The sequence below is a fragment of the Pseudomonas sp. TNT3 genome, assembly GCF_010095445.2.
Taxonomy (GTDB): domain Bacteria; phylum Pseudomonadota; class Gammaproteobacteria; order Pseudomonadales; family Pseudomonadaceae; genus Aquipseudomonas.
In genome coordinates this window covers 1-41591 of the sequence record NZ_WFGV02000053.1, presented here as the reverse complement: position 1 = coordinate 41591, position 41591 = coordinate 1, and the positions used below count along the sequence as shown (strand labels likewise).

The following is a 41591-nucleotide window of genomic DNA, read 5'->3' as shown; positions in this document are numbered from 1 at the left end:
CCGGCCATGGCCGCCAGCCCCGCCCAAGTCACTGAAGCCCCCAGCAGCGAGAAGACCGAGGACCGCCACCCGTTCCACGGCAAGCACCAGAGCGGCATCGTTACCCCGCGCCCGGCCAGCGGGATGCTGGTGTCGTTCGACGTCCTGGCCAGCGATCGTGAAGACCTTGAGCGGTTGTTTCGCACACTCAATGAGCGGGTCGCGTTCCTGACAAAGGGTGGCCCGGTCGAGCAGATCGACCCGAAACTTCCGCCCGTGGACTCCGGGATTCTTGGCCCGGTGGTGGCCCCGGACAATCTGACCATCACCGTATCGGTCGGCGAGTCGCTGTTCGACGAACGCTTCGGCCTCACAGGCGCCAAGCCCAAGCGGCTGATCCGCATGGTCGGTTTTCCCAATGATGCGCTGGAGGCAGATTGCTGCCACGGCGACCTGAGTCTGCAGTTCTGTTCCAACACCACCGACACCAACATCCATGCCCTGCGCGACATCGTGAAAAACTTGCCGGACTTGTTGTTGGTGCGCTGGAAACAGGAAGGCAGCGTGCCGCCCCAAGCCCCTGCCAAACCGGGTGTTCCGGCGCAGAGTGCGCGCAATTTCCTGGGCTTTCGCGACGGTTCAGCCAACCCTGATTCCAACGACGCCAGGGCCATGGACACCCTCGTGTGGGTGCAGCCAGGCAGCGACGAGCCCGCCTGGGCGGCGAACGGCAGCTATCAAGCCGTGCGCATCATCCGCAACTTCGTCGAGCGCTGGGATCGCACTCCGCTGCAAGAACAGGAAAGCATCCTCGGCCGAATCAAAAGCACTGGCGCCCCCATGGGCGGCGAGCATGAAACCCAAGTGCCGGACTACAGCAAAGATCCGGAAGGCAAACTGACCAGGCTCGACGCGCACATTCGCCTGGCCAACCCGCGCACCATCGCGACGGGAGGCAACCTGATCCTGCGCCGACCGTTCAACTACTCGAACGGTGTGAACAAGAACAGCCAGCTCGACATGGGGCTGCTGTTCATCTGCTACCAGGCCGATCTCGAAAAAGGCTTCATTACCGTCCAGACCCGACTCAACGGCGAGCCGCTGGAGGAATACCTGAAACCGGTCGGTGGTGGGTACTTCTTCACCTTGCCCGGCGTCACGGGTGACCAGGACTACATCGGTCGCACCTTGCTAAAAGCCACACAACCTACCGCTACGGCCTAACAACCCTCCACACGGAACCGTCCAATGAAAAAGTCGCCCCTCGCTTTACTGCTGACACTTGGCTTGCTCAACACTCCGCTTTCAGCATTCGCGGCGACGGCGCCGATGGACCTGGTGGGGCCGGTGTCGGATTACAAAATCTACGTCACCGAGCAACTGGACGAACTGGCCAGCCACACTCAGCAATTCACTGACGCGGTGAAAAAAGGTGATCTGGACACGGCGAAAAAACTCTATGCGCCGACCCGGGTTTTCTATGAGTCGATCGAACCGATTGCCGAGCTGTTCAGCGACCTGGACGCGTCCATTGACTCCCGTGTCGACGACCACGAAAAAGGCGTGAAAGCCGAAGATTTCACCGGCTTCCACCGTATCGAATACTCCTTGTTTTCGCAGAACAGCACCCAAGGACTGACTGAACTGGCTGACGGCCTGAACAAGGACGTCAAGGACCTGCAAACCCGCGTCGCCGGCCTGACCTTCCCGCCTGAGAAGGTGGTGGGTGGTGCGGCGGCGCTGCTGGAAGAAGTTGCGGCGACCAAGATTTCCGGAGAGGAGGATCGCTACAGCCACACCGACCTGTATGACTTCCAGGGCAACGTCGACGGCGCGAAGAAAATCGTTGACCTGTTCCGTCCGCAAATCGCCAAACAGGACGCCGCATTCATCGCCAAGGTCGACAAAAACTTCGCAACTGTGGACAAGATCCTGGCCAAGTACAAAACCAGGGACGGTGGTTTTGAAACCTACGACAAAGTGAAAGAAAACGACCGCAAGGCGCTGGTCGGGCCGGTGAATAAACTGGCTGAAGACCTGTCGACGCTGCGTGGGAAGCTGGGTTTGAATTAAGCGGTTGCATTGACCGCGTGGGCACTGTCGCGAGATGAATCGCGACAGTGCCCACGCGTATTCCGCAAAGGTCGAACGCGCTAAAGAATCCGATACAACAATCGTTCGATTCGCACACGGCTGACGCGCTTGAGAAACTTGGCCACCGCTGCCGGGTATTCAAGCAACGTTTCCAGATCCTGATAACGCTCGATACGCGTAGTGTGCTGAAAGATCTGCCCCAGCTCTTCGCGGCGCGGCTCTAAGAGCTCACCCTTCGGATCATCAATCAACAAAGCGTTTTCCAGATCCAGTCGGAACGCCCGTGGGTTCAGGTTATTGCCCGTCAGCAGGGTGTAACGCTGATCGATCCACATGCCTTTCAGGTGGTAGGTATTGTCGCCTTCCTTCCACAGATGCAGGTTCAACTGTCCGCTATCTATCGTGCGCTGATGACGCTTGGCGAACCTGCGCAGGCTGATTTCGTACAGGTACGGCAGCGCCGCAATCACTCTGAACGGCTCGCTGGGCGGAATGTAGAAATCGTTGGCAGTCTTGTCCCCGACGACAATGTCGATTTTCACACCCCGCCCCAGTGCCCGGTTGATCTCGCGCGTCACGGCCAGCGGCAGGTTGAAGTAAGGCGTGCAGATCGTCAGTTGATGTTGAGCGCTGGCGATCAGCTCGCAGATCACCCGGCTGAGCGGGTTGTTTTTGCCGACGCCAAGCAACGGGCTGACCGACAATCCGCCCTTCTCAAGCGTTCCCGCCGTGGTGTCGTAGGCCGCGTGCTTGAGGCGGCTGCGCAGGTCACCGATATCGTTGCGCAGACTGCGGGTTGTCGGCAGGTTGGGCAAATCGAGTCGGTTGACGGCTTTGGACGCGATAAGACCATGCTGAATCAGGTGCTGCATGGAATCGGCCAGAGCGCGGTTGTGCAGCAGGTGGTAACGGTCGTAGCGGTACTTGTCGAACTTGTGCAGATAGACGTTGTTCAGGCTCGCGCCGCTGTAGATCACGCAATCATCGATCACAAAGCCTTTCAAGTGCAGCACGCCAAACAGTTCGCGACTCTGCACCGGAACGCCATACACCGGGACTTCACTGGCGTGAGTCCGGGTCATGTCCTGATACCAGGCCGAATTGCCCGGCTGCTTGCCGGCACCGATCAAGCCGCGTTGGGCGCGCAGCCAGTCAACCACCACCACGACGTCCAGTTCAGGACGTGCCAGTTTAGCTGCGTGCAAGGCATCGAGGATTTCCTGACCGGCTTCATCCTGTTGCAGGTACAGCGCAACGATGTAGATGCGCTGGGTTGCACTGGCGATTTTTTCCAGCAGGCAACGACGAAATTCGGCTGCACCAGAAAGGATGGTGACGGCATCGGCGGTCAGCGGAAAACTGCGCAGTTTAGGCAGCAGGGGGCGTTTGAAAAGCGACGGCATAGGGCTCGCAAAAGGTCGAATCCGAAGAACCCGAGAGCTTACACCATGGATCGGTTGGGGTCTTGTCAGCGTCTGTAAAGACCCCTTCGCGAGCAGAGTCGAGATGCGTGCCCCCTGTGAGAGCGAGCCTGCTCGCGATGACTGTGTGCGCTGCACCACACATGCCTGCTTGATTAAGGAGAACGATCGTTCTACTGTAGTCGCATGAACGAAATCACTAACAACACTACGCGCGACATCATTCTGGATGTCACCGAGAAATTGATCTACAAAAGTGGTATCGCTGCCACCGGGATGGATCTTCTGGTGAAAACCGCCGGTGTCTCCAGAAAAAGTATCTACCGCTACTTCGCCAACAAGGAGGAGCTGACCGTCGCGGCTTTACGACGGCGTGACCTGCGCTGGATGCGCTGGTACACCAGCGAGGTCGGTAAGGCTGATACCCCGGCCGATCGCCTGCTCAACCTGTTTACTGTGCTCAACGCGTGGTTTGCCAGCGAAGGCTTTCGCGGTTGTGCCTTCATCAACACCAGTGGCGAAACGGGCGACCCGCAGGATCCGGTGCGCCTGCTGGCCAAGGAGCACAAACAGAAGCTGCTCGATTACGTGTGCGAGCTCTGCGCCGAATTTGGCGCTGACGACCCGCAGACGCTGGCCAGGCAACTGCTGATCCTGATCGACGGTGCAATCACCGTCGCGCTGGTCATGGGCGATCACAGTGCTGCCGATAACGCGCAGTGCGTGGCGCGCAAGTTATTGGACCTGTAACCCTTAATACAAATGCAACAACCGCCTGTACGTTAATTCGAGAGGAGACGTTATATGTCAAACCCTGAAGTTCGTCCGCCATTGCCACCCTTCACCCGGGAATCGGCCATCGAGAAAGTACGCCTGGCTGAGGATGGCTGGAACTCCCGTGATCCGGCGCGCGTCTCGCTCGCCTATACCCTGGACACCCAATGGCGAAACCGCGCGGAGTTTGCTCATAACCGTGAAGAAGCCAAGGCATTCCTCACGCGCAAATGGGCCAAGGAACTGGATTACCGTCTGATCAAGGAACTCTGGGCGTTCACCGGTAACCGGATCGCCGTGCGCTATGCCTATGAATGGCACGATGATTCGGGTAACTGGTTTCGCTCCTACGGCAATGAAAACTGGGAGTTTGACGAGAACGGCCTGATGGCTAATCGGTTTGCCTGCATCAACGACCTGCCGATCAAGGAAAGCGAGCGCAAGTTCCATTGGCCACTGGGGCGACGGCCGGATGATCATCCAGGGCTTAGCGACCTGGGCCTTTAATTTCTACCCCGATCCTCCGGCAATGCCCTCCCCTGTAGGAGCTGCCGCAGGCTGCGATCTTTTGACTTTAATGACAAGATCAAAAGATCGCAGCCTGCGGCAGCTCCTACGGAATCGCGTTTACCGATGACGTCGAACATCCAACCGAACTCCAGTCAAAAGGCCAAGGTCAACCCTTTGATTCTTTCGCCTTGAGACTGGAGATTCATGATGATCGACTATCCGAAACCACCGTTCGCCAAACAAAGCCAGCCGGTCCCCGGTTCACAAAAAAAGATGGAGCCCTACCCGGACTGTGGCGAGCAAAGCTATAAAGGGTCTGGTCGACTCGACGGCAAAATTGCCCTCATCACCGGCGCTGACAGCGGAATCGGCCGGGCCGTGGCGATTGCGTTTGCCCGTGAAGGCGCTGATGTCGTCGTTGCTTATCTCAACGAGCATGAAGACGCGCGGGAAACGGCTCGCTGGGTTGAACAGGCTGGCCGGCAATGCTTGTTATTGCCCGGTGATCTGGCGCAAAAAGCCCAGTGCCAGGCCCTGGTCGATAAAACCGTCGAACGCTTTGGGCGTATCGACGTGCTGGTCAACAACGCGGCCTTCCAGATGACCCATGAAAACTTCGAAGACATCCCGGATGAAGAATGGGTCATGACCTTCGATGTCAACATCACCGCCATTTTCCGGATTTGCCAGGCGGCCCTGAAACACATGAAACCTGGCAGCTCCATCATCAACACCAGCTCCGTCAACTCGGACATGCCCAAACCCACCCTGCTCGCTTACGCCACCACAAAAGGCGCCATTGCCAACTTCACCGGTGGCCTGGCGCAGATGCTCGGCCCGAAAAACATCCGGGTGAACTGCGTGGCGCCCGGGCCGATCTGGACTCCGCTGATCGTCTCCACGATGCCTGATGAGGAAGTGCAGAATTTCGGCTCGCAAACACCCCTCGGACGGCCGGGGCAGCCGGTGGAAGTCGCGCCGATCTATGTGCTGCTCGCGTCGGACGAAGCCAGTTACATCACCGGACAACGCTATGGCGTGACGGGAGGCAAGCCAATGCTGTAAGGACAGCGAGGGATGATGTCGAAAACCATGCAAAAAAATGAACCCCTCACAAAAAACCGACCTCCAGATAACGATAGGCCCCAGTGGCGGGCCTTCCGTTATCTGGAGGTCGTCATGTCCGCACCTATCATCAAACTCTTCACCCAACCCAACTTCGCGTGGACGGATATTCGCAGGGAAGAGGAAGCACACCCTCGTCATTATCTGGCTCACTTGTTGTTGCTCGCCCTGATTCCCGCCGTGTGCCTGTTTATCGGGACGACCTACGTCGGTTGGAGCCTGGCTGAAAATGAAACGGTCAAGCTCAGTACCAGCAGCGCATTGCAGCTGTGTGTGCTGCTCTACCTGACCATTCTCGCGGGTGTGGCTGTGATGGGGCTGTTCATCCGGTGGATGTCCCGCACCTTCGAGTCACGGCCTACCATCAATCAGTGCATCGGTTTCGCCGCGTACACCGCGACCCCATTCTTCCTCGCCGGGTTCGCCGGGCTGTATCCGAGCCGCTGGCTGGCGGTCCTTGTGCTGGGGGCCGCCGCGGTCTATTCGACATTTTTGCTGTTTGTCGGTTTGCCCACGTTCATGCACGAGCGCAAGGAACAAGGTCTGCTGAACTCGGCCTGCGTCTGGGGCGTAGGACTGCTGGTGCTGGTGACGATTCTGGTGGAAATGATCCTGCTCTGGTTCAACGTCCTGACCCCTGAATACCTGCGCGCGACCGTCGGTTGATTATCAAGCCCTGCCCTGTTGCCACCCATTTGGCGAGTACCAAGACATGAGTTTCATCATATGGGTGGCAGTGCTGGGAGCGGTACTGCTGACACTGGCACTGACATCGTCGTACCTGCGATGGATGCCCGTGACCACTTCAGCCGTGTGCCTGGTGCTGGGCATCGCCATCGGACCCGCGGGGTTCGGTCTATTGAAACTCGACCTGGATGACGCCTCCGTCTGGATGGAGCATCTGACCGAAGTCGCTGTGCTGTTTTCGCTGTTCGTCTGCGGTTTGAAACTGCGCGCCCCCCTTAAAGCGAAGAAATGGCGGATTGCTTTTGGGCTGGCGGGGCCCGTCATGGTGCTGACTATCGCCGGGGTCAGCCTGCTTTTGCATTTCGGGTTCGAGCTGCCTTGGGGCGTATCAGTGTTGATTGGCTCGATCCTGGCGCCGACCGACCCCGTGCTCGCCGCGCTGGTATCGGTCAACGATGCCCGTGATGACGACAGTGTCCGGTTCGGGCTCTCCGGCGAAGCGGGGCTCAATGACGGGATTGCGTTTCCTTTCGTGATCCTGGGGCTGGTCTTGTTGTTGCACGATGACAACCCGGGCTGGTTGGGCGACTGGGCGCTTTACCGACTGCTTTGGGCTGTCCCTGCGGGTTTGTTGATTGGCTATTGGATGGGGCGCGGGATTGGTCTGTTGACCCTTTCACTGCGGATAAAAAATGAAGACAGCACCCTGTCGCCCAACGATTACCTGGCCCTCGCGTTGATCGCCCTGGCGTATGTCGGGGCCGAGTCGGTTCATGCTTACGGCTTCTTGTCCGTGTTTGCAGCCGGGCTCGGTCTGCGCCAGGCAGAGGTCAAATCCACGGGCGACGCCCCGGTACCCGCCGAGCATCTTGTACAGCCGGTTGTCGGCCATCAGAACGTCGACCCGCAGCATGCCGTTCACGGCGACACCGACAAGCTTGAAGATTCCCAGGTGGCAGCCGGCATCATGATGGGCGACATGCTTGCTTTTGGCGGTCTGGTCGAACGGGCGATGGAAGTGTTTCTGGTGACGCTGCTGGGTGTAGTACTCATCGCCCATTGGGACTGGCGAGCGCTGCCTGTCGGTGCAGCATTGTTCTTTCTGATCCGGCCACTGAGTGTGGCTGCCATGCCCTGGGGTGGATTGCTTGAAGGACGACAACGACTGTTGATCGGCTGGTTCGGCATTCGCGGCATCGGCAGTCTGTACTACCTGTTTTATGCGTTGAACCACGGGCTGGATCAATCGGTGGCGACGCTTTGTGCCAACCTCACCCTGTCGGTGGTGGCGTTGAGCATTCTAGTGCATGGCGTCAGTACCCAGCCGATCCTGGCGCGTTATGAACGGCGCAAGCAACGAAAAAACTGATTTTTCGCACGCGCTTTGACGGGGTTGATTATCGAAATTTGGCGATCATAAATTTGAAATCCTTTCGCATTGCCGGTGCCTATTAATCAACCTCCTCCGACTTTAAGGTGCCGGTCATGATTCACTATTCCACTCGCGATGAACTCAAAGCCTGTCGCGAATTCGCCCTGCAACGTAATCGTCAGATGTTTGAAGAAGCTGAAACATTGAATCAGTGTGCCTTCGCATTGCTTGAAGGCAGTGAGCTGGATGGGGAGCAGTTTGACCGCTATCAGGCGATGCGCAGGAAGGCTGATGTCAAATTCGCGGAAGCTATTGAGCATCTGCGGGTGCTCAATGAGGATTTTCCACAGATGCCGCAGCCGGGACCTGTAGGAGCAAAGCTTGCTCGCGATGACGGTATGAGACCAGGCGTGTAAATCGGCAAATACACCTGAAGGAAATGGTCGTCTGGGCGGCATCGTTGGAACGCCGCCCAGACCAAGCTTTGCTTGTACAAGGGGAGTTGCTACATCACGGGTACCGCTTCAGTTTCAAATGTCTCAGCCAATGGCACATCGCTGGAACCCGGCGTCAGAATGACCTTGCGGCACTCCTCCTGTTTTTTATCGAAAATCTTGTACCCCTCAGCCGCCTGTTCCAGGGACATCCTGTGGGTGACGATGGCTTCCGGTTGCAAACGTCCCGTTTCGATGTACCCAAGCAACTCCGGTAAATACCGCTGGACGTGCGTCTGGCCCATTTTGAACGTGAGGCCTTTGTCAAAGGCGTCCCCAAACAGGAAGCCGTGGATGAAACCGGTATAGACGCCGGGCACACTGACCACCCCTCCCCGGCGCACTGCCGCAATGCATTGACGTAACGCCTTGCCGCTCCCGCCTTCCATTTTCAAGGTCGCAAGCACCGTTTCTGTGGTGCTGCCCTTGGCTTCGAATCCAACCGCATCGATGACCGCGTCAACGCCACGGCTGCCCGCGGTCTGACGAATGATCGTGTCGGCCGGGTCATCGTCGTCATCGAAATTGATCGGGATCACCCCGTAAGCACTTTGCGCGTAAGCCAGCCGATAGTTGTGGTGATCAACCATGAAGATCTGCTCGGCGCCGAGCATTCTCGCGCACGCGGCACTCAACAACCCCACCGGCCCGGCGCCAAAAATGGCGACACTGGAACCCTGCACGATATTGGCGTTGATCACCGCCTGCCACGCGGTCGGCAAGATGTCCGAGAGGAACAGCACTTTCTCGTCGGCCAGCAACCCCGGGACCTTGAAAGGCCCGGTGTTGGCTTTGGGGACGCGGACAAGCTCGGCCTGTCCGCCCGGAATGCCGCCATACAGCCGACTGAAACCGAACAAGGCTGCCGGTGGCGGGATGACTTTTTTATTCAGGCTGCCGCCAGGCCCTTCATTGGTGGTTTCGCAGCAGGCGAATAACTCTTGCTGACAAAAGAAACAGTCACCACAGGCGATCACAAAGGGAATCACTACACGATCACCGCGCTGGACGGCAGTCACGGCGGACCCGGTTTCTTCAACGATGCCCATGAACTCATGACCAAAGATATCGCCATGCTCGACCGTGGGAATCTTGCCTCGGTACAAGTGCAGGTCAGACCCGCAAATAGCCGTCGCCGTGACCCGCAAGATGATGTCGTCAGCGGCTTCGATGGTGGGATCGGGGACGGTTTCAACCCTGACATCATGGGCACCGTGATAAGTCATTGCTCGCATGGCTGCATCCTCGCTGGTCATTATTAAAGACACCGGGTGTCTGTATTAAGGGAGCGACGGCAAGCCGTGAGTTCAGTCAGGTGGCGGTTCATTCTGATCGGCGGTCAGCCTGTGAATCTCCGGCGATCTGTGTGGATTCTGCCTGCACTGCGAACTGCATGAAGAATGTTTGCCACTCATGCAGGCTGCATGACTCCAGGTCTTTGGCGGCGTGATTAACCTGTTGTTTTAATTGATATTTATCCACTCATCAAAACCGGCACGACAAATGCTCCAGGACTATGAGCGACCTTCGGCATCGAAACCGCTAGCGCCTAATCCGTGACTATTTGAGAGAACCGATCATGAACGCCATCGACCTGTTGAAAGCCGACCATGAACGCGTGAAAGGCATCCTGACCCAACTGAGTGAGTCCACCGAACGTGGGGTTAAAAAACGCACCGAGCTGATTGCCAAGCTGGAAATGGAAATCACCATCCATACCCGACTGGAAGAGGAAGTGCTGTATCCCGCCTATAAAAAGGCCGGCGGCAAAGAACAGGAAATCATGTACTACGAAGCCAAGGAAGAACACCGCACTGTCGACTCGCTGGTGCTGCCGGATCTCAAGGTCACCGACCCCTCCACACCGGAATTTGCCGGTCGGGTGAAAGTGGTGAAGGAGCTGCTGGAGCATCACATCGAAGAGGAAGAAACCGAGATGTTTCCTCAGGCGAAAAAGTTGCTGGGTAAAGCTGAGCTGGAAGAGTTGGGCGCACAGATGGAGGCGCTGAAGGCACAGTACAAGAAGGAAATGAGTGCGGGGAACCTGGCGGCTTGATTGACCTGAGGTATCAGGCCAGCGCCTGCTTCGCAGTCGGACGCAGCCTTCGGCAGCTGCTACAAGGTCAGTGTGAAATCGCGCCCCCTGTAGCAGCTGGCGCAGCCTGCGTTGGGGGCGAAGCCCCCCGGGATTTAACATCGACACCGCATCGAAAAACCATCCTGATAAAATCCGGGTTATTTACCCACCCGGATTCGTCACCTGAATGAAAACGGCATATGCCCCCAGCAGCACCCAGAATGTCGCGAAGATCCAGGGAGTTCGCACCGAAAACAGCAACGATTTTCGGTACCCCTTGTGTGACGATTCCATTTCGCTGAACAACGGCGATTCATCGTATGCCAACCCCATCAACGGTTCACTGCGCAGCAACTCACTCTGCTTGAAATGCCAGTGATCAATGATGTCGTACGCCGCACGAATGCCTGGCCAGGCGTTCAGTGAACTCAGTAGCCCCAACAGCGCCAGGAAGGGGGGAACGACCAGTGTGAACAGCTTTCCCCATTCCGGATTCAAATTGGCCATGCAAGACGCAAAGGCGATCACCAGGAACGATTGAGCCGCCAGGTAGGCATCAGTGCGGTTGGCCAGGATGCTGGTTTCGTACTGGATCTCCCGGCGGTAGAAATCAAGGCGCTCTTTGGGAGAACCAAACATCTTGGCATTGTGTTCGGTCAGGGCTTCTTCAGGCGTGGCTTCAGTCAGTATTCTTGGCACGGGCGTCACATCAGGAGGGAAAACAGTTAGAAGAAACGCCTCCGGACAAGTTCAGCCCAATATCACTTGAGTGTCGCCGCGATAATGTCCACCAGATTGAGTTGGTTGAAGGGTTTGGACAAACGCGGAAGGCTGGTAGCGAACCCCTCCAGGCGTTCGGCATAGCCCGTGGCAAGGATGATCGGCATGCCGGGTTTTTTCATCTGGATAAAGTGCGCCAACTGGGTACCGCTCATATGGGGCATGGCCATGTCGGTGATGACCAGGTCGAAATCCGGCTCACTGCTGATCAACTCCAGCGCCTTCGCACCCGACGCGGCACCGGTAACCTGATGGCCGAGGTCTTCAAGCAGCAGGCACGTACTGGTCAGGACCAGGCTGTCATCGTCCACCACCAGGACGCGCAGACGTGCCACCGGAGCCGGCGGCTCTGCATCAACTGCAGGTTGAGTGGCAACGCCACTCGACGCGACGGGTAGCCACAGTTGCGCGCTCGTGCCTTTATCCTTCTCGCTCTTGAGAATGAATCGCCCCCCTAGCTGCTCGATAAAGCCATGGATCATCGACAGTCCCAAGCCAGTCCCTTTACCCAAGCCTTTGGTGGTGAAGAATGGGTCCATCGCTGAAGCGAGCGTCGTTTCATCCATGCCTTCACCGGTGTCACTGACACTCAGACAGACGTAGCGTCCAGCCGCCAGTGCCAGGCTGGACTGCGCACGTACGTCTTCCATCTCGGCGCTGATGACGATTCGGCCCCCGGCAGGCATGGCATCCCGAGCATTGGTGATGAGATTAAGCAGTGCCAGTTCAAGCTGATTGACGTCGACCAGCGCCGGTTCCAGCTCATCCGGGAAACGCGTATCCAGCTTCACCGAAGGCCCCAGAGCACTGCGCATCAGCCCCATAATCCCCTGCACCAACGCTGGAATCTGCACCGGCTCGGTCTTCAGTTCCTGGCGCCTGGCAAATGCCAGCATGCGTTGGGTCAGCGTTACACCGCGCAGGGCACCTTGAGTGGCGTTGTCCACCAGGCGAGTGATTTTAGGTTCGTTACCCGAGCGTTTGCGGATGATCTCCAGGTTGCCGAGGATCACTGTCAGCAGGTTATTGAAGTCGTGGGCGATGCCGCCACTGAGTTGACCGATGGCCTGCATTTTCTGCGCCTGGAACAAGGCTTCGCGTGTTTGCTCCAGCGTCTGCTGTGCAAGGGTCGCTTCCGTGATGTCCCGGGTAATTTTGGCAAAGCCCAGCAACGTGCCGGTATCTCCCCAAATGGGGTCGACCACCACGTGCGCCATAAACCGCGTACCGTCTTTGCGCACTCGCCAGGCTTTGTTTTCGAATCGCCCCTCGCGCACTGCTGTTTCCAGCGCCCGTTGTGGCTCGCCGGCGGCACGGTCTTCGGGGGTGTAGAACATGGAAAAATGCCGACCAACGACTTCTTCGGGCAGGTAACCCTTGATGCGTTGTGCGCCTGGGTTCCAATTGGTCAGGCGACCATTGGCGTCGAGCATATAGATCGCGTAGTCGGTGACGCTTTGCACCAGCAGCCGGAACTGTTGCTCGCTTTGCTTGAGGACTTCCTCGGCCATTTTTCGATCAGTGAGATCACGGGTGATCTTGGCGAACCCAAGCAGAACACCCGAAGGATCGATAATCGGATCGATCACCACGTGGCACCAGAAACGTGAGCCGTCCTTGCGAACACGCCACCCCTCTCCCTCGAAACGCCCTTCGCGGATGGCCGTGTCCAACGCCCTCTCAGGCAAACCGGCACGGCGATCATCGTCGGTGTAGAAACGCGAGAAATGTTCACCGAGAATCTCGGCTTCTTCATACCCCTTGAAACGCTTGGCACCGGCGTTCCAGCTGGTAATGATGCCCTCGGGATCAAGCATGTAGATCGCGTAGTCGATCACGGCATCGATCAACAGGCGAAAACGCTTTTCCGCGATGGCGCCAGCCTTTCTCCGATCCTCGCTCATTCAACCCTCACGTCAATTCTGTTTTCAGGAGTATGAGACAAACCGGGAATTTGGGAAGACACAAAAACACAATCGGACGTAATGGCTCATCGATACATGTATTTGATGATGCAGGCGTACAGGTCGTTGTAGACATGGCCAGGTATTAGCGTGTCATGGGTGGTGGTTTTCAAGAGTGACCAATCCCCGGCCTGATCGACCACCATCGCGGAAGCAATTGCTTGACCTTGCTGTCGCCAAATCGATCATCGATCAGCATGACGACCCCTTGGTCTTGTTGGGTACGAATCACGCGCCCTGCGGCCTGGACGACTTTCTGCACGCCGGGATACAGGTAGGTGTAGTCATAACCGGCACCAAAAATGGCGGACATGCGGTGTTTCAGTTGTTCATTCACCGGGTTCAGTTGCGCCAGCCCGAGCGTGGCAATGAACGCGCCGATCAGCCGCGCACCGGGCAGGTCGATCCCTTCGCCAAACGCCCCGCCCAACACCGCAAAGCCGACGCCCTGACTGTGAGTGGTGAACTGATCGAGAAAATCCTGACGCTGCCCTTCTCCCATACCTCGGGATTGCGACCACACAGTGATATGAGGATGTTTTTCAGCGAGCAATTGAGCGACTTGCTGCAGGTAATCGAAGCTGCTGAAAAACGCCAGGTAGTTGCCGGGGCTTTCAATGAATTGCCGGGCTATCAACTCAACGATCGGCTCCAGAGAGGCCTGGCGATGAACGAAACGCGTGGAAATCTGGTTGACGATATGAACCTGCAGCTGATCGGCGTGAAAGGGCGATTCCACATCGATCCACACGGTATTCGTCGGCATCCCCAGCAGGTCAGCGTAATAGTGGCGAGGGCTCAAGGTGGCGGAGAACAACACGGTGCTGCGCGCAGCCGTCAACCGCGGGCGAATGAACCCCGCAGGCACCACATTGCGCAGGCAAAGCCGGGACAGGTTTCGTTTGCGATCAAGATCGCGCTTGGTGATATCGAACAAAAACTGTTCATCGAACAGCTCCGCCACCCGGCAAAATTGCAGCATGTCGAAATAGAAGTTCTGCAACGCGCTGTCCAGGCCCTGCGGATGATCATTCAGGTAATCGCCGATGCTCGCACTGCAGGAGAACAACGCCTGGAGCATTTTTTCCGGAGCCCTGTCATACGCCTGGTACGCACCGAGTTGCTGATCATGCAGGGCGTTCCACTCACGGTTGACGCGCTGCAAGGACTTCTTCAACGGCTCAGGCGCGCTTTTTCGCACGCCGTTCAGGGTCGATTGATCCAGCGTGGCGCTGTACATCTGGCGTCCGCGTTCCACGAGGTTGTGAGCTTCATCCACCAGTACGGCAACCCGCCAGTTGTTGGCTTGGGCCAAACCGAACAACAGCGCACTGAAATCGAAGTAATAGTTGTAGTCGGCAACCACAACGTCGGCCCAGCGCGCCATTTCCTGGCTCAGGTAATAAGGGCAGACATCGTGGTTCAGCGCGACTTCACGCAATGCGCCCTGGTTCAACAACGTCAGTTCGCTGGCCGCCTGGCGAGCGGCTGGCAGACGATCATAAAAACCTTTCGCCAGCGGGCAGGAATCTCCGTGACAGGCTTTGTCCGGGTGTTCACATGCCTTGTCGCGAGCGATCATTTCCAGTACGCGCAGCGGCGGTGCATCGACGCTCCCCAGAATCACCTGTGCAGCGTCCAGGGCCAGTTTGCGACCGGGGGTTTTCGCCGTCAGAAAGAAGATCTTGTCCAGTTGCTGCGGTGCCAGCGCCTTGAGCATGGGGAACAGCGTGCCCACTGTCTTGCCAATACCCGTCGGTGCCTGGGCCATCAGACACTGGCCGGTGCTGACGGCCTTGAACACTGATTCGGCAAGGTGCCGTTGGCCCGGACGGAAATCGATGTGGGGAAACGCGACGTTCTGCGCACCCCGATTGCGCGCTTCGCGATGAACCATTTCCTGCTCGGCCCACAGTAGAAACAGCCGGCATTGGTGTTCGAAAAACTGTTGCAGTGTCGCGGCGTCGAAACGCTCGACCAGGCAGGTTTCCTTCTCGCTGACGATGTCGAAATACACCAGCGCCAGATTGATCTGCGCCAGGTCGAGTTTCTGGCACATCAACCAGCCATAAACCTTCGCCTGGGCCCAATGCAATAGCCGGTGGTTGGCGGGTTGCCGGGTCAGGTCGCCGCGATAGGTTTTGACTTCCTCCAGGCAGTTTTGCGCAGGATCATAACCATCCGCCCTGCCCTTGACGCTCAGCGCTTGATACTGGCCCTCAAGCGCCACTTCGCTCTGATAGCCCTCACTACGGCGCGAGGCCACCGTGCGATGGCCGACAATGCCTTCGAGCGCGGTGGGCGACGGGGTGAATCGCAGGTCAAGGTCGCCCACTTTGGCAGTGAACTCACATAGCGCCCGCACGGCGACACGGTAGCTCAAGCGCTCTGCTCCGCCCATTGCACATAACAGACGGCAATCGGCATCTGATGCTCGTGACAGAACTCCAGCCAGCGCAGTTGATTGTCTTGCAGACGATCCCCCGGACCTTTGACTTCGATCATGCGGTAGGTTTTGTCCTGCGGCCAGAACTGGATCAGGTCAGGCATGCCGGCACGATTGGCCTTGATATCCATTAACAAGCGATTGAACCAGTGTTTGAGGTGCTCCGCCGGCAGGCAATCGAGTGCCTGATCGAGAAGCTCCTCGCTTAACGCGCCCCAAAACACGAAAGGTGATTGCACCCCCCATTTGGCGGTGTAACGGTCGCGGATGGTCTGGATGTAGCGCCCATTGTCGAGTTCCGCCAGGCAGGTCTGAAACAGATCGGCGCGGCGTGCGTGGAAATCTTCCGCATGCAGGTCAACGGGGCCGCGCTGGAATGGGTGGAAAAACGATCCCGGCAAAGGCGCAAAAATCGCAGGCCAGCACAGCAAGCCGAACAGCGAATTGATCAGGCTGTTTTCGACGTAATGAACCGGCGCGCACGTTTGCGCCAAGTGCGCCAGAACATGGCTCTCCACCGACAGTGACGGGTCGATCCTGGGCAATTGAAGATCCAGACGCAGCATTTGCCGGGCGGGGGCACGCTTCATCGCGGGACCGCCCAGTTTGCGGCGCAACCTGGGGAGTACGCGCAGCAAATGCTGGCGTTCGGCGGCACTCTCGGGGGCGTGTTCGGCGTGGGTGGCGAGCTCCAATGCCAGCTGATATTCAGCACAGCGCTCGAGTACACGAATCAACCGAACGCGTGCGCCGGGGTAGGCACAGTCGCGATAGAGCGAAATGGCGGTAGAAAAGTGCGCCACACGCTCGCAGTGTTGACCGATCTGGAACATCAATTTGCCGCGACGTCGTTGCAGCCAGGGATTGGGCAGCGTCAGGCTGTTGATCTGCTCAACGATGTCGGCGATGTCTTCGCCCGATTCAAACCGAACCTGGCAGTCGTGGAGGAAGAAACAGGCGTCCACGTCGTCGCGGCTGCGTAAACCTCGAGAGTCGGCGCCAATGTCGACTTTTTCATACGTGAAGATGCCCAGGTCCGCCAATACGAACTCGGACCAGTCTTGATGAAGATTGCCGAAAAACATCAGGCGCAAACGGTCGCACAGGCCCATGATGGTCAGGCTGAACAATCGCTCATTGAGGGCAGCGCACCAGTGGTTGAAGCTTTTGGCTTCGGGAAATTGTTCGGTCAGCGCCGGTAGCCAATCGCTCTTTTTTCCTTTCGGCTGATCAATGGCGACACCAAAGCACTGGAGCACTTCTGACTTGAGCAGAACGTTGAACAACGCATCGATGGACAGCGGGCACTGCTCATCAATCCAGCCCAATGCCACCAAGGGAACGACGGCGCAACCGATGTCGCCGATTTCGACGTAATGCAATTTGCTCGCCCTGAAGTGCACCCCTTTGCGCATCACCAATCGGACCAGCAGTGCCCTGGACTCCCGGGGCAACTGGTTATATTCGTGGATAAAGCGCTGCTCCTCTACACTCAACACATCGGCGTAACGATGCTCAAGCCAATCAAGCACTTGCTTGAAGTTGTTGAGGTAATAGAACGGGTCGTCGAGCGGATTTGCAGTCACGGGAAATAAGGGCCAAGGCGAGGGAGTACTGGTTATGCGTACAGATACCAGTTCCGTCCCTTCGGACGCAATTAGAAAAAGATAAGCGGCGGCAGCGATTTTTCGGGCGCCCGCCGAACTTTTCCTCGTTCCATCGCACCAACCGCGTTACAGGCACAGTCTTTCGGCTGTTTTTTTTCGATTATGAGAGGTGGTTATGAACATCAAGACCCTGGGTTTGCCATTAGCAGTAGCTGCCTTCCTGGCCCTCGCCGGTTGCTCGACGGCAACGGTCGTCACCCTGCAGAACGGCACCCAGTATTTGACTAAGGACATGCCGAAAACCAAGACCAAGGATGGCTTCTACGAATTCGAAGACATTTCCGGGTCGAAAGTGAAGGTTCGAGCCGATGAAGTGGCCACGGTTCGCGAGGAAGATTAATAAGTCTTCGCGCGGGGTCTATGTAGCAGCTGCCGAAGGCTGCGTTGGCTCCGGGGGCGCGCTCGACCGAAACGGTCGCATTCAAGACGCTTCGAAATCTCCCTGAAAATCGGGGCCGCTTCGCGCCCCAACGCAGGCTGCGCCAGCTGCTACAGGGTCGTGGTGTAAGCGCGCTCTGTGTAGCAGCTGCCGAAGGCTGCGTTCGACGGCGAAGCGGTCGCATTCAGGACGCTTTGATATCTCCCTGAATATCGGGGCCGCTTCGCGCCCCAACACAGGCTGCGCCAGCTGCTACGGGGTCGTGGTGTAAGCGAGCTCTGTGTAGCAGCTGCCGAAGACTGCGTTCGACGGCGAAGCGGTCGCATTCAGGACGCTTTGATATCTCCCTGAAAATCGGGGCCGCTTCGCGCCCCAACGCAGGCTGCGCCAGCTGCTACGGGGTCGTTGTGTAAGCGAGCTCTGTGTAGCAGCTGCCGAAGGCTGCGTTCGACGGCGAAGCGGTCGTGATTGCTATAGCCAGCACGCATCCCACAGCGGGTAATCATGAACGCGTGAAACAAGCTTTGCTCTGATCGGATTCGCAACGACATACCTGGCCAGCGCTTTCACGTCGTCCTCACGTCGAACCACACGCTCATGGTAGCCCTTCTGCCAAAGGCGTCCTTTTCGGCCTAACGCGCGATTGACGGCGGCGGCGCTGCGCGACTTTACCTGGCACATCAACCCGGCCAAGGTTTGGTCCCGGAGTTGCACCAGACAGTGCATATGATCCGGCATCACAACCCACGTTAAAAAGTCCGCCCATCCCGCTTCTTGTGCCTGACGCAATTGCGAGACAACCAGGCGTCCAACCCGCCAATCAGAGAAAACCGGCTGCCGTTTATCGACGACAGCGGTGATGAGATAGATTCGGCCGGGTTCTGAAAAGCGGCCAGTGCGTAACCGACCCGCATTCAAGCAGTAAGGCATTCCTTGCCCCTCAACTGTGAAAGAGGCTCGGAACTTACCGCGTCCCTGCGCACAAGTTAGCCACGATCAACTACAAAATATGACCTCTCAACTCCCCGTCCGAATCTTGTTCCACACCCGCGTACGGATCCGGTCGATGTTCAACGGCATCGCTTCCAACGCAAACAGCTTGCCCATCATTTCCGGACTTGGATAAACCTTGGTGTCGTTTTTGATCGCCGGTTCGATGAGGCTATCGGCTTGCTCGTTGCCGTTTGCGTAATGCACATAGTTGCTGATGCTCGCCATGACGTCCGGGCGCAGCAGGTAGTTCATGAAGGCGTAGCCGGCCTTTTCATCCGGTGCATCGACGGGCATGGCGACCATGTCGAACCAGATCGCGGCGCCTTCCTTGGGAATGTTGTAACCGATCTCGATGCCGTTGTTGGCTTCCTTGGCGCGATTTTCCGCCTGGAGAATGTCGCCGGAGAACCCCACTGCCACGCAGATATCACCGTTGGCCAGGTCGCTGGTGTATTTGGATGAATGGAAATAACTCACATACGGCCGGACTTTCAACAACAGCGCTTCAGCTTTTTTATAGTCCTCAGGGTTCTTGCTGTGGTGCGGCAGGCCCAGGTAGTTAAGGGCAGCAGGCAACAGTTCTGGGCCATTGTCGAGAATCGCCACGCCACACTTCTGCAATTTTTCCATGTTCTCGGGCTTGAAGATCAGGTCCCAGGAGTCCACCGGTGCGTTGTCGCCCAGCACCGCCTTGACCTTGGCGACGTTGTAGCCGATCCCCGTACTTCCCCACAGATACGGGAAGCCGTGTTCATTGCCCGGATCATTGGTTTGCAGGGCCTTGAGCAACACCGGATTGAGATTTTTCCAGTTCGGCAGCTGATTCTTATCGAGCTTTTTCAGCGCCCCACCCTGAATTTGCCGCGCCATGAAATGGTTGGAGGGGAACACCACGTCGTAACCGGATTTGCCGGTCATCAACTTGCCATCCAGCGTCTCGTTGCTGTCATACACGTCGTAGGTGAACGCGATGCCGGTTTCTTTCTGGAAGTTCTTCGTGGTATCGGGGGCAATGTAGTCCGACCAGTTGTAGATCTTCACCGTCTCCGCCGCCTGACTGAGGGTCGCGACGAGTGCAAGGGGCGCCAGGGCCAGTGTCTTTCGCTTCATGAGTCGATTCCTGTAGGGGCTTGTTGTTATTGGCAGGCAATCAAAGGATCAAAAAATCAAAACGTAGGTTTTGCGCACGGTTTCCTGGATATCCCAGATGCCGAGACTGTTGGCGGGCAACATCAGTGCGTCACCTGCTTCTATGTGCAAGGTCTCACCGTCGTCCGGGGTGAAGGTGCAGCGCCCCTGGATGAAATGGCAGAATTCCTGGGCGACGATCTGGCGCCGCCAGCGACCTGGGGTGCACTCCCACACACCGGTTTCGACGCCGTCGTCGCGCTCGACACTGGTGGTCGAGGCTACCGCCACGGGTGTTCCGAGCGGTACGGCAACTGGATTGGATTCTTCGAGTATCAGTGCTGCGGTGTTCTTGAATTGCGTGATGCTCATGGGATTACCTGTCGTTGAAAAACGCCGTTTAGTGCATGAAACCTTCCATGAACCCCGCCACGCCGCTCGCCAGTTTGCGACGCCATGGCGCAGTGGCCGGATTGGCCAGGGTCTGGTCTTCGTGGACGAAGCTGCGAATGATCGCGTTGTAGCCCAGCCAGCGGCACGGTTCGGGCTCCCACGCCCTGAGTGCGTCGAGACCGCCTTGGGGAATGACCCAAGGCTGATGAACCAGCTCGGTGTCGCGCTCAAGGATCAAGTCGGCAAGCGTGCGACCACCGAGGTTGCTGGCACCCACGCCCTCCCCGCCATAGCCACCGGACAAGGCAATGCCGCTGGCCTGATCACAAAGCATGTGCGGTTTGAAACGCCGTGACATGCCCAGGTTGCCGCCCCAGCCATGGGTGATCTGGACGTTCTTGAGTTGTGGGAAGAGTTCGCCGAACAGGTAACGCCGCAGTTCCACTTCGCTGGTGGTCAGGTCGAAGTTGTGGCGCAGTTGGCCGGCGAACTGGTAGCCACCCCGTGCACCGAATACCAGGCGGTTGTCGGCGGTGCGCTGACCATAAGTGACCTGGCGGCTGCTTTCGCTGAAGGCCTGGCCACGGCTCAGGCCGATTTCGTCCCAGGTCGCGGCAGACAGCGGTTCGGTGGCGACAATCAGGCTTTGTACCGGCAATTGATAACGGCCTAACGGCGGCAAGGTAACCGAGTACCCCTCAACCGCCGGCACAATCCAACGACTGCGAACCTGGGCTTTGGCCGTGCGCAGTGAGCCCGACTGCCACTGGGTAACCGGGCTGTTCTCATAGATGCTGACGCCCATGCGCTCAACCGTCCGGGCCAGGCCACGGACCAGTTTGGCCGGGTGAATGGTTGCGACATGCGGTGCGTAGATTCCACCGTAGGGTTTGGCGACACGGATCTGTTGGGCCAGCTGCTCAGGGCTGAGCCAGCGGTAATCCTTTTCAGTCAGTCCCTGGCGATAAAGGCTGTCCAGATAGTGCCTCAGGCTGGCTTCCTGCTCCGGATAACGCGCCGCGCAATACAGCGCACCACCCTTGCGATAATCGCAATCGATGCCTTCACGTTCGATGACGATCTCGACCTCATCGGGAATGCTGTGCAGCAAATCGAAGGATGCCCGGCGCTGCTCGGGGGATGACGCTGCGAGTAAACGGTCTTCGCCCAGGAGATTGCCCATCAGCCAACCGCCATTGCGCCCGGACGCGCCGAAACCGGCGGTTTGCGCTTCGACGATGGCGATGTTCAAACCCGGCGCCAGGCGCTTGAGGTAATAGGCGGTCCACAACCCGGTGTACCCGGCGCCAATGATCGCCACGTCGACGTCCAGGTCCTGTTCCAGCGCGGGGCGCGGCAACAGGGGATCGTCCAGTTGATCCATCCACAAACTGATAGTGCGCCACGCCGGCATACAAGACTCCGCCACTCAAACTTCGATGGCGTTGATCCTAGTGCGTGGTCTCAGTGGCTGTCTTGCGCGCGTGCACGCAAAGAAATTTGTTTGACGTAGGCCTTCGGCGATTGCCCGGTGTGCTGGCGGAAACAGCTGTAAAACGCCGACAACGAGTTAAACCCTGCGGCAAAGGCCAGCTCATCCACACGCAGCGGGGGCGTCGCGGTATCCAGCGCCGCCAGCAAGTGGTGCAATCTCGCCTGGTTGACGTACCGGTAGAAGCTTTGGCCAAGCACTTGATTCAATAGATAGGAGATCTGGTTACGGCTATACCCGCATTCCTGCGCTACCCGTTGCAGGTCGAGCTCAGGGTCCAGGTAAGGTTGCTGACGCTGGAAGTACTGTTGCAGGTCTTCGGCCATGAAGCTCAGCTGGCGTGGTGACAACCCCAACCGGCTGACCGCCGCGCGCTTGCTGGCGACCGCTTGACTGGAAACCTGCTCACGCACCAGCGAGGCATATTCATTGACTCGCCAGATCAATCCGTCCCGAACCGTGATCGCTTCACTTGCCCTGAACGACACCAGTCCCTCACCGCCGCGCAGTGTGATGCGGTACTGAATGAACGCCGTGTTGCCATCCAGGCGGATACGGTCCGAATGCTCCAGGGCTTCGTCCGGGTCACGGGGCATGCTATCGCGCACGTAATCACGCAATTCATCCAGGCCCATCACACGGTTCTGGAAAAAATCACTGTATTGAACGTCCGGGTGATACAGCGCCATGACGCCGTCCAGGTCCCGGTGTTTCCAGCGCAAGTGGTAACGCATCACCGTCTCGCCGGTGGTCAGGGTTTGCAGTGGGCCGTCATTGTCGGCGTGCATAGGGGGTCTCAACGGGAAAAAGCCGAGCTTGCCCAAGTTCGGACTGGGCTTCAACGACAAATGCAGGGATAGGCCAATAGTGGCATATCGCCCAATGATCGATGATGCGTGACCTGTGTCAAAAAAAGCGAAAGCAATCGCCAAACGGTTTGAAAAAACCACGAGATTTTCACATCTGGATGCTACTTTTAATGTCATCACCGGTTGAGCCAATGAAGGCTCTACCCTCCTAACATGAGCTAACGGAAGCGCTCGATTAAGAAGGCGGGCAACACATGAATAGAGGTTTTAGCAAGGTTACTTTTCCAAACGCCTGCCAGCTGATGCGCTGGCATTTTCATCCCATGGGATTCGAGGCGAGCATGGATGCGCCGGGCAGCATGATTGCCCGTTTGTTTGATCGAGCGAGTGGCGAGACCATGATCGCCATTGCCGGCATTCCTTGCGCAACGGTGATGAATGCGGCGGATGTGGAGAGAATCATCGAAGCGGTGGAGGATGAGCTTGAGGCTTTTATTCCGCCGGCGGCGTTCAGGAGTTATGCGTGAAGTGTTGAACGTGTTTGAAAAGCCCACGATTGTGGGCTTTTTTTTGATTCGATCGAGGGTTAACGCTGCACCTGTAGGAGCTGTCGAGTGCAACGAGGCTGCGATCTTTTGATCCTTTAATGAGAGGAGATCAAAAGATCGAAGCCTCGTTGCACTCGACAGCTCCTACGGATTACTACAGGTTATTCCCGGTGATCGGCAAAGAATGCCTTGCCCTTGCCAATCCGGTCGGAGGCTTTTGGCATGTTCACTGCCTGAGTGTCCTGAGCATCGACGTACCAATAGCAATGGCTCACCGCCCGGGTGATGCCGACATAAGCCAGGCGCAGGATTTCGTCTTTTTGTGCGTTGTCATACGCCTCACTGTCGCCGGCCTTGCCCAGGCCCGCCATGCGATAGACCTGGTTCTTGTACGGCGAACTGGTCAGGTGCTGACAATCACCCAGCAGGAAAACCGCATCGGCCTGAAGACCCTTCGCGCTGTGATACGTGAGCTGCTTCAATCGCCTCGACTCATACGGCAAGCTAGAATCCACATTAACTACCGACTGAATATGCTGCTCTATCAATAGCTTATCGCTACTTTTTCGATACAACATCAAGATTGAGTCACCCTTGCTGTAATGCTCATTCAGCCGAATGGCCATGCTCTGATCATCCCGATCGAAGACGCTCACGGGGACGAGTTCTTTGGGTTCGCCACTGGCCTTGGCCTTCTTTCCTGCAATCGCGGGCGCGGCACGGACGATATGTTCGGCGGCATCGATGATGGCTTGATGACTGCGGTAGTTGTCGCTCAGCATCACTTTTGTCGTGCTTGGCGACGGGAACTCTTTGGCGAATTCCATGAAATACGTGGGTGAACTGCCGCGCCATCCATAAATGGATTGCCAGTCATCACCCACGCAGAGCAACGACGAGCGTTGCGCCCCGCGCCCCACGTGCATCGCCGGACCTCGACTGCGGATCTGCGCGAGGCTTGCGCGAATCCAGGAAACGATTTGCGGCGAGACATCCTGAAATTCGTCGATCATCAGGTGGGACATTGGCCGCAGCAGTTCATCGCTCAGTAACTTGAGGTTTTCCGGTGAATGCTCACTGAACAGCGCAAACATCCGGTTATAAGTCATGACCGGTGGTTTCTGATCCAGCAGATGGTCTTCCAGTGCTCGCCAATACAGGCTCAGCGCCTCGAAGAAAAACCGGTCCGGGTCGTCCTTGGAGAAACTCATCTGGCCCACAGCCGTCGGCACATCCAGTCCCAGGTTTTCGATAAACCCTGCGGCAGCGACAAAACAGTCCAGTAACGGAGCTGAACCCAACTCACCCTTGACCTTGTAGTCGAAGCCCGGCCCGGCACTTGCGTCACCGGCAAGGGACGCCAACACGCGTTTCGATGAATCGTAGTTATCCAACCATATCAATGGTTTACGACAGAAAGCTTGAAACAGGGTGCGCTTGACTGCCCACTCCGCCCGTACGCTCAGCTTGGCGCCGGGGCGGCTGACTTGCGGGTTTTCCTTTGGGTCGAATCCCAGCACCACCCAGGCATCAAGGCTCGGAATGTAGCCGTGGCAATGAAATGTTGATCCGTTGATATCGAACGACTGACGATTGGGTTCGATCCCTTTAATCGGCCAGGCACCTGCGCGAAACCATAAATCTTCAATGGCATCGCACAGTTCTTCGTCGCGCTTGGCGGCCAATTCGGTCACGGCCATGCGCTTTTGCACGTCCGGGTGATCGCGTTCCAGCTCTTTGAGCTGCAGGGCATGGCGAGACAGAGGTCTGATCAACTCGCGAAAACGTTCATCGCGCGTGTGCAAGCCGTGATAGCACGCATTCAGTTGCTGGCGTTGAGCATCGTTGATGCGCAGGTCGAAGGGGTTGCTGTCGACATCCTCATCAGCATTTTGCGTACGATGGCTAAGGTTTTCGAAGGCTTGCAGGCGTTCGAAGCCTGGCAGGCTGCGCACCATCGGCAGGATTCGAGAGTGAAAAGTACGAACGAGCTCTCGCGCCTCTTTCACGCTCAGCGCCCGGCCCCACAGGGCGAACAGCTCGACCAGTTTATTGATGAAATCCTTGCGCGATTCCCGCGTGAAGGTCACTACGGTCATGGAGCTCAACTCGAAGCCCAGATAGTGCACAAGCAGCACGATTCGCAACACCAGCGTCGTCGACTTGCCAGCGCCCGCGCCGGCTATCACTGACGTTGAGGGCGTGTCGCTGAAGATCATTTTCCACTGCGCAGCACTTGGCTGGGCATGCGCTGGCAGTAATCGGGCAACATCGGCCTTCATGCGCTTCTTGAGTTCGGCACTCAGAGGCAGGCGCCAATCGTCGAACAGGTTGTCGTCCACGTTGGGGGCGCGATGCTCGGTGGAGCGCGAGTCGCGGATTAGCAAGACCTGTCGCCCCTCCTCCAGACCTTCGAGTTTGCCTTCCTTGTAGCCGTAATCCACACCCGCGCTGTGGCCGCTGCGAAAGCCATCTGCCTGCCCATGCAACCACGAGGCACGGTGCTGAGCACGCAAGCGCGTCAGGCCATGTCCAAAAAACCGGGCGGCCAGGCGTTTGAGCAAAGGCATCTCTGCCAGGGGACGAAGTTTGGGGGGGAGATCGGGGGTGTGTTGCGGCACGCGGACTGACTCCAGGGTGTGAGGCTGTTGAGCGCTATGGTGTCTTCATTTGCCATTGAGTTCTAGCAAAATGCTTACAGGTCATCGAGTTGTAGAGTGAAGTGAAGGTTGGATGAGCCATTTTTCCTTTTAAACAGCATCGAATTATTCGATTGTAATGAGGCATTTTTTACGCTTTTTATCGATGCGTTGCTCGTAGATGATGGTCGCCATCAACAAACCCTTTCCGGAGACGACCATGCTCGAACTCAGACCTTTCAACTCCCTGGGCGGCGCCCATCATGGTTGGCTGGATGCGCATCACCACTTTTCATTCGCCGAATACCATGACCCCAAGCGCATGAACTGGGGCAACTTGCGGGTCTGGAATGATGATGTGATTGCTTCGGGAACGGGCTTCCCGAAACACCCTCACCGGGACATGGAAATCATCACCTATGTTCGTGAAGGTGCGATCACCCATGAGGACAATCTGGGCAACAAGGGCCGAACCGAGGCCGGCGATGTGCAGGTAATGAGCGCCGGTACCGGGATCGCGCACAGCGAGTACAACCTGGAATCGAGCGAGACGCGGATTTTCCAGATCTGGATTATTCCGAATGAAGCCGGTTCAGCCCCGTCGTGGGGAGCCAAACCGTTCCCTAAAGGTCAGCGTGAAGGTTTCGTAACCCTGGCCAGCGGCAAGGCCGGCGACGATCAAAGTCTGCGAATCCGTGCGGACGCCCGCCTGGTGGCAGCGAATTTGAAAGCCGGCGAGTCTGCCGAATACCACTTGGACGCAGGGCGACGGGCTTATCTGGTACCGGCAACCGGCCTCATTGAAATCAACGGGTTACGCGCAAAAGCTCGAGACGGTGTGGCAATTGCGGATGAACAGGTCCTGCGCGTGACGGCCATTGAGGACAGCGAAGTGGTGCTGGTGGATGTGGCTTGATTGCTTGAAGGCAAGGCAAAAAAAGGGCGACCGGTTAGGGTCGCCCTTTTTCATGCCCGGATATCAGCAGAGCGGGATTAACCTCCCTCTACACCGTATCCGCGTTTTATTTCGTGGAAATAGCACCATCCACCAACGTCTGAGCTTCTGCCACCAATTGCTTGAGGTGGTCGTCACTGACAAAGCTCTCGGCGTAGATCTTGTAGATGTCTTCGGTACCCGATGGACGTGCGGCGAACCAGCCGTTTTCGGTCATGACTTTCAAACCACCGATCGCCTGATCGTTACCCGGTGCGTGACTGAGGATGCTTTGAATGGCTTCGCCCGCCAGTTGGGTCGACGTCACCTGATCGGGTGACAGCTTGCTCAACAAGGCTTTCTGCTCAGGATTGGCCTTGGCATCGACCCGTACCGAGAACGGCTCACCCAGTTCGTCGGTCAAGGCGCGATATGCCTGGCTCGGATCACGGCCGGTACGCGCCGTCATCTCTGCAGCCAGCAGCGCAGGAATGAGCCCGTCCTTATCGGTGCTCCAGACGCCGCCGTCCTTACGCAGGAACGAAGCACCGGCGCTTTCTTCCCCACCAAAGCCCAGGGAGCCATCGAACAAACCGTCGGCAAACCATTTGAAGCCGACCGGCACTTCGTAAAGACGACGACCCAGGCGCTTGGCGACGCGGTCGATCAGGCCACTGCTGACCACGGTTTTGCCCACGGCGGCGTCGGCGCGCCATTGCGGGCGGTTCTGGAACAGGTAATCGATCGAGACCGCCAGGTAGCTGTTTGGCGCCAGCAGGCCACCGGAGGGGGTCACGATGCCATGTCGGTCGTGGTCAGGATCGCAGGCGAACGCCACATCAAAGCGTTCCTTGAGACCAATCAGACCTTGCATGGCATGGCTCGATGATGGGTCCATACGAATCTGGCCATCCCAGTCGACGGTCATGAAGCGGAATGTCGGATCGACCTGTTGGTTGACCACTTCCAGATCCAGTTTGTAATGCTCGGCAATCGCCGACCAGTAACGCACCCCTGCTCCGCCCAGCGGATCAACGCCCAAATGCAATTTGGCATCGCGAATGGCATCGAAGTCGATCACGTTGATCAGGTCGGCGACATAGGTATTGAGGTAATCGTGGCGATGGGTCGTGCCGGCTTTCAACGCCTGCTCGTAGCTGATGCGCTTGACGCCAGCCAGCTTGTTGCTCAGCAGTTCGTTGGCCTTGGCTTCGATCCACTTGGTGATGTGGGTATCAGCCGGACCGCCATTGGTGGGGTTGTATTTGTAGCCGCCGCTTTGCGGAGGATTGTGCGACGGCGTGATTACGATGCCGTCGGCCAGCCCCGAGGTACGGCCGCGGTTGTAGCAGAGGATCGCGTGGGAAATGGCGGGCGTCGGGGTGTACTCGTCGCCCTGCGCGATCATCACCGTCACGCCGTTGGCTGCCAGCACTTCAAGGGCGCTGGCCCCAGCAGGGGTGGACAGTGCGTGGGTATCGATCCCGACGAACAACGGGCCATCGATGCCCTGCGCTTCGCGGTACAGGCAGATCGCCTGGCTGATGGCCAGGACGTGCCATTCATTGAAACTCAAATCGAACGAGCTGCCCCGATGCCCTGACGTGCCGAAAGCCACGCGCTGGGTGGAAATGCCGGCGTCAGGCTGGCCGGTGTAGTAGGCCGTAACCAGTCGCGGGATGTCGACCAACAGTTCTGCCGGTGCCGGTTTGCCCGCAAAAGGACTGAGTGTCATGCAAAACCTCTGGAATCGATTGGTTCAGGAATTGGATCGCAGTTTACTGGCAGTTTGACCACAACGCGATGGGATCGATCCACGGCCATTCGAAGAGGGTTGACCGCCCTGCTCAGTCGATCGATTCCAGACGCAGCGCATCGCCCAGAAGACCCAATGCGGCGGCCAGGTCATGGTCGCCGCCAAAGGTGTGGCTCAGGCGCAGGTGCTGCCCGTGCAAATCCTGAAGACTGAACAGCTCACCCGGAGCGATGAGTACATGGCGCTGAAGCAAACGCTGAAACACCCGCCTGATGTCGACCTGACGCAACGAACGCACCCACAGGGTCGCGCCGCCTTGTGGCTCGACAATATGCAAGGCATCACCCAAGCGCTCGCGCAGGAGTTGAGTCATCTGAACGGAACGGTCCTTGAGCAACCGGCGCAGCACCTGCAGGTGCTGATCGATGCGCCCGTTGCTGTACAAGCGCGCAATTGCTTTCTGGCGAAACGGTGACAGGCGAAACGAGCGCAACAGGAATTGCCGTTGCAGTTCGTCGCGCAAATGCCGGGAAAGCACGTAGCCATAAGGTGCTTCCGGGCCGATTACTTTCTCGAACGTGGAAAACACGATCAATCGGTCTGGATTCAGCAGATCGCGAAAACGCAGACCATCCGGTTCGAAACCGAGCTCGCCATGACAATCGTTCTCCAGCACCCAGCTGCCATGCTGCTCAAGCAACTGCGCAATGGCTTGGCGGTTGTCGTCGGGCGCCAAACTGCCTCGCGGCATATTCAACCTTGAAGACAACAGCACCAACTGAACGTTTTTCATCTCGAGGATCTGCTTGAGCGAGTCAACATCCAGACTGCCATCTGCCCGCACCAGTAGTTCGATCACCTGTACTTCAGCGGACTGGAGCAAGCGCAGAATGGTCCAGTCGCACGGCGATTCGACTACCACCGTCTTGTGCCGCAGGTCCAGAACCGCGATCAGAATTTCCAGCACACCCCGAAGATCCGCTCCGATATAGACTTCATCTGCGTGCCAGCAACGCTGGGGTGAGGTGGTGTAACGCGCTGCCAGCGCCGCGCGCAGTTCCAGCTCACCGCAAGGCTGCACACAAGATTGCGGCTGACGCGGATATTGCCGCAGCAGCTCTCTCTCCAGCAGCAACAGTGGACTGTCCAGGGGCTGCAACAATGTCGGCTCATCCGCACTGAGGACAAGCATTGCAGGACGCCTGGCATTGACGTAGACGGTTTCGAGCAAATCGCGCCCGCCCACGAGCGTGTCAATCGAGGACACCGGCAGCGCGTAATAGCCCGATTTGGCAACCGAGTAAACCCGCCCTTCCTTCTCCAGCAGCGAGTAGGCGTACTGAATCGTCGAAATCGACACGCTCAGACGGTCTGCCAATTGACGAAGCGATGGGAGCCGGATGCGCTCGTCGTTGGCAGACTCGTTGATCAGATGAGTCAAGTACCGGTACACCGCCTGGTAGGCAAAGCCGGTTTCCCGCACCCCGCTCAACGTCCTGCGGACCATTCACCCGCCAAGGCGATGCTACCGTCGCTGGTTGCTGCGTGAACGTTCGATGTATCGTCAGCCAGGGGTGCCATGCGATAAAGCTTGCCAATCAGACTGATGGGTAACCCGCTGACGTCGATCATCCATTGCAGAATCTGCTCGGGCACCGGTTCGCCTTGCATTGCCCTGTGCAAATCCGGCATGGCCACCAACATTCCCGGATGACACCGACGCAGAAAGTGCTCAAGCCCTTTGCCTTTGTCGACAAAAGGCGCAAAAAGCAGGCACACCAGCTGGGCCTCGCTCAAGCCGTGGTTTTTTTGCGCCTCTGCCGCTGCCAACTCACGCTGATCTGGTTGAGTCGCCAGCTTGCCAAACAGTTTTTCTGCCTGCTGACACGCACTGTCCGGAGCCTGCTTGCGACGCATCATCACCAATGCCCGCTGCAAGAGCTCGGTAACGCCCGCGTCATAGCTTCCGCCGTGCATGAAACACTCCTGCAAGCCCCGAAGGTGAGCGGATATGCCGAGGCTGACGTATTCGTTTTCGGCAAACGGTGCCGGCAGCGCGTCCGGTCGATAGCCAAGAAACTCGGTAAGCAGCGGCCAGCGTTCTTCCAGGTCACTGATTAACAGGTCATTGGTGTCAATGAAGGTGGTTCGGCGACAGGATTCAAAATGTTCCGCAGGTCGCCATTGCACCTGATCAAGTTCCGGATAGAACGCGCGGTAGCAGTCACCCCGCAGCTCATCGAGCATTGCAAACAATGCCTCGTAGCTGGGCTCATGGTGAATGGTCGGACGGCATCCCGCTTTGGTCGTCGCCCGTTTCAGTCCTTCGAGAAATTGCTTCTGCTGGCGAGGCGTTTCGCTGCAGATCAATGCATCGACACCACTGTCCCAGCGGGCAATCTGTCCATAGAACTCGCCAGTGGCCAGGTAGCCGTTATCCCACAGGTCAAGCGCGCCTTCACGTGGACGACGATGGCCCACCATCAGAAAATTGAGTCGATTGGCCTCAAAGCCCGCATCGGAGATCGGCGTTGGATGACTGAATGGCAGGACCTCGCGATTATCGACCATCAGCACTTCGACGCGAGGATCGTCGTACAGGAACAAGGCGCTGTAGCTGCGGTGGATGTTTTCAAGCGACGTCGCGCTGGTGCCGTTCAGCTGTAACGACGCCACTCTCAATTGAAACGTGGCGGGCGACCGACCGGCAATACTCAGCTGGGCGGCACGCAGCAATGCAAGGGTGTAGCAGCTGTCGCGAGACCCGGACTGGATCGCCAGCACCTTGTAAGTGCCAATCCGCTCTGTGCCCCCCGCTGCCACCATCAAGCGCTGGATCAAGAGCTGCAATGCCGTACGTTCGGCGCGAGAGAAGAATCCCATCAACCGTTGCAATATTTGCTGGTAGACATGGTTCATGGCTTGATCATGGATGCTGGTCATATTTATGTACCTGATACTTGTAAGTTCGATATCGCACGCAGCGCGATAACTTTTACGACGTGCCTTGCCCGCCTTGATTCGAAGACAGGGTTTTATTACTAAATGCTAGCACTTAAGGTTTGTGGCATTACTTGAAATAAATAAAGCTCGAACAAACTTTATTTGAACGCAAATGGCCCGAACACCCCGCAATGGCGCGGGCTTGAGATGTCTTCAGATATCTTAGGAAATTTCCGACAGCGTCCCACAGACAGGTAGCACAAGAAAAAAGGAAGAAAGTCACCCGTGTTTTTTCGGCAACTGGAGAACGACGAACAGAATGTTCGGCATATATCAAAATAACGTGGTTAAAAGTTTTGAGTTGACACTCAGTCATGACTCATTCCTTGAGATGAAAGCAATCATTCAATTATCAAGGCTTACAGACTGATTAGAAGATACAGATCAAGAGCAAAAACCAGTTCAGTTACCTGGCCGGTAAGCGCAGTACTGAATGGTCGTCCCGTTTTACGTGCGACGGACAAAAAAAAGCCCGTGCAAGCACGGACTTTTCATTGGGCCGAATTTACGCCGGCTCAACCTGCAGGGCTACTCGTTCGCGGCATGGGCATTCGTCCATGTAGCGGTGAGCCTCGACAAACTCGGCAAACGGAAAGACCCGGGTCTTGAGCGGCAGCAGCACACGGTCTGCGGTCAGCTGGTTGATATCACGCAACGCCCGTTGCAGCGCCACCTGATCCTGGACAATCCCCAACTCCGGCTTGCCGGTGAAGTTACCGATGCAGTGCACGAAGAACTGAATGTTCTTCTGGAACGCTGCACATGCCGGGAACGGGGTCTGGTTACCCCCTTGCAGTCCGTACAACACCAGGCTGCCACGCGGGGCAAGCACATCCCCCAGCAAAGACATCTGCGGCCCGCCAAGGCCATCGAACACCACATCGACACCGCGGTTATCGGTGATCTTGTTGATCTGCATCAGCAGATCCTGTTCCTCGGTGACGATGACTTTCTCGGCGCCCAGGGACAGCAGGTTGTCGCGTTCATCTGCACTCTTCGTTGCCGCAATCACCCGGATGCCCAGCGCTTTGCCCAACTGGACAAATGACGGACCGGCGCAGTGACTGGCGTCAGTCACCAGGGCGAACTGCCCGGGCTTGACCCGTGCCAGATCCACGTAGGCAAAATAGGCAATCAACAGCGGCGTGTAATGCACACTGGCTTCAATCGGGCTCAGCACATCCGGGTATCGGGTCAATGCTGTGCGCGGCAGAACAATCTGTTCGCCGTAGACCGGGTAATCATTGGGACTTTCGGCCGGGAAGCTGGCGACCTTGTCACCCACCGCCAAGTCATCCACGCCCTCACCTACCGCAGTGACGACGCCGGACATTTCACTGCCAAGGCCCGAAGGCAACTTGGCATGGGACGACGCCAGGTTCTGGCGCCACAGAATGTCGTACCAACTGATGCCAATCGCCTCGACGCGCACCTGCACTTCGCCCGGTGCAGGGAGTGCTGCCGCATGCTCTTCGCATTTGAGCACCTCGGCTGGACCAAACTTGTGAAAACGGATCGTGCGTGACATCGCAAACCTCGTCAAAGAAACCTCTAATGCCCTGAACTCTATCTGGGCTTTCTACCCAAGACTATCAGTGGCTATTAATAGTCGACATGCCTGTCATTGATTCCGCAGCATCGACAGGATCAACGGTTGTCGTAAAAGCTGGAAGGCCGTTGCACGTAAACTGAATTATTCGGTGCAGAGTACCAGCCTTTCCCCGTAAGATTCATGCCGGCCATTGTTCTCATATGACCGCTCTCGTCAAGCCTAGACTCTGCCAGGACTCCAGATGAATCGTAATGACCTGCGTCGTGTCGACCTGAACCTGTTGATCGTATTCGAAACATTGATGCACGAACGCAGTGTGACCCGCGCTGCGGAAAAACTGTTCCTCGGCCAGCCCGCGATCAGTGCGGCGCTCTCGCGCCTGCGCGGGCTGTTCGATGATCCGTTGTTCGTGCGCACCGGGCGCAGCATGGAACCGTCCGCGCGGGCGGTAGAGATCTTCGCCCTGCTCTCCCCGGCGCTGGATTCGATTTCCACTGCGGTCAGTCGTGCGTCCGAGTTCAACCCTGCGACCAGTACGGCGGTGTTCCGTATCGGCCTGTCGGACGACGTGGAATTTGCCCTGCTGCCGATGCTGCTCAAGCGCCTGCGCGCCGAATCCCCCGGCATCGTGCTGGTGGTGCGTCGTGTCAATTACATCCTGATGCCGGGACTGCTGGCTTCAGGTGAGATCTCCATCGGCGTCAGCTACACCACCGATCTCCCCGCCAATGCCAAGCGCAAGGTACTTCGACGCAGCCAGCCCAAGCTGTTGCGCGCCGACACCGTGCCGGGCCCGTTGAGCCTGGATGATTATTGCGCGCGGCCTCATGCGCTGGTGTCGTTCGCTGGCGACCTGAGCGGCTTTATTGATGAAGAGCTGGAGAAGCTCGGGCGCAAACGCCATGTGGTGCTCGCGGTACCGCAGTTCAACGGGTTGAGCACCCTGCTCGCCGGGACCGATATTGTCGCGACCGTGCCGGATTACACGGCTGAGGCGTTGACGGCGGCTGGGGGTGTACGTGCGGAAGATCCGCCGTTGCCGACACGCACTTTTGAATTGCACATGGCCTGGCGCGGATCGCAGGATAATGATCCGGGCGAGCGTTGGTTACGGTCGCGGATTCAGATGTTTTTTGGGGATCCGGACAGTCTTTGAATGTGCGGGTTCTAGAGGACACGTAAGCACAGTCTTCATACCCATCAAATTATCGTTTTCGCGTAGTATCCCCTCCTGGCTATCATTTTTTAGTGCTCGTTAGGGGATTCAACCATGCAAGTTGGCTTCAAGGCACTCGCGGATCGCTACGGTATCGCGCTTGCACAACCCCTACGTGTCGAATCGGTGATGGGTACGACACGCATGAGCCGCGAGAACAACGGGCATGTCGAGAGCAAGTATCCCGCCAGCTACCAGCCTGCTGACGACTTCGCGGGGCATTTCGAGTTTGGGCTCAAATACGAGGAAATTCACCTCGAATTTTTCGCCCGCCTGTTTGCTGTTGTTGGCCCAGAGCCCATCGAAACCTGGTGCCGACAATCGCCCTTTGGCCAATACGCCCGCCGCACCGGATTCCTTTATGAGTGGCTGACCGGAGCGCATCTGGATGTGCCGGATATCACCAATGGCGGCTATGTCGATGCCATCTCGTCAAAGAAATACCTCACCCGAGTCGAGCCACGGCGGATACGGCGCTGGCGCATCAACGATAATCTGCCCGGCGTGGCGGAGTTCTGCCCCTTGGTCCGCCGTACCGAGACCGTGCAGGAAGCGTTGCAATTTGACCTGGATGCGGCACTTCGCGAGCTGAATCAAACCTTTGGTGCCGATATCCTGATGCGCACCGCCAGCTGGCTGACATTCAAGGAGTCTCGTGCGAGCTTTCTGATCGAGAGAGAGGCAGACAAGGCCGACAGGATTCAGCGGTTTGCCCATGTGATTGCCCAGTACTGTGGCCACATCGAAGACCCGTTGAGCAACGACAGCCTGCACACATTGCAAGCCGGTATTTTAGGTCATGAGGCGTTAGGGTTGGGCCTGCGGCGCTCCCCAGTCTTCGTGGGACAGGCGACCATACGCGAGGACTTCGTGCACTACATTGCGCCGCAATTTGAGGTAGTGACACAACTGCTCGACGGTCTTAAAGCATTCGAGCACGCAACACGTGGCGCCGAGCCGCTGGCTCGAGCAGGTGCAATCGCCTTCGCCTTTGTGTATATCCATCCGATGCGCGACGGCAATGGCCGGATTCATCGCTTCCTGATCAACGACAGCCTGATCCGTGACCGGGCGGTGCCTGATGGCGTGATCCTGCCGGTGTCGGCCACCATTACAAGTTCGATTGATTTCCGGGCGCGCTACGATCGTACGCTGGAGGTGTTTTCACGACCGTTCATGCAACGCTATGCAACGTCTTATCGGTTTGGCGAACTAGTCGTCTACGAGGACGGCACCCGCAGCAACCTCGTCTTCGATGACTACGCCGATGCGCAATTCGCGTGGCGCTATCCCGATTTGACTGAGCATGTCCTGTACACGGCGCAGGTCGTGGCGCATACGGTCCGTACCGAGATAGTCGAGGAAGCACGCGTGCTGGTCATTTTCCAGCGCGCCCAGGAGCGACTCAAAGAGGTGCTGGAAATGCCGGATCAGGACGCCAACCGCATCATTCGCTCACTCAAGGAACAAGGCTGGCAGGTATCCGGTAAATTGAAAAAAGCGTATCCGCAACTGGCTGACGCTCACCGGGCGGAACGTGTGGTGGAAGCCGTGCGCTCTGCCTTCGAAGAACGGGAAGTGGAAACCGGCGAAGAGTGATGCATCCAGACCGTTTCGCGTAGTTTTCTCGCCCCTGTGAGAGCGTGGCTTGCCCGCGATGGCCGCGCCTCGGTTTCCAGCCTATCCTTTGCACTTCCGGCAACACTGAATTGTCATCAAACCAATTGATAGCCCCCTAACGAAAGGTGCAGACTAGAGGGCTAACTTCGGTCTTATATCATTCCGAATGATAGTTACCTTTGCTTCATTCGATTCGTGCGATACAACCCTGCCGAGCATCATCCGTCCATTCTCAATACATTGGCGGATGCATCCATGGAACAGTCACTTAAACATTTGCGCTTCCCGTTGGCCTTGTTGGCCGTACTGGTGATGAGCGCCTGCGGCAAGACTCCGGATACGGCGGCCGCCATGCCTGCTGCCAAGGTCAGCGTGGCCAAGGTGCTCGAACAACCCGTCAACGAATGGGACGAATTCACCGGCCGCCTCGAAGCCCCGGAAACTGTAGAAATACGCCCTCGGGTCTCCGGGCAGATCGACGAAGTGGCCTTCACTGAAGGCGCATTGGTCAAGAAAGGCGACCTGCTGTTCCAGATCGATCCGCGTCCGTTCCAGGCCGAGGTCCGCCGCCTCGAAGCCCTGGTTGCCCAGTCCCGCGCCAACGCCACCCGCAGCGAAAACGAAGCCCAACGCGGTGAGCGCCTGCGTACCAGCAATGCGATTTCCGCCGAGCTGGCCGATTCGCGCACCAGCGCCTCCCAGGAAGCCCGCGCGGCGGTCGGTGCCCTTCAGGCGCAACTGGACCTCGCCAAACTGAACCTGAGTTTTACCCGCGTGACCGCGCCGATCAGCGGCCGTGTCAGCCGTGCGGAAATCACCGCCGGTAACCTGGTCACCGCCGACACCACGGCGCTCACCAGTGTTGTCTCCACTGACAAGGTCTACGCCTACTTCGACGCCGACGAGCGTGTATTCCTTAAATACACCCAACTGGCTCGCCAAGGTAAACGTGGCGCAACCACCCCGGTTTACCTCGGCCTGTCCAACGAAGACGGCAACCCGCATCAGGGCGTGATGAACTTCGTCGACAACCAGGTCAACCCGAAAACCGGCACCATCCGCGGTCGTGCAGTGTTCGACAACACCGACGGCACCTACACCCCTGGCCTGTACGCACGCTTGAAACTGGTCGGCAGCGGCACCTACTCCGCCGTGCTGATCAACGACGAAGCAGTCGGTACCGACCTGGGTAAAAAGTTCGTGCTGGTGATGGACGCTGACAACAAAACCGCCTACCGCGCCGTCGAGTTGGGTCCGAAGATCGAAGGTCTGCGCATCGTGCGTAACGGCCTGTCCAAGGATGACACCGTCATCGTCAAAGGTTTGCAACGGGTGCGTCCTGGTTCTCCGGTCTCCCCTGAAGTGATCCCTATGGCCAGCGAACAAACCCTCGCGGCTATCGCTCAACAACGACAAGCGCTGGAAGCCAGCAACCTGCCCCAAGTCGCACCTGCCAAGGTCGCGCCGGGTTCGGTTGTGAAAGTGGCTGTCGCGACTCCACGCGGTTAAGGGACGACAACTCCGATGAATTTTTCCCAATTCTTCATTTCGCGGCCGATCTTCGCAGCAGTGCTGTCGCTGCTGATCCTGATCGCCGGTGCCATCTCGCTGTTCCAGTTGCCGATCAGCGAATACCCGGAAGTCGTGCCGCCGACCGTTGTGGTCCGCGCCAACTTCCCGGGAGCCAACCCTAAAGTCATCGGTGAAACCGTGGCCGCTCCGCTGGAGCAAGCCATCACTGGCGTCGAGAACATGCTGTACATGTCCTCGCAGTCCACCGCTGACGGCAAGATCACCCTGACCATCACTTTCGCCCTGGGCACTGACCTGGACAACGCTCAGGTGCAGGTGCAGAACCGCGTGACCCGGACCGAGCCCAAGCTTCCAGAAGAAGTGACGCGCATTGGCATCACCGTCGACAAGGCATCGCCCGACCTGACCATGGTTGTGCACTTGACCTCGCCGGACAAACGCTACGACATGCTCTACCTGTCCAACTATGCCTTGCTCAACATCAAGGATGAGCTGGCACGTCTGGGCGGTGTCGGCGATGTGCAGTTGTTCGGCATGGGCGATTACTCGCTGCGTGTATGGCTCGATCCGAACAAGACCGCTTCGCGCAACCTGACCGCCACCGATGTCGTCAGTGCGATTCGTGAGCAGAACCGTCAAGTAGCTGCAGGTGCACTGGGCGCTCCTCCTGCGCCGAATGCCACCGCGTTCCAGCTGTCGGTCAACACCCAGGGACGTCTGGTTTCCGAGGAAGAGTTCGAGAACATCATCATTCGTTCCGGCGACAACGGTGAAATCACGCGCCTCAAGGACATCGCCCGCATTGAGCTGGGTTCCAGCCAATACGCCCTGCGTTCGTTGCTGAACAACCAGCCGGCGGTGGCGATCCCGATCTTCCAGCGTCCAGGCTCCAACGCCATCGACATTTCCAATGAAGTGCGCGGCAAGATGGCCGAACTGAAAAAGAGCTTCCCGGAAGGCATGGACTTCAGCATCGTCTATGACCCTACCATTTTCGTGCGCGGTTCCATCGAGGCGGTGGTTCACACCCTCTTCGAAGCACTGATTCTGGTTGTCCTGGTGGTGATTCTGTTCCTGCAAACCTGGCGTGCCTCGATCATTCCATTGGTAGCGGTGCCGGTGTCGTTGATCGGTACGTTCGCGGTGATGCACCTGTTCGGCTTCTCGTTGAACGCCCTTTCCCTGTTCGGATTGGTGCTGGCCATCGGCATCGTGGTGGATGACGCCATCGTAGTGGTGGAGAACGTTGAACGGCACATCGAGCTGGGAGAGACGCCCGTAGAAGCCACCAAGAAAGCCATGCGTGAGGTGACCGGGCCGATCATCGCGACGGCGCTGGTGCTGTGCGCGGTATTTATCCCGGCGGCGTTCATTTCCGGCCTCACCGGCCAGTTCTACAAACAGTTCGCCCTGACCATCGCCATCTCGACCGTGATCTCGGCGTTCAACTCGCTGACCCTGTCCCCTGCCCTGGCCGCCGTGCTGCTCAAGAGCCACAACGCGCCGAAAGATCGCTTTACCAAAGTGCTGGACAAGCTCTTGGGCGGCTGGCTGTTCCGTCCGTTCAACCGGTTCTTCGAACGCGCCAGCCATGGCTATGTCGGGACCGTCGCCCGGGTCATCCGCAGCAGCGGTATCGCCCTGCTGGTGTACGCCGGCCTGATGGTGCTGACCTTCTTCGGTTTCGCCCACACCCCGACCGGTTTCGTGCCTGGCCAGGACAAGCAATACCTGGTGGCCTTCGCCCAACTGCCTGATGCGGCGAGCCTTGACCGTACCGAAGACGTGATCAAGCGTATGTCCGACCTGGCCCTGAAACAGCCTGGCGTAGAAAGCGCCGTGGCCTTCCCGGGCCTGTCGATCAACGGCTTCACCAACAGTCCTAACGCCGGCATCGTGTTCGTGACCTTGAAACCGTTCGACGAGCGTAAAGACCCGAGCATGTCCGCCGGCGCGATTGCCGGTGCGTTGAATGGCCAGTTCGCCGGGATTCAGGAAGCCTACATGGCGATCTTCCCGCCACCGCCGGTACAAGGCCTGGGCACCATTGGTGGCTTCCGCCTGCAGATCGAAGACCGGGGCAACCTGGGCTACGACGAGCTGTACAAAGAAACCATGAACATCATCAACAAGAGCCACAACGTGCCTGAACTCGCCGGCCTGTTCACCAGCTACACCGTGAACGTGCCCCAGGTCGATGCGGCTATCGACCGTGAAAAAGCCAAGACCCACGGCGTGGCCGTCAGCGACATCTTCGACACCCTGCAAATCTACCTGGGCTCGCTGTATGCCAACGACTTCAACCGTTTCGGCCGTACCTATCAGGTTAACGTTCAGGCAGAACAGCAGTTCCGTCTCGAGCCGGACCAGATCGGCCAGCTGAAAGTGCGCAACAACAAGGGCGAGATGATCCCGCTGGCGACCTTCATCAAGGTCAGCGACACCTCGGGGCCGGACCGTGTGATGCACTACAACGGTTTCATTACTGCTGAAATCAACGGCGCGGCAGCCCCCGGCTACAGCTCCGGCCAGGCCGAACAAGCGATCGAGAAACTGCTCAAGGACGAATTGCCCAATGGCATGGTCTACGAGTGGACCGACCTGACCTACCAGCAGATTCTGTCCGGCAACACCGCGCTGTTCGTGTTCCCGCTCTGTGTACTGCTGGCGTTCCTGGTACTCGCCGCTCAATACGAGAGCTGGAGCCTGCCACTGGCAGTGATCCTGATCGTACCGATGACCCTGCTGTCGGCCATCACCGGTGTGATTGCCTGGGGAGGCGACAACAACATCTTCACCCAGATCGGATTGATTGTGCTCGTGGGGCTTGCCTGTAAGAACGCGATTCTGATCGTCGAGTTTGCCAAGGATAAACAGCAGGACGAAGGCATGAGCCCGCTCGATGCGGTGCTCGAAGCGTGCCGTCTGCGTCTGCGGCCAATCCTGATGACCTCCTTCGCGTTCATCATGGGTGTTGTGCCACTGGTGTTCTCCAGCGGTGCCGGTGCCGAAATGCGCCACGCCATGGGTGTCGCCGTGTTCTCCGGGATGCTCGGGGTGACCTTCTTCGGTCTGTTGCTGACGCCGGTGTTCTACGTGTTGATCCGTAATTTCGTGGAGCGTGGTGAAAAGCGTAAAGCCGCCAAGGCGCTGAATCTTCAACAGCAACCGGAGGCGCACTAATGAGCCTGAAAGCCTTCCTTCCGAGCCTTCTGGTGCTCGCCCTGAGTGCCTGCGCCGTCGGCCCGGACTACAAGACCCCGGCCACTGAGCCGGCCAACATCACCACCGCCACCGCCACCGACGGCGTGGCCGGTCAGAAGAACTACGACCGTTCGCGTTTCGAAGGCATCTGGTGGCAGCAGTTCGAAGACCCGACGCTTAACCAGTTGGTGGTTCAATCGCTGCAAGGCAACCGCGATCTGCGCGTCGCCTTCGCGCGCTGGAAAGCCGCCCGGGCAATTCGTGATGACGTCAGCAATGACGCCATGCCGACCATCACCAGCCGGGTCAGCAGTGACCTGGCCAAGGGGCAGATTCCAGGCCAGACCACCCAACGGGTCAATAGCGAACGCTACGACCTGGGCCTGGACATGGCGTGGGAGCTGGACCTGTTTGGCCGTATCCAGCGCAACCTGGAATCGGCCGACGCCGAGCAGCAGGCGTTCGAGGCGGATCTGTACCAACTGCAAGTCACCATGATTGCCGAACTGGTGGATGCCTACGGTCAATTGCGCGGCGCACAGCTGCGGGAAAAAATTGCCCTGGCCAACCTGAACAATCAGCAGGAGTCGCGCAAGATCACCGTCAGCCTGCGTGACGCCGGTGTGGGCGATCAGCTGGACGTGGAGCGCGCCGATGCGCGGCTGGCGTCGGTCGAAGCCAGCGTGCCGCAATTGCAGGCGGAACAGGTGCGGCAGAAAAACCGCATTGCCACGCTGCTGGGTGAACGCCCGGACAAACTGACCGTGGACCTGAGCCCGAAAGACTTGCCGGCGATTGCAAAGGCGCTGCCGATTGGCAACCCGGGCGAGTTGCTGCAGCGGCGTCCGGACATCCTGAGCGCTGAACGCCAACTGGCTTCAGCCACGGCGCGCATCGGCGTGGCCAAGGCGGATCTGTTTCCTCGGGTCAGCCTCAGCGGCTTCCTTGGCTTCACCGCCGGGCGTGGTTCGCAGATCGGTTCCTCGGCGGCCAACGCCTGGG

Annotated in this window: 33 protein-coding genes; 17 read left to right on the top strand and 16 right to left on the bottom strand. The window is 57.9% G+C overall.

Annotated elements, in window-relative coordinates:
• On the top strand, positions 1–1203 hold a 1203-nt coding region (efeB, locus tag GBC55_RS24305; RefSeq protein WP_247266989.1), incomplete at its 5' end, for an iron uptake transporter deferrochelatase/peroxidase subunit.
• A 24-nt stretch (positions 1204–1227) separates the two neighbouring features.
• Positions 1228–2052 (top strand): iron uptake system protein EfeO, encoded by an 825-nt coding sequence (efeO, locus tag GBC55_RS24300; protein WP_162440057.1) that lies wholly within the window; start codon positions 1228–1230, stop codon positions 2050–2052.
• Between the two features lie 80 nt (positions 2053–2132).
• On the opposite strand, the gene pssA is transcribed toward efeO, so the two are convergent.
• Positions 2133–3476, bottom strand: coding sequence for a CDP-diacylglycerol--serine O-phosphatidyltransferase (pssA, locus tag GBC55_RS24295; RefSeq protein WP_162440056.1), 1344 nt, complete (start codon positions 3474–3476; stop codon positions 2133–2135).
• Between the two features lie 204 nt (positions 3477–3680).
• Here pssA and GBC55_RS24290 point away from each other — a divergent pair, with 204 nt between their 5' ends.
• The 6 genes from GBC55_RS24290 (at position 3681) to GBC55_RS24265 (ending at position 8378) form a co-directional block, all read left to right on the top strand.
• Positions 3681–4244, top strand: a complete 564-nt coding sequence (locus tag GBC55_RS24290) for a TetR/AcrR family transcriptional regulator (protein WP_162440055.1) — start codon at positions 3681–3683, stop codon at positions 4242–4244.
• A 54-nt stretch (positions 4245–4298) separates the two neighbouring features.
• Complete coding sequence (locus GBC55_RS24285; RefSeq protein WP_162440054.1) at positions 4299–4775, top strand: nuclear transport factor 2 family protein; 477 nt, start codon at positions 4299–4301, stop codon at positions 4773–4775.
• Positions 4776–4985: 210 nt separating this feature from the next.
• Positions 4986–5843 carry an SDR family oxidoreductase gene (locus GBC55_RS24280; protein WP_162440053.1) on the top strand — a complete coding sequence of 286 codons (858 nt, stop codon included), beginning with the start codon at positions 4986–4988 and terminating at the stop codon, positions 5841–5843.
• Between the two features lie 114 nt (positions 5844–5957).
• A complete protein-coding gene (locus GBC55_RS24275; protein WP_162440052.1) occupies positions 5958–6569 on the top strand; it encodes a Yip1 family protein in 612 nt (203 codons plus the stop codon).
• A gap of 46 nt (positions 6570–6615) precedes the next feature.
• Positions 6616–7959 (top strand): sodium:proton antiporter, encoded by a 1344-nt coding sequence (locus tag GBC55_RS24270; RefSeq protein WP_162440051.1) that lies wholly within the window; start codon positions 6616–6618, stop codon positions 7957–7959.
• Positions 7960–8075: 116 nt separating this feature from the next.
• Positions 8076–8378 (top strand): hypothetical protein, encoded by a 303-nt coding sequence (locus tag GBC55_RS24265; RefSeq protein WP_162440050.1) that lies wholly within the window; start codon positions 8076–8078, stop codon positions 8376–8378.
• A gap of 89 nt (positions 8379–8467) precedes the next feature.
• Here the strand turns inward: GBC55_RS24265 and GBC55_RS24260 are convergent, their stop codons facing one another.
• On the bottom strand, positions 8468–9691 hold the full coding sequence (locus tag GBC55_RS24260) for a zinc-dependent alcohol dehydrogenase (protein ID WP_162440049.1): 1224 nt from the start codon (positions 9689–9691) through the stop codon (positions 8468–8470).
• A gap of 344 nt (positions 9692–10035) precedes the next feature.
• On the opposite strand from GBC55_RS24260, the gene GBC55_RS24255 reads away from it, so the two are divergent.
• Entirely contained in the window at positions 10036–10512 is a 477-nt protein-coding gene (locus GBC55_RS24255; protein WP_162440048.1) for a hemerythrin domain-containing protein, read from the top strand.
• 183 nt (positions 10513–10695) lie between these two features.
• Here the strand turns inward: GBC55_RS24255 and GBC55_RS24250 are convergent, their stop codons facing one another.
• The 4 genes from GBC55_RS24250 to GBC55_RS24235 form a co-directional block, all read right to left on the bottom strand.
• Entirely contained in the window at positions 10696–11232 is a 537-nt protein-coding gene (locus GBC55_RS24250; protein ID WP_162440047.1) for a hypothetical protein, read from the bottom strand.
• A 62-nt stretch (positions 11233–11294) separates the two neighbouring features.
• Positions 11295–13217 carry a PAS domain-containing sensor histidine kinase gene (locus tag GBC55_RS24245; RefSeq protein ID WP_162440046.1) on the bottom strand — a complete coding sequence of 641 codons (1923 nt, stop codon included), beginning with the start codon at positions 13215–13217 and terminating at the stop codon, positions 11295–11297.
• 169 nt (positions 13218–13386) lie between these two features.
• On the bottom strand, positions 13387–15660 hold the full coding sequence (locus GBC55_RS24240; RefSeq protein ID WP_162440045.1) for an ATP-dependent DNA helicase: 2274 nt from the start codon (positions 15658–15660) through the stop codon (positions 13387–13389).
• The gene (locus tag GBC55_RS24235) at positions 15657–17309 is read right to left on the bottom strand and encodes a VRR-NUC domain-containing protein (protein WP_162440044.1); all 1653 of its coding nucleotides are present in this window, start codon (positions 17307–17309) and stop codon (positions 15657–15659) included. Before GBC55_RS24235 ends, GBC55_RS24240 begins: the two co-directional genes overlap by 4 nt.
• Before the next feature lie 196 nt (positions 17310–17505).
• On the opposite strand from GBC55_RS24235, the gene GBC55_RS24230 reads away from it, so the two are divergent.
• Positions 17506–17730 (top strand): YgdI/YgdR family lipoprotein, encoded by a 225-nt coding sequence (locus GBC55_RS24230; protein ID WP_162440043.1) that lies wholly within the window; start codon positions 17506–17508, stop codon positions 17728–17730.
• A gap of 510 nt (positions 17731–18240) precedes the next feature.
• Here GBC55_RS24230 and GBC55_RS24225 read toward each other — a convergent pair.
• From GBC55_RS24225 to GBC55_RS24205, 5 genes are all read right to left on the bottom strand, one after another.
• The gene (locus GBC55_RS24225; protein ID WP_162440042.1) at positions 18241–18699 is read right to left on the bottom strand and encodes a transposase; all 459 of its coding nucleotides are present in this window, start codon (positions 18697–18699) and stop codon (positions 18241–18243) included.
• Positions 18700–18786: 87 nt separating this feature from the next.
• Complete coding sequence (locus GBC55_RS24220) at positions 18787–19872, bottom strand: polyamine ABC transporter substrate-binding protein (RefSeq protein WP_162440041.1); 1086 nt, start codon at positions 19870–19872, stop codon at positions 18787–18789.
• A 48-nt stretch (positions 19873–19920) separates the two neighbouring features.
• The gene (locus GBC55_RS24215) at positions 19921–20262 is read right to left on the bottom strand and encodes a cupin domain-containing protein (protein WP_162440040.1); all 342 of its coding nucleotides are present in this window, start codon (positions 20260–20262) and stop codon (positions 19921–19923) included.
• A gap of 28 nt (positions 20263–20290) precedes the next feature.
• On the bottom strand, positions 20291–21697 hold the full coding sequence (locus tag GBC55_RS24210; RefSeq protein WP_162440039.1) for an FAD-dependent oxidoreductase: 1407 nt from the start codon (positions 21695–21697) through the stop codon (positions 20291–20293).
• 50 nt (positions 21698–21747) lie between these two features.
• Complete coding sequence (locus GBC55_RS24205) at positions 21748–22563, bottom strand: helix-turn-helix domain-containing protein (RefSeq protein ID WP_162440038.1); 816 nt, start codon at positions 22561–22563, stop codon at positions 21748–21750.
• Between the two features lie 275 nt (positions 22564–22838).
• On the opposite strand from GBC55_RS24205, the gene GBC55_RS24200 reads away from it, so the two are divergent.
• Positions 22839–23111, top strand: coding sequence for a DUF1652 domain-containing protein (locus GBC55_RS24200; protein ID WP_162440037.1), 273 nt, complete (start codon positions 22839–22841; stop codon positions 23109–23111).
• 182 nt (positions 23112–23293) lie between these two features.
• Here the strand turns inward: GBC55_RS24200 and GBC55_RS24195 are convergent, their stop codons facing one another.
• Entirely contained in the window at positions 23294–25753 is a 2460-nt protein-coding gene (locus GBC55_RS24195; RefSeq protein ID WP_162440036.1) for a UvrD-helicase domain-containing protein, read from the bottom strand.
• Positions 25754–25991: 238 nt separating this feature from the next.
• On the opposite strand from GBC55_RS24195, the gene GBC55_RS24190 reads away from it, so the two are divergent.
• Positions 25992–26687, top strand: coding sequence for a pirin family protein (locus GBC55_RS24190; protein ID WP_162440035.1), 696 nt, complete (start codon positions 25992–25994; stop codon positions 26685–26687).
• A gap of 106 nt (positions 26688–26793) precedes the next feature.
• Here the strand turns inward: GBC55_RS24190 and pgm are convergent, their stop codons facing one another.
• The 4 genes from pgm to GBC55_RS24170 form a co-directional block, all read right to left on the bottom strand.
• Positions 26794–28440, bottom strand: a complete 1647-nt coding sequence (pgm, locus tag GBC55_RS24185) for a phosphoglucomutase (alpha-D-glucose-1,6-bisphosphate-dependent) (RefSeq protein ID WP_162440034.1) — start codon at positions 28438–28440, stop codon at positions 26794–26796.
• 112 nt (positions 28441–28552) lie between these two features.
• Positions 28553–29953, bottom strand: a complete 1401-nt coding sequence (locus GBC55_RS24180; RefSeq protein ID WP_162440059.1) for a PLP-dependent aminotransferase family protein — start codon at positions 29951–29953, stop codon at positions 28553–28555.
• Entirely contained in the window at positions 29950–31404 is a 1455-nt protein-coding gene (locus GBC55_RS24175; RefSeq protein WP_162440033.1) for a hypothetical protein, read from the bottom strand. The genes GBC55_RS24180 and GBC55_RS24175 overlap by 4 nt, the downstream gene beginning before the upstream one ends.
• Positions 31405–31969: 565 nt before the next feature.
• Positions 31970–32992, bottom strand: coding sequence for a zinc-dependent alcohol dehydrogenase family protein (locus GBC55_RS24170; protein ID WP_162440032.1), 1023 nt, complete (start codon positions 32990–32992; stop codon positions 31970–31972).
• Between the two features lie 265 nt (positions 32993–33257).
• Here GBC55_RS24170 and GBC55_RS24165 point away from each other — a divergent pair, with 265 nt between their 5' ends.
• From GBC55_RS24165 to GBC55_RS24145, 5 genes are all read left to right on the top strand, one after another.
• Complete coding sequence (locus GBC55_RS24165; RefSeq protein ID WP_162440031.1) at positions 33258–34172, top strand: LysR family transcriptional regulator; 915 nt, start codon at positions 33258–33260, stop codon at positions 34170–34172.
• Between the two features lie 114 nt (positions 34173–34286).
• Positions 34287–35831 carry a Fic family protein gene (locus GBC55_RS24160; RefSeq protein ID WP_162440030.1) on the top strand — a complete coding sequence of 515 codons (1545 nt, stop codon included), beginning with the start codon at positions 34287–34289 and terminating at the stop codon, positions 35829–35831.
• 276 nt (positions 35832–36107) lie between these two features.
• Complete coding sequence (mexE, locus tag GBC55_RS24155) at positions 36108–37361, top strand: multidrug efflux RND transporter periplasmic adaptor subunit MexE (RefSeq protein WP_162440029.1); 1254 nt, start codon at positions 36108–36110, stop codon at positions 37359–37361.
• Positions 37362–37376: 15 nt separating this feature from the next.
• On the top strand, positions 37377–40568 hold the full coding sequence (locus tag GBC55_RS24150; protein ID WP_162440028.1) for an efflux RND transporter permease subunit: 3192 nt from the start codon (positions 37377–37379) through the stop codon (positions 40566–40568).
• Positions 40568–41591 (top strand): efflux transporter outer membrane subunit (locus tag GBC55_RS24145; RefSeq protein ID WP_247266988.1); only part of this gene is annotated, 1024 nt, incomplete at its 3' end. The genes GBC55_RS24150 and GBC55_RS24145, both read left to right, overlap by 1 nt.

What these genes read in the sequence shown, in the direction of transcription:
- GBC55_RS24165 (WP_162440031.1), top strand. Translation starts at nt 33,258, where the DNA reads ATGAATCGTAATGACCTGCGTCGTGTCGACCTGAACCTGTTGATCGTA.
- GBC55_RS24160 (WP_162440030.1), top strand. Translation starts at nt 34,287, where the DNA reads ATGCAAGTTGGCTTCAAGGCACTCGCGGATCGCTACGGTATCGCGCTT.
- GBC55_RS24290 (WP_162440055.1), top strand. Translation starts at nt 3,681, where the DNA reads ATGAACGAAATCACTAACAACACTACGCGCGACATCATTCTGGATGTC.
- pssA (WP_162440056.1), bottom strand. Translation starts at nt 3,476, where the DNA reads ATGCCGTCGCTTTTCAAACGCCCCCTGCTGCCTAAACTGCGCAGTTTT.
- GBC55_RS24225 (WP_162440042.1), bottom strand. Translation starts at nt 18,699, where the DNA reads ATGCCTTACTGCTTGAATGCGGGTCGGTTACGCACTGGCCGCTTTTCA.
- mexE (WP_162440029.1), top strand. Translation starts at nt 36,108, where the DNA reads ATGGAACAGTCACTTAAACATTTGCGCTTCCCGTTGGCCTTGTTGGCC.
- GBC55_RS24270 (WP_162440051.1), top strand. Translation starts at nt 6,616, where the DNA reads ATGAGTTTCATCATATGGGTGGCAGTGCTGGGAGCGGTACTGCTGACA.
- GBC55_RS24275 (WP_162440052.1), top strand. Translation starts at nt 5,958, where the DNA reads ATGTCCGCACCTATCATCAAACTCTTCACCCAACCCAACTTCGCGTGG.
- GBC55_RS24280 (WP_162440053.1), top strand. Translation starts at nt 4,986, where the DNA reads ATGATCGACTATCCGAAACCACCGTTCGCCAAACAAAGCCAGCCGGTC.
- GBC55_RS24150 (WP_162440028.1), top strand. Translation starts at nt 37,377, where the DNA reads ATGAATTTTTCCCAATTCTTCATTTCGCGGCCGATCTTCGCAGCAGTG.
- efeO (WP_162440057.1), top strand. Translation starts at nt 1,228, where the DNA reads ATGAAAAAGTCGCCCCTCGCTTTACTGCTGACACTTGGCTTGCTCAAC.
- GBC55_RS24230 (WP_162440043.1), top strand. Translation starts at nt 17,506, where the DNA reads ATGAACATCAAGACCCTGGGTTTGCCATTAGCAGTAGCTGCCTTCCTG.
- GBC55_RS24175 (WP_162440033.1), bottom strand. Translation starts at nt 31,404, where the DNA reads ATGACCAGCATCCATGATCAAGCCATGAACCATGTCTACCAGCAAATA.
- GBC55_RS24285 (WP_162440054.1), top strand. Translation starts at nt 4,299, where the DNA reads ATGTCAAACCCTGAAGTTCGTCCGCCATTGCCACCCTTCACCCGGGAA.
- GBC55_RS24245 (WP_162440046.1), bottom strand. Translation starts at nt 13,217, where the DNA reads ATGAGCGAGGATCGGAGAAAGGCTGGCGCCATCGCGGAAAAGCGTTTT.
- GBC55_RS24210 (WP_162440039.1), bottom strand. Translation starts at nt 21,697, where the DNA reads ATGCCGGCGTGGCGCACTATCAGTTTGTGGATGGATCAACTGGACGAT.
- GBC55_RS24260 (WP_162440049.1), bottom strand. Translation starts at nt 9,691, where the DNA reads ATGCGAGCAATGACTTATCACGGTGCCCATGATGTCAGGGTTGAAACC.
- GBC55_RS24205 (WP_162440038.1), bottom strand. Translation starts at nt 22,563, where the DNA reads ATGCACGCCGACAATGACGGCCCACTGCAAACCCTGACCACCGGCGAG.
- GBC55_RS24190 (WP_162440035.1), top strand. Translation starts at nt 25,992, where the DNA reads ATGCTCGAACTCAGACCTTTCAACTCCCTGGGCGGCGCCCATCATGGT.
- GBC55_RS24200 (WP_162440037.1), top strand. Translation starts at nt 22,839, where the DNA reads ATGAATAGAGGTTTTAGCAAGGTTACTTTTCCAAACGCCTGCCAGCTG.
- pgm (WP_162440034.1), bottom strand. Translation starts at nt 28,440, where the DNA reads ATGACACTCAGTCCTTTTGCGGGCAAACCGGCACCGGCAGAACTGTTG.
- GBC55_RS24215 (WP_162440040.1), bottom strand. Translation starts at nt 20,262, where the DNA reads ATGAGCATCACGCAATTCAAGAACACCGCAGCACTGATACTCGAAGAA.
- GBC55_RS24170 (WP_162440032.1), bottom strand. Translation starts at nt 32,992, where the DNA reads ATGTCACGCACGATCCGTTTTCACAAGTTTGGTCCAGCCGAGGTGCTC.
- GBC55_RS24265 (WP_162440050.1), top strand. Translation starts at nt 8,076, where the DNA reads ATGATTCACTATTCCACTCGCGATGAACTCAAAGCCTGTCGCGAATTC.
- GBC55_RS24255 (WP_162440048.1), top strand. Translation starts at nt 10,036, where the DNA reads ATGAACGCCATCGACCTGTTGAAAGCCGACCATGAACGCGTGAAAGGC.
- GBC55_RS24220 (WP_162440041.1), bottom strand. Translation starts at nt 19,872, where the DNA reads ATGAAGCGAAAGACACTGGCCCTGGCGCCCCTTGCACTCGTCGCGACC.